Genomic DNA, 57377 nt, shown 5'->3' with positions numbered 1-57377 from the left:
CGCCCGGATGCCGATGACTGCCGACATCGGGCAGGATTTTCCAGCAACGCTGGCATTTGCCACCCTCGGCCAACTCGAAAACCGCACCGATGCCCGAAATCTCGGTCATGCGGAATGCATCGTTCGGGATTGGATCGGCGGTCAGCGAAAGGTCTGACACGATGCAGATATCCGCGAAGTTCACCGATTTCAGCGCAGTCAGCATTTCGGCATCCTCGACATGGACGATCGGAGCGGCTTCAAGGCTGGCTCCGATGGTCTTGTCGCTTCGCCGGATCTCAAGCGCAGCCGTCACAACCCGGCGCGCGCGGCGCACCTGTTCCCATTTCAGTGCCAGCGGCTCGTTCAGCCAATCCGCCGAAGTATCGGGGAAGTCGTGCAAATGAACGGAATCATCCTCGGACGGGAAGCGCGACAGCCAGACATCCTCGGTCGTGAACGGCAGGATCGGGGCCAGCCATGTCACCAAGCGATGGAACAGAATATCCAGAACCGTCCGCGCGGCGCGACGGCGATTGCTGCCGGGCGCGTCGCAATACAGCGCATCCTTGCGAATGTCGAAATAGAAGGAAGACAGATCGACCGTGCAGAACTGGAACAGCTTCTGAAATACGCCCTGGAAATCATAGGCGTTATAGCCGCCGCGCACCGCATGATCGAGCTGCGCAAGCCGGTGCAGAACCCATTGCTCCAACTCGGGCATTTCCGCCAGGGGTAATTTTTCATCCTCATCGAACCCGGCCAGATTGCCCAGCATGAAGCGCAGCGTATTGCGCAGCCGGCGATAGCTGTCCGCCGTTCCCTTGAGGATCTCGGGGCCGATGCGACTGTCGGCGGTGTAATCCACCTGTGCCACCCATAGCCGCAGAATATCCGCGCCATATTGTTTCACGACCTCGGCGGGAACGATGGTATTTCCCAGCGACTTGGACATTTTCATGCCCTTGGCGTCCAGCGTGAAACCATGCGTCAGGACGCCGCGATAGGGCGCGCGCCCCTTGGTCGCACAGGCTTGCAGCAAGGATGACTGGAACCAGCCGCGATGCTGGTCTGTACCTTCCAGATACAGATCAGCGATGCCGTCGGGGCTGCCATCCTCGCGATCGCGGATCACGAAAGCATGGGTCGAACCCGAATCGAACCACACATCCAGCACATCCATGACCTGATCGTAATCTGCCGGATCAGCGATACCGTCCAGCATACGCGCCTTGAAACCGTCCTGATACCAGACATCCGCGCCCTCGGCCTCGAAAGCTTCGACGATACGATCATTGACCGTTTGATTCCTAAGCAGGAAATCATCGTCAGTCGGCATGGTGCTCTTCCTGATAAAACAGGTCAATGGCACGCCCCATGCCCGCTGACGCGACAGCACCCAATCAGGCCGGTTTTCGACCATCGCATGGATCCGGTTGCGCCCGGATTGCGGGGTCCATTTCACAAGCTGATCGATCGACGCCAATGCCCGCGCGCGGATCGTATCGCCATGCTCACCCATGCCGTCATCCAGCGCCTTGTCGATGGCGGCGAACCATTGCGCCGTATTGCGATAGATCAGCGGCGCTTTCGAGCGCCAGCTATGCGGGTAGCTGTGCTTGATCTTGCCGCGCGCCAGCAATTTTCCGGAAGCGATCAAAGCCTCGATCACGGCGCGGTTGGCATTGCCCTCCTTGCCGTTTGGCCTGAGGATCTGCTTGCCGCCGAACAGCGGCAGATCCGCGCGATAACTGCCGTCCTCCAGCACGTTATAGGTGATGACCTCGGCCAGCATCCCGGCATCGCGATACATCTCGAATTCTTCCATGCCGTGACTGGGGGCACAGTGAACGAAACCCGTCCCCTCCTCATCGGTCACGAAGGGCGCGGCACGGAAATCGCGCGGGGCATCCCATTCGCCCTCTCCGCCCTCGACCCCTGCAAGCGGGTGAGCAAGCCGCAACCCTGCAAGGGTTTCAGCATTCACGTCACCGATACGGCGATACATGCCGGGTTCCAGCCGCGCCTTGGCCAGCACCCCTTCGGCCAGCTTGTCGGCCAGCAGGTAACGGTCACCGATGCTGGCCCAGCATTCCTCGGGCCGATCCGTCACCTCGTAAAGGCCATAGGAATAATCGGCCCCGTAAACCACGCCCTTGTTGGACGGGATCGTCCAGGGAGTCGTCGTCCAGATCACGACATCGCAGGCGCCCAGCCCGGCTTCTTCCCCGTTCAGAACCGGGAAGCGGACCCAGATCGTATCGCTTTCCTTGTCATGATATTCGACCTCGGCTTCGGCCAGTGCGGTCTTTTCGACCGGCGACCACATGACCGGCTTGCTGCCCTGATAAAGCGAGCCGTTCATCAGCAGTTTCATGAATTCCGCGGCGATCACCGCCTCGGCATGGAAATTCATGGTCAGATAGGGATCCTCCCACTTTCCGGTCACGCCCAGCCGCTTGAATTCCTGCCGCTGGATGTCGATCCATTCATCCGCGAAACGGCGGCACTGACGGCGGAACTCGACCACATCCACGGCGTCCTTGTCCTGCCCCTTGGCGCGATATTGCTCTTCGATCTTCCACTCGATCGGCAATCCGTGACAGTCCCAGCCCGGCACATAGCGCGAATCGCGCCCCATCATCTGCTGACTGCGGGTGATGAAATCCTTCAGCACCTTGTTCAGCGCATGTCCGATATGCAGGTTGCCATTCGCATAGGGGGGGCCGTCATGCAGGATGAACGGCTTGCGATCCCCTGCCCGCTCGCGCAGCCGGTCATAGATGCCGATACGTTCCCACCGAGCCAGCCAGTCGGGCTCCCGCGCAGGCAGGCCGGCACGCATCGGAAAATCGGTCTGGGGCAGGAAAACGGTATCGCGGTAATCGGGTGTCTCGGCGCTCATCTGGCGTTCCTTACTTCGGGCATTCGGGGGGCTTGTCAGGCATCATCGGACCCGGCGGCGCGAAAAATCACACCACCGGGCAAGTAATTCGAGGGCCGAACACCAGAAAATCCATGCCGCCTTCTATAGAAAGGCGGCGAAGGGGCTGCAAGTATCCAACCTGTCCAATGATCAAACTTCCGGCATTCGATAACGGATCGGGCAAACACGGCAGCCGGTTCCGCGGATCACAGCGCAATGTGAACAATCCGATTCAATGCGATCTTTAACTGACCCGCCAGCTGGGTTAGTTTCCAGGCAGTGATTTTTAATCAAACGGTCTCATCGTTATGAAGGATTTTCAAATGGCCCAGTCAGACAGTCCGAAAGCTGTTCAGAAAAAAACCACAGCAACAGCAAAGTCCAGCTCGTCCAGAAAATCCACGACCTCCCGCAAGGTCACGCCCGCAGCCCCGAAGGCAAGGACCCGCAAGGCCCCCGCGAATCTGCTGATCGTCGCCCAGAACGGGCGGCTGCAATACGAAGCCCTGATCTTCGCAGCCAGCCTTCGGGACAGCTCTCCGGATTACAAAGGAACGTTCATCGTGGCCGAGCCTTTGTCCGAAGGCGCCTGGAAGGATCACGACATTGCGATTCAACCCGAGATTCGCGAGGCCCTTATCTGGCTGGGCGCGGAAATCCGTCCCTTCACCGCGCAGCATTTCGGCGCGTCCTATCCCTATGGCAACAAGATCGAGGCGCTGCAGGTTCTGCCCGCCCGAGAACCGTTCATCTTCTTCGACACCGACACGCTTGTGACCGGCCCGCTTGACGGCATGACATTCGATTTCGACCGCCCTTCCGCCTCGATGCGGCGCGAGGGAACATGGCCGATCCCGCCCCTTTACGGCCCCGGCTACAATGAGATCTGGAAATCGCTCTATGATCGCTTTGGCCTTGATTTCGCCAGCACGCTGGATCTGCGCCAGCCTGACGAACATTGGGAGCGTTATCTTTATTTCAATGCAGGCTGGTTCTTTGGCCCGGATCCCGATGAATTCGGACGACGTTTCCTGAACTGGGCAATGGCCATCCGCGACGACCCGCAGGATGAGCTTGCCTGTCAAAGCCTGGATCCCTGGCTGGACCAGATCGTATTGCCTTTGGTCATCCATTCCTTCGGAGGCGGACGGCCGGACCCCGGGACCACCGGGCTGGACGGCGATGTCACCTGCCATTACCGCAACCTGCCGCTGCTTTACGCCCGCGAATCCGACAAGGTTGTCGAAACGCTGGAAAAGGTTGTGGCGCCGAACAAGATCAAGAAACACGTCAAGAACTGGGACGCCGCCCGCAAACTGATCTTTCAGGGCAAGGGACGCGGCAAGATCCGCAGCAAATTCAACCGCGCCGATCTTCCGCCGAAAGAAAAGGCGATTCGCGACAAGCTCAAACGGTTGGGATGGTGGGACATCTGAACCGGATCACGGCCGGAAGCGTGTCTGGTTCAGCCGGAAACCTTCTGGCCGCCGGCAAGTTCGACTTTCGCCATCCGGACCTCGATCCCCTGTTTCTTCATCCGCTCGATCAATGACGGCGGGGTTCCGTCGTCTACGATGATGATGTCGAAGCGCTCAAGCGGCTCCATCGCATAAAGAGCGCGGCGCTCGAATTTCGTGTGATCGGCCAGAAGAACGCGCCGGGCAGCGCTATTGAACATCGCGCGCTTTGTCTCCAGCATATCGGGGCTTTGATGGAAAACCATTCCGTCAATGATCGCGGACATGGACAGAAACACCAGATCGGCACGAAGCCGGCGAATCTCGGCGATTGTCGCGGGCCCCATGAATGCGTTGCACCAATTGTGATACTGGCCGCCCAGCCCCAGCAATGTCAGGTCGAGAATCTCGACAAGCTCATTCACCAGCCCGACGGAATTGGTAATCGCGGTCAGCGGAACCTTATCCGCCAAATGCGGCACCATCCGGGCTACCGTAGTCGAATCGTCGAAGAATACCGCTTGCCCCGGCTCGATGATGCGGGCGGCCAAAGCTGCGATCGCCGCCTTTTCCGCAGCCTGCCTCGTATCGCGATAAACGCCGCTTGCCTCTACCACCCGGGTCGGTGCCGCCGAGACGACACCCCGTGACTTGCGCAACAATCCGCGGCTTGCCAACTCGTCCAGATCCCTGTGCGCTGTCATCAGGCTGATGCCGAAACGCTCGGTCAGATCCTCGATCCGCATCGTTCCCTCGGCCATCACCGCTTCTGCCATCATCTGACGGCGGGCGATCTGGCGGGCCTGACGGCTGTCGCTGGGAAGATCGCCCGAAACAAGGCTTTCGATAGGCTCCTGACTGTCGGTCATGCGATTCTCCTGCCCCCAAGGTCGGGCGAGCCGATAGGCAATATCCCACCCGGCGGGAATGAAAGGGGCGCGAAAATCGCGCCCCGTCCTGTCTTACTGTTCCAGCACGAAAGGCGAAGTTATCTGATCCGCGTTATCCTTGGTGATCAGGATACAGTCGAAAAGCTGCTTTTCCGCATCCGCGCCGGTTTCACCCGTCTTGATGAAATTATCAGCCTGCCGTACCGCCTCATCGGCAAATACCGCGACCGGCTGAAGGACAGTGTACTGCAATTCGCCGGCCTTCACCGCCTCGACCGCATCGGGTGAGCCGTCGAAACCACCGACCTTGATCTGCTCCAGCTTACCGGCCTCTTTCAACGCCGCAATCGCGCCCAGGGCCATCTCGTCATTGCCCGAGATCACACCGATGATATCGGGATTGGCCTGCAGCATGGATTGCATCTTCTGATAGCCCTGGGTGCGATCCCAGTTGGCGACTTCTTCATCGACCTCTTCAAGATCGGGATACTGGCTCAGAACCGTTTCGAACCCGTTCGAGCGGGTCGCGGCATTATTGTCGGGCGGAGCGCCGAACAATTCGACATATTGGCCGCTGTCGCCCACGGCCTCGACCCATGCCTGAGCGCCAAGCGCCGCGCCCTGCGCGTTATTCGAGACAAGCTGCGCCTTGGCCAGATCGCTTTCATTGATCTCGGCATTCACGGTCAGAACCGGGATACCGGCATCCACGGCCTTCCTGACCGCGCCGATCGAGCCGTCGGCATTCGCCGGGTCAAGAATGATCGCCACCGACTTGTTGGTGATCGCGGTGTCGATCAGGGTGCTTTCGGTATTGGTATCGCCCTTGTGGGCCGCAACATTCGCCGTGTAGCCCAGTTCCTCGGCGGTCGCCTTGGCAACCTCGCCTTCGGTGAACCAATAGGGGTTCGCCGGATCGTTGACGATGATCGTTATCAGCCCTTCGGCCCATGCCGAACCGGCCATCAACGGCAGGCTTGCAGTGGCGGCCAGTAACAGGCGGCGCGTCATCTTGGTCATGTCTCTCTCCCTTCGGGTTGGTTGTCTGCCGCGTCTGGCAGGGATGACACCCGGTCCCCGTTCGGGCCGGGCGGTTTTCGTCTGGCGGGTCAGACCTTGCGGCCGCCACGCCCGTATTGCAGCGAGTTCATCAGCACGGCCAGCACGATCACGGCGCCGGTGAAAACCGTCTGCCAGTAGGACGAGACGCCGATGATCACCAGACCGTCCGACAGAAAGCCGATCACGAAAGCCCCCAGCATGGTGCCCCGCACCGTGCCGCGTCCGCCCGTCAGGGCCGCGCCACCAATCACGACAGCGGCAATCGCCGTCAGTTCATAGGTCTGCCCGGCGGTCGGCCCGGCCGAGGTCAGTTGCGATGCCAGAACCAGCCCCGCGATGGCCGACAGGATACCCGACAGTGTATAGACGGCGATCTTCACCCTGCGGGTCGGAACGCCGGACAGTTCCGCCGCGCGTTCATTGCCGCCCGAGGCGTAAAGCCAGCGTCCGAAGGCCGAGCGCGACAACATCAACCCGGCAATGATCGCCGCCGCCGCCAGCACCAGAACCGAGATCGGAATCCCGGCGATGCGGCTGAAACCCAACCAGTTGAACCCGGTATTTCCGAACTCGGCCTTGCCCGCCAGATTGTTATAGGTCAGCCCGTTGGTCATCAGCAGCGCCACGCCTCGCGCGACATACATCACGCCAAGCGTCGCGACGAAGGCGGGCACCTTGAAGATCGAGATCAGTACGCCGTTCACCGCCCCGACAAACGCACCCAGCACGCATGTCAGCACAACCACCGCCCAGACCGGCGGGTACAGGATCACACCAAGCGCCTGCAATTCGATCCCCTGCATCATCGCGCCCGCACTGACCCCGGCAAGCGCAAGGATCGACCCCACAGACAGGTCGATCCCGCCATTCAGGATCACCAGCAACATGCCGATGGCCAGCAGCCCGTAAATCGCCACATGGCTGGACATGATCAGGAAATTGCTGGTCGTGAAATAGTTCGGCGACATATATGAAAACACCGCGATGATCACGATCAGGGCAAAGAACGCCCGTCCCTCCAGCAGCAGGCGGGCGATATCGAAACCGCCAGTCGAACGCTTTGCCGTTTGGGTGTTGGTCGTGTCAGACATGGGGTTTTCCCTCTTGCTCTCGACGCTCATGCGGCCTCGGCTTCGCCCGAAGCGGCCATGATCTGTTCTTTGGATGCGTTGGAATCGAAGACAGCCGAGACCCGGCCCTTGTGCATGACGATGATCCGATGCGCGATGGACAGGCATTCACCCACCTCCGAGGTCGAATACAGCACCGCCAGCCCCTGTTTCGCGCCTTCGGCCAGCAGCCTGAACACCTCGGCCTTGGCGCCGATATCGATGCCGCGCGACGGCTCGTCCAGCATGATGACGCGAGGTCTGGTCGCCAAAATCTTGCCGATCACCACCTTCTGCTGGTTGCCGCCGGAAAGCGAACCGATAGACGCATCACCGCCATCGGTCTTGACGGTAACCTCGCGGATCGAATCCTGGATCAGTTTCTTCTCGGCGCGGTGCTGCGTGAACAGGCCTTTGGTGAAATCGCGGATCGAGGCCAGGGACAGGTTCTGTCCCACGCTCATGGTCTGGACAAGTCCGTCGCGCTGGCGATCTTCGGGCACAAGCGCAAGACCGCGGGCGATACGTTCTCCGATGGAAAGATGCGAAACCTCGCGGCCTTCCAGAACGATCTCGCCGCCGGTTTTCGCCAACCTTCCGGCGACAGCCTCCAGCAATTCGGTCCGGCCAGCGCCCATCAAGCCATAAACACAGACAATTTCGCCTGCACGGACATCCAGCGACAGGTCTCGCACAAGGTCGACGCCGGAAGCGTCGGGAACCGACAGATTGCGGATCGACAGCGCGACCTCGCCCATCTCGTACCCGCCCGGAGGGGAACCCAGATCGTAATTCTCGCCAACCATATTGCGCACGATCCATTCCAGATCGATCTCGGCACGGGGCGCATAGGCGGTCATGTTTCCGTCGCGCAGGACAACCGCATGATCGGTAATGGTCAGCGCTTCTTCCAGATGATGCGAGATATAAACGATAGAGACACCCCGCGCCGTCAGGTCGCGGATGACCTTGAACAGCACCTCGACCTCGCTGGCCGAAAGCGCCGAGGTCGGCTCGTCCATGATCAGGATGCGGCTGTTGACCGAAAGGGCGCGGGCGATCTCGACGATCTGCTGCTGGCCAAGGCGCAGATCCTCGACCGGGGTCAGCGGGTCGATATCCTCTTCAAGCTCCTCCATCAGCTTGCGGGTCTGGCGCTCCTCTTCGGCGAAATCGACGCCCGCGGTGCCGTGCAACTCGCGGCCCATGAAGATATTGTCGCGCACCGACAGATTGGGCGCGAGTGACAATTCCTGATGGATGATCGAGATCCCGTGGTCCCGCGCCCCGGCGGCATTGCCGAACACCACCGGCTGACCATCAAGGATGATCTCGCCAGAGGTCGGCTGAATCACACCTGAAAGAACCTTCATCAACGTGGATTTACCCGCCCCGTTCTCACCGAACAGGGTGGTGACCTGACCTTGGTGGATGTCGAAATTGACACCCTTCAGCGCATGGACGTTGCCATAGGATTTGGCGACGCTCCGGGCGGCAAGCACGACCTGTTCGGGGTTGGGCTTCGTGTCGGGAACGGGGGTCTGGGGGCTCATTGCACCTCCAGCGAAACAGGGGTGATCATCCAGTTCTTGGGATTGATCAGCCGGAAGACCCCGGTCACCTGAATGGTCTTGCCGTCCAGTGTCGCGCCATCGATACCGTCCAGAACGGCGGCCTTCATCGCGCGGTTGATGGCCGCGCCGGCATCCTGATACTGGATCTGGTTCTTGAACTGACCGAATTCGATATCGCCGGGCGCGTCGCGCAGATCGGTGCCGTTGATGGCGGGGCCGGTCTGGACGCGGACGGTGATTTCTTCGGACAGCCCGTCAACGGCCAGCGTATAGACGCCGGATTTCCCTTCGCCCACCACGCCGCTGACAGTCACCGGCAGGATCGCGCCGGTCGAGGCGGGGGTGCCGTATTGTTCGACCGCGGCATCCTTGTCCGCCTCCAGTTCCTTGGCCAGCGTTTCCGCGTCGACGGCCTTGCTGGTCACGAATTCCTGTATGCGTGGAAATTCCTCCGCGCCATAGGTATCGGGCGAGAATGCCTGCTGCCGCGCATCAGCCTCGGACCCGATCTGCACGACGGTTGTGTCAACGGCAATCCCCGCCGCCACGACAATCGCGGCGGCGATGCCCAGAAACAGGCCGCGCCGGGATGGTGCCGGGGCCTTGGGCGCGGGCGCAGGGGAAGCGGAACCCTGAGTCATGACGCAGCCCCTATGCAGCACCGGCAGACGGAAAAGGTCGGAACGCAGCGGATACCGCGCCGCCCGGTTCGGATGATTTCTGACATGTCGCCCCCTGCCTGACTGATGTCGCGCCCTCCCGGCGCCATATATCACTCACATAAGTTATATCATTGTTATATTATCAGTCAATAATGATATTTTTTAATCAGGAACGCCACCCAACATGCCGCCCCTCTCTTACGGCTTGCAGAAGATGCCTCCGCCAAGGATACGCACGAAAATTATGCAGATCATTCAAATTATCGTTAAATATCTGAGAATATTCTATCATGAACCATCTGCCGAAACAAAAACGAATCGCCAGTTGCGCCATCATCTCCCGTTATGATAGATGAAATATATTCCTTTTTCAGCAAAATAATGCGTTTTATATGTGATTATTATGGTATATAACGCCAGACACGCGCCGCGACGCCCACCGGAGGAAGGGTGACGGATTACAGCGCACCGATTCGACGAGGGAGGCGATTCATGCCCGAACATGACATTCTGATTGGTATCGATGCGGGCACCTCGGTCATCAAGGCCGTAGCCTTCGACCTGCGGGGGCGGCAGCTTGCATCGGCCTCGGTTCCCAATAACTACGCCTCGACTGCCGAAGGATCGGCCACGCAAAACCTTGAACAGACATGGCGGGATTGCGCTGCGGCGTTACGCGATCTGGGTGACCGGATCGAAAACCTTGCCGCCCGCACCGCCGCGCTGTCGGTGACGGCTCAGGGCGACGGCACCTGGCTGGTCGGGAACGACGGCCCGGTTTGCGATGCCTGGCTTTGGCTTGACGCGCGGGCCGCCCCAACGGTCCAGCGCCTTGCCGCGCGGGCTTCGGACCGCGCGCGCTTCGAAGCGACTGGCACCGGGTTGAATACCTGCCAGCAAGGCAGCCAGATGGCACATATGGATGCGCATATGCCCGAGTTGCTGGATCGGGCCGAGGTCGCACTGCATTGCAAGGACTGGCTTTACCTCAACCTGACCGGGATCCGCGCGACGGATCCGTCGGAAGCCAGCTTCACCTTCGGCAATTTCCGTAACCGCCAATACGACGACACCGTGATCGAGGCATTGGGGCTGACACGTCGCCGCCACCTGCTGCCCCAGATCGTGGATGGCAGCCAGATCACCCATCCCCTTACGGCAGAGGCGGCCACCCGAACGGGATTGCGCGCCGGAACGCCGGTCAGCCTTGGCTATGTGGACATGGTGATGACCGCGCTTGGCGCAGGCGTCTATGGCGGCGCGGGCGATGTGGCCTGCTCGACCGTCGGTTCTACCGGCGTGCATCTGCGGGCGGTGCCCGCGAATGGCGTGCATCTGAACGATCAGGGCACAGGCTATGTGATTTGCCTGCCGATCCCCGGTATCGTCACGCAGGTGCAGACCAATATGGCGGCGACGCTCAATCTGGACTGGGTACTTGGGCTCGCGGCGGACATCATGTCCGACATGGGCAAGCCCGTTGGTCACCGCGATCTGGTCGATCATATCGAAGACTGGCTGAGCGCGAGCCAGCCCGGTCAGATCATCTATCACCCCTATATTTCCGAGGCCGGCGAGCGTGGTCCCTTCGTCAATGCCGATGCAAGGGCGGGCTTTGTCGGGCTGGCGCTGCATCACCGCTTTCCCGACCTGCTGCGCGCCGTCGCCGAGGGGCTGGGGATGGCAATGCGCGATTGCTATGCCGCAATGGGCCCCCTGCCCTCGGAACTGCGCCTGACCGGCGGCGCGGCCCGCTCGCCGGGATTACGCAGCATCCTTTCCGCCTCGCTGGATGCCCCGGTGCGGGTATCCGACCGGGACGAGGCAGGGGCGGCGGGGGCCGCGATGATGGCGGCGGTCGCGATCGGCGTTTATCCGGATATGGAAGCCTGCATCAAGGAATGGGTGACGCCGCTTCTCGGACAGGCCGAAGCGCCGGATCCCGGCCTTACCGCCGCCTATCAGCGGCTTTTCCCGGCATTTTCCGCGTCCCGCCAGGCCCTGCCTTTGGCCTGGGATGCCCTCGCCGCTGCCCGCGCCAAGCAGATTTGGGCCGGAAACTGAAGGAGATTGACATGACAAGCGACCCCGAGATGATCGACCTTTTCGTGATCGGCGGCGGCATCAATGGTGCCGGAATTGCCCGAGACGCGGCAGGGCGGGGCCTGAAGGTCGTGTTATGCGAGAAGGACGATCTGGCTCAGGGAACCTCGTCCCGGTCGGGCAAGCTGGTGCATGGGGGCTTGCGCTATCTGGAATATTACGAGTTCCGGCTGGTCCGCGAAGCCCTGATCGAGCGCGAAGTGCTGATGCGTTCCGCGCCGCATATCATCTGGCCGATGCGCTTCGTGCTGCCCCACAGTCCACAGGACCGCCCCGCATGGCTGGTCCGCCTTGGGCTGTTCCTTTACGACAATCTGGGCGGTCGTCAGAAACTGCCCGGGACACGGACGCTGAATCTGCGTCGCGACCCCGAGGGTGCGCCGCTGATGAACCAATATGCCAAGGGCTTCGAATACTCGGATTGCTGGGTGGATGACGCCCGGCTTGTCGTTCTGAACGCCGTTGATGCCGCCGAGCGCGGGGCAGAAGTGCTGACCCGCAGTCCCTGCATCTCGGCGCGGCGGGAAGACGGCGCCTGGACGGTGCAAACCCGCAGCGACCTGACCGGCGAAACCCGGACATTCCGCGCCCGCTGCGTGGTCAATTGCGCGGGTCCCTGGGTCAGCGATGTTATCGGGCGCGTGGCCGGGGCGAACTCGAAACGCAATGTCCGGCTGGTCAAGGGCAGCCATATCATCGTGCCGAAATTCTGGCATGGGAATAACGCCTATCTGGTACAGAACCATGACAGGCGGGTGATCTTCATCAATCCCTATGAAGGCGACAAGGCCCTGATCGGCACCACCGATATCGCCTATGAGGGCCGGGCCGAGGATGTGAAGGCCGACGAATCCGAGATCGAATATCTGATCGCCGCCGTAAACCGCTATTTCAAGGAAAAGCTGCGCCGCTCGGATGTTCTGGAAACATTTTCCGGTGTGCGCCCCCTGTTCGATGACGGGCAAGGTAATCCTTCGGCGGTGACGCGCGATTACGTCTTTGATCTGGACATGAACGGGGGCGCACCGCTGCTGAACGTGTTCGGCGGCAAGATCACCACCTTCCGCGAACTGGCCGAACGCGGAATGCACCGGCTACAGGAGGTTTTCCCGGATATGGGACCGGACTGGACCGAAACCGCCACCCTGCCGGGCGGCGAAATCGCCAATGCGGATTATGAAAGCTATGCGAATCTGCTGCGCGAGTTGCATCCCTGGATGCCGCGCAAACTGGTGCATCATTACGGACGGCTTTACGGGGCGCGTACCAAGGATGTCGTGGCCGGAGCCATGAAACTCGACGATCTGGGCCGGCATTTCGGCGGGCAACTCTACGAGGCGGAGGCCCGCTATCTCACCCGCAAGGAATGGGCGATGACAGCCGAGGATATTCTGTTGCGGCGCACCAAACACTACCTTCACCTCACCGCGGCCGAGCGGGCCGCTTTCGCTAAGTGGTTTGAGACCGCGGCTCTGGCAGATGCCGCGTAGCTTGCCCCTCGCAGGAGCAGCGCATGGTTGCGGCTCAACTCAATATCCTCACGGGACATCACCATGCCCTTAACGCTTTCCCTGAACACAAACCCGCTGGTCAACCGCTTCGCTGACCCGGATGACCTGATCGACACCGTCGCCCGCGATCTGCGTATCCGCGATCTGCAACTGACGCATGAATTCATCAACCCGTCATGGCCCGCCCCCGTCATCCGCCGTCTGACCCGGCAGATGGACCGGGCGCTTGCCCGGACCGGTATTCGCATCACCAGCGGGATGACCGGGCCTTATGGGCGGCTGAACCATTTCGGGCATCCCGACCCGGATGTGCGCCGCTATTATCTGGATTGGTTCAAGACATTCGCAGACATCATTGCCGATCTGGGCGGCAACTCGGTCGGAACGCAATTCGCCATTTTCACCTATCGCGATTACGACGATCCCGCCCGGCGCGAGGAACTGACGCGGATTGCCGTCGATTGCTGGGCCGAACTGGCCGAGCATGCCAAGATGGCGGGGCTGGAATATGTCTTCTGGGAACCCATGAGCATCGGGCGCGAATTCGGCGAAACCATCGCCGCCTGCATGGCGCTGCAAGATCGGCTGACCGCCGCCAACATGGCGGTGCCGATGTGGATGATGGCCGATATCGATCATGGCGACGTGACCAGCGACAATCCTGATGATTACGATCCCTATGCATGGGCGCGCGCGGTGCCGAAAGTCTCGCCGATCATCCATATCAAGCAGTCGCTCATGGACAAGGGCGGCCATCGCCCCTTTACGGCCGAGTTCAATGCGAATGGCCGGATCCAACCCGAGCCACTACTGAAGGCATTCGCCGAGGGTGGTGCGCGGGACAACGAAATCTGCCTTGAACTCAGCTTCAAGGAGCGCGAGCCGAACGACCGTCAGGTGATTAACCAGATCGCGGAAAGCATAGCGTTCTGGGCACCGCATATCGACAGCGGCGCGGACAGGCTGAAAACCTGACGCGGCAAAGCACAGGAGGGCATCATGCCGGATCATCACTCGCACCATTTCGCCGTCCGTGGCTTGCACTGATGGCGCGCCATGCCAATCCGGATCAGGATGAGAGCCTCGCCACCCGCGCGGCCTGGCTGCATTATGTGGGCGGGCTGACGCAGGCTGCGGTCGCCCGGCGGCTTGGGCTGACAGCGGTCAAGACCCATCGCCTGATCGCCCGCGCCGTGGCCGAGGGTGTGGTCAAGGTCTCGATCGACGGCGAGATCGTCGAATGCGTCAGGCTGGAGGAACAGCTTGTCGCCCGTTATGGCCTTGAGACCTGCGAAGTCGCGCCCGATCTGGGAGAAAAAGGACTGCCGCTGCACGCTCTGGGCCTTGCCGGAGCGGGATTCCTGCGGCGTGAGGTCGAGCGCCGCGAATGCGAGGTGATCGGTCTGGGGCATGGGCGGACGCTTGCCGCGGCTATTCATCAATTGCCGCGTTTCGAGGCGAACGGGACGCGCTTCGTCTCGCTTCTGGGCGGGCTGACGCGGCATTACACCGCCAATCCGCATGACGTCATGCATAGCCTGACCCACAAGACCGGCGCGCAGGCACATGTTCTGCCGGTCCCTTTCTTCGCCAATTCCGAACAGGATCGGAAAATCCTTCTGGCACAGCCCGGAGTCCGCGAGATTTTCGATCTGGCGAATAATGCCGGATTGAAATTCGCCGGAATCGGAACCGCCGATGCGGATGCGCAGCTTGTCGCATCCGGAATGATCGAACCCCATGAAATCAATGAAATCAAAGCCATCGGCGCGGTCGGGGAGATGCTGGGGCATTTCTTCGACGCAAAAGGCCGGGTGTTGGAAACCACGCTCAGCAGGCGCACATTGTCAGCGGGGCTGGAGACAAGCAAGACCAGCCGCATTGTCGCCATCGCGGGCGGACAGATGAAAACGGCTGCAATACGGGCTGTACTGGACAGCGGGCGGTTATCGGGGCTGATAACGGATGAAGACACGGCCCGTTTGCTGACGGAATGACGGCGGCACGAGCGCGTAACAAGCTTCGGAGCATTTCGCGCCCTGTCGCCGGATCGCCGCAGATAAGCAGGACCGGGGGCGCCGCCCCCGGACCCCCGAGGTATTTGGACAAAGAAGAATCGCGAAAGAGCGCGATAGTGTGGCGTTGGCACCTTTCGCGGGGTGATCTAATCCGCAGGACGGGCGTAATAGCTGTATCCGGCGATTTCCTGAAACCCCAATTGGCGATAGAGGGCGACGGCTCCGGTATTCGCCCGGCTGACGGCAAGGCCGATCCGTTCGGCACCTTGCTCTGCCGCCCAGAATGCCGCGCAGCGCATCATCCATCCGGCAAGTCCCCTGCGCCGGAGATCGGGAAGAATTTCAACGCAATGCACCATCGCCACGCCCTGATGAACGGCAACGAAAGCAGTGCCCGCAGCACGATCCACTATCCGGCCCAGAATCGAGCTTCGGGGGGTGGCAACCGCCATCATTACCCTTTGCCTTGCAGGATTGATATTTCCCGATGCCCAAATCTCCCGCTGAATGGCAAGCGGCGGCCAGATCGCAAAAGCCGTCACCGGCGGAATTTCACGATCGGTCAATGCGGATATCTCGAGCGCCATGATGGCGGTGGGGTTCTCGCGGCGGAAACCATGTTCCGCGAGCGCCCCGATCAGGGCCCGGTCGTCATCATATGCACGAAACAGGGGAGGTTGCCTCCACTGGACGTGCTGGTGGATTGCCGCCTTGATATCATCATGCGTCCAGTCACCCACCCGGCGCGCCGAACTGACCCTGCCGCCCGCGCCCATGCCTCGGCCCACCCGAAAGCCGCCCGCATCCGCATATTCCGCGGCCGGCCATGTAAGCTCGAACGCCTCGGCAAGCGCGGTGTCCATCACAGGCCCAACTCGCGCCGCAATTCGGACATCGCGAAGGAGACACGGGCGGCATCCAGCCCACGCACCACGAGATTGGTTCCCCAGCCCCGCTCGTCGCGGAACGGATAAGAACCCATCGACAAGTCGGGGAATTTCGAGGCCATCTCCTCGAGCTGTTCCGCCACGTCGCTTTCGCCGCGCCTGACCTCGACGGTTTCCGATTGAACCGGCTGCCCCCCCGGCAAGCGGGGAATCAGCCAATCGACCATACCGCGGAATACCTCGGGAACGCCGGCCATCACATGCGTATTGCCGATAGAGAAGCCCGGCGCGGCAGAGACCGCATTGTCGATCAGCGTGCCGCCAACGGGAACCCGCGCCATCCGCAGCCGGTTCGGCGTCAGTTCCATTCCCATCCGGTCGCAACGTGCCTGAAGCAATATCCGCGCTTCGTCGTTTATTTCGACCGTAGTGCCATGCGCCGCCGCCACGGCATCGGCGGTGATATCGTCATGCGTCGGCCCGATTCCGCCCGATGTGAACAGCAGGTCATATGCCCCGCCCAGGGACCTGTCCAGGGCGCGAATGGCCGCGACGATCTGATCATGATCATCCGCGACGATCCGCATCTCGCGCAGATCGAACCCGGTCGCGGACAAAACCTGCGCCAGGTGATGTGCGTTGCCTTCGCGGGTGCGCCCGGACAGGATCTCGTCGCCGATCACCAGAATGGCTGCCGTGGGATTCTCTGATTGCATGGCATTGCCCCTTGCTGCTGCCCCATTCTTCTATGCTGCCGTATGGGGCTGGAACAAGTGGGGCGGCGCGACTATCTTTGCCCACAGAAGAAAGGACAGCCGATGAACGACGCAAGCCGCATCACCAAAGAGGGTATCCGCATCCATGCCGCCGAGGATTTCGCGGGCATGCGCAAGGCCGGGGCCATGGCCTCGCAAATCCTTGACGAGGTCGGGCCGCTGGTCGAGCCGGGCGAGACCACAGCGGCACTGGACGATTTCATCCGCAACCGGGTCACGGAGCTTGGCGCCACCTCGGCCACGATCGGATATCGCGGCTATCAGCATGCCAGCTGCATCAGCGTCAATCACGTCGTCTGTCACGGCATCCCGGGTCAGAAGACCCTGAAGGACGGTGATATCCTGAATATCGACGTCACAGTCATCGTCGATGGGTGGTATGGCGATACAAGCCGCATGTATGTGGCCGGGAAAGCTCCGATCAAGGCGCAAAGGCTGATCCGGGTCACCCATGATTCGCTGATGAAGGGCATCGAGGCCGTCCGGCCCGGTGCCACTTTCGGCGATATCGGCGCGGCGATCCAGACCTATGCCGAGGGGCATCGCATGTCCGTCGTCCGCGATTTCTGCGGTCATGGGCTGGGCCAAAGCTTCCACGCGCCGCCGAATGTGCTGCATTTCGGGCGAGCGGGCAAAGGCCCGGTCCTGGAAGAGGGCATGTTCTTCACCATCGAGCCGATGATCAATCTCGGCCGCCCCGAGACCAAGACCCTTTCCGATGACTGGACCGCCGTGACCCGCGACAAATCGCTGTCGGCGCAATTCGAGCATTCAATAGGCGTCACCGCGAATGGCTGCGAGATCTTCACGCCGTCCGAGCGGTTTTTCCCCGATCTGGGCTGATCGCCGGAAGGACGAATCTTTTTTCCGGCACGACCGGCACAGAATGATCAGCCTTCGCAACCGATACCGTTCCCGTCCCGGTCAAGATCATATTCATCCGGACCGGTAACCTGAACCGGTCCCGCTACATATTCGGGACCGTTTCCGCTTCCACTTGCACAATCGACATCCGATGCAATGGGAACACATTCCCCCTGATAACTAGGATGGCAGTCCTGCCCGAAGGCCGGGCTGGCAACGAGAGCGGCCAGGAAAAACATCCCACGCATTAACAACTCCTTTAGGGGAAAGAATACGTTAACCATGCTTTCCGGCAAGCGAATATTGTCCTGGAACCAGGCAGCGCCCCACCGCGGACCGCTGCCCGGCGATCGTGGTCAGTGGTTTATATCGCAACCCCGCAGGAAGCCTTGCCCGCAGGTTAATGTCATCAAAGCGCCTGCATTGTGATGCGATCGGGCGTTGCTCGACTCCGGATGATTATGGAGATGCCGGTGTTGAAGACCGAACCCTGCATGGGCCTGACTACGCCTCAACCCGTCAGTCCGCCCCCGGTATCGCGGCGGTTCGATACGGCCAGTTTTGCCTCGCTGTCGCGAAGGCGGTGCAGGCTTTCGCGAACATAGCCCAGATGCTGATGGGCGGCGACCTGGGCCGCGTCCTGCTTTCCGGCAATGATTGCGGCCGCTATGGCGTGATGCTGCTCGCGCAGCCGGTCGCGGGTATGCGGCAGGGTAAACATGCGCCCCCGGTTCTGGATCACGTCACGGCGCAGACCGCCCGACAGGGCCCGCATAATCTGAAGCAGCACAAGATTGTGGCTTGCCTCATAGATCAGTTGGTGCAACTCGGCATCGGCTTCCGCCTCTTCGTCGGGATCGGCGGCAGCATAGGCCCGGTCGATCCGTTCAAGACAGGCGCGGATACGGCGCAGATCGACCTCATTGGCGCGTTCCGCAGCCAGCGCAGCGGCCTGACATTCGACGATATCGCGGAATTCAAGGTAATCATCCGCCAGTTCCTCGCGTCCGGCCAGCAATTCAAGCAAGGGATCGGTGATCGCCCCGGCACCCAGAGCGGCGACCCGCAGCCCCCTGTTTCCTTCCTGCCGCAGCAGCCCCCTGTCCTGCAAGGTCTTCAACCCGTCGCGCAGGGTCGGACGCGACACATTCAGGCGTTTCGCCAGTTCCCGTTCGGGCAGCAAGGCCTCTCCGGAGCGCAATGTGCCCTCGATAATCAGCGTTTCGATATGCCGGGCCACGCTTTCGGCGGCCTTGGTGGATTTTATCGTCGTGCCGGACATCGCATTCTCCTGATCCTTTGACAGAGAAACCTATTTGACAGGCGTGGTCAAATTATTTTACCAAGAGATATCGCCAGGAAGAGGTTGCCCATGTCCGGCATCATCATGCCCCAGCCCGACAGTACCATATTGGCGCGCGCAGCGCAGATCGTCGCGGCGCTGCGCGAGGTGCTGCCGGAAGACACAGTCATTTCGGACGGCAACGAGACCCGCGCCTATGAATGCGACGCTCTGACCGCCTATCGCTGCCCGCCGCTTGCGGTCGTGCTGCCGCGCTCGACGGCCGAGGTCGCGGCCGCCATGCGGGTCTGTTCGGATATGGGCGTGCCCGTGGTTCCCCGAGGGGCGGGCACGTCGCTGGCAGGCGGTGCGCTGCCCACGGCGGATTGCGTGGTGATCGGGACGGCCCGGCTGCGCGATGTGCTGGAAATCGATACCGACAACCGTTTCATGCGCGTTCAGACCGGCGTCACCAACCTGTCCGTCAGCGAGGTGCTGGCACCTCATGGCTTCTTTTACGCGCCCGACCCCTCATCGCAGCTTGCATGCACGATCGCGGGGAATATCGCCATGAATTCAGGCGGCGCGCATTGCCTGAAATACGGTGTCACCACGAACAACCTGATGGGCGCAACCGTGGTTCTGACCTCGGGCGAGATCGTCGAATTTGGCGGCCCGCAGGCAGGTGCGGCGGGTCTGGATCTGCTGGGTCTGCTTTGCGGATCAGAGGGCCAGCTTGGCATCGTCACCGAGGCAGTGCTGCGGATCCTGCCACGTCCCGAAGGCGCCCGCCCGGTCCTGATCGGCTTCGACAGCGCCGAGGTGGCCGGGGAATGCGTGGCGCGGATCATTCGCTCTGGCGTGCTGCCGGTTGCGATCGAATATATGGATGAGCCCTGTCTCCGCGCGGTCGAAAACTTCGCCAAAGCCGGTTATCCCGATTGCCCCGCCGTGCTGATCGTCGAAGTCGAAGGTTCACCCGACGAAATCGCCGTCCAGATCGCCCATATCCGCGAAATCGCGGATGCACTGAACCCGGTGGAATTCCGCGAAAGCCGCAATGCCGATGACGCGCTGGCCATCTGGAAGGGCCGGAAATCGGCATTCGGCGCGATGGGGCGGCTGGGTGATTACATCTGCCTCGACGGAACCGTGCCGGTCGGGCAGCTTCCCCATACGCTGCGGCGGATCGGCGAATTGTCGAAGGAACACGGGCTGGAAGTCGCGAATGTCTTTCACGCCGGCGACGGGAATATGCACCCGCTGATCCTGTTCAACGCGAATGAGCCCGGACAGCTTGAACGGGCCGAGGCGTTCGGCGCCGACATTCTGCGGCTTTGCGTCGAAGTCGGCGGCTGTCTGACCGGAGAGCATGGCGTGGGGATCGAAAAGCGCGATCTGATGACAGCGCAATACGATCCCGATGATCTTGCGATCCAGATGGAGGTCAAGGACGTGTTCGATCCCGCATGGCTTCTGAACCCGGCCAAGGTCTTTCCCCTGGAGTCCTCTGCCCGTTATCGTCAGAGGGCTGCGGAATGACTACCATCATCGATCAGCTTGCGCCTGCGGATGAAGCAGAGCTTTCCGAAATCCTGACTGCCGCATCCGGGGACCGCCAGCCGCTGCGCATTCTTGGCGGCGGCACCCGCACCGAGACCGCGCATATCGCCGGAACTCCGCTGGACGTTTCCGCGATCTCGGGTGTCGTGACCTATGAACCGGGCGAGATGACGCTGATCGCCCGCGCCGGCACCCCGCTGCCCGAGATCGAGGCGATGCTGGAGGCCGAGGGCCAGTCGCTGGCTTTCGAACCGCCCGATCTCAGGGGGGTACTGGGTGGCCGGGGCATACCGACGATCGGCGGAGCGATTGCCGCCAATGCGTCTGGGCCGCGCCGGATCAGAACCGGTGCGTGCAGGGATCACCTTCTTGGCCTACGATTTGTCGATGGGCCGGGCCGGATTCTGCGAAATGGCGGACGGGTGATGAAGAATGTCACCGGCCTCGACCTGTCCCGGCTGTTATGCGGATCTCATGGCACTCTTGGCGTATTGACCGAAGTGGCGATCAAGACGCTGCCCCATGCGCAGGCCCGGGCGACGCTGGGCTTTCATGGCATCGATGAGCTGCGGGCGCTTGGCATTTTCTCGAAGGCTCTCGCCACGCCCTACGAGGTCTCCGGCGCGGCATTTCTTGACGGCACCGCATGGTTGCGGATCGAAGGGCTGCCGCCGCAGGTCGAATATCGCCAACAGCGCCTGCTTGAGATGTTCGGCGCTCATGACATCCAGACTCTGGACGGGGCCGCCACCCGGGAACTTTGGCGCGGACTGCGTGATGTCGCCCATTTTGCCGGCGATCTGCCTTTGTGGCGGATCCTCGTCAAACCCACGGATGCCGCTGCCATCGTCGCGAGATTACACGATCTCGGCGGACAGGTTTCGCTGGACTGGGGCGGCGGGCTGATCTGGTATTGCGGGCCGGGCGAGGCAAGCTCTCTCCGCCAGATCGCCCCTCACGCCACGCTTGTCAGGCGCGGTGGTGTCCCCGGCCCCGCCTTCCCGCCCGAAGCGCCCGCGATCACGCGCCTTTCACAGGAATTGCGTCGCCGCTTCGATCCGGCGGGCATCCTCAACCCCGGCCTGATGGACAGTTGACATGCAGACGAGCTTCACCCCGGAACAGCTTGCCGATCCCACCACGGCCCGCTCGAACGAGATCCTGCGGTCCTGCGTCCATTGCGGCTTCTGCACGGCGACCTGCCCGACCTACAAGATCCTTGGGGACGAGTTGGACAGCCCGCGCGGACGCATCTACCTGATCAAGGACATGCTGGAAAACAACCGGGTGCCCGACGACAAGACCGTCAGGCATATCGACCGCTGCCTGTCCTGCCTGTCCTGCATGACCACCTGCCCCTCGGGCGTGGATTACATGCATCTGGTGGATCACGCCCGCGAATATATCGAACAGCATTACCGCCGCCCCCCGTTCGAGCGCGCCTTGCGCTGGCTGCTGTCACGAATATTGCCCTATCCGGCGCGGTTCCGGCTTGCCCTGACCGGCGCGGGGATCGCCCGTCCCTTCCGCCGCTTCCTGCCCGACGCGCGGCTGCGGGCGATGCTGGACATGGCGCCGCGCAACATCCCGCGGGCCGATCGCGGAGACGAGCCGCAGATTTACCCGGCCGACGGCAAGCCGATCCGGCGCGTCGCCCTTTTGACCGGCTGCGCGCAGCGGGTTCTCGACCCGGCTATCAATCGCGCCACCATCAGCCTGCTGCGCCGTCATGGCTGCGAGGTGGTGATCCCGAAAGGGATCGGTTGCTGCGGAGCATTAACCCACCATATGGGCCGGACCGATGAAAGCCATGCGATGGCCGCCGCGAATATCCGTGCTCTGACGGCAGAGCTTGACGGCAAAGGGCTGGATGCCGTGATCATCAACACCTCGGGCTGCGGCACCACGGTCAAGGATTATGGCCATATGTTCCAGGGCAACCCTCTGGCCACAGACGCAGCAAGAATCGCGGGGCTCGCTAAGGATATCACCGAAGTGATGGCCGATATCGGCCTGCGCAGCGCCACCCATGCAAGACCGCTGCGCGTCGCCTATCATGCCGCCTGCTCGCTGCAGCATGGCCAGCAGATCAGGGCGACCCCGAAAGAGCTTCTGGCGCAGGCGGGTTTCGAGATCGTCGAACCGCAGGACAGCCATATCTGCTGCGGATCGGCGGGGACCTATAACCTGATGCAGCCCGAAATCTCCGGTGAATTGAAATCCCGCAAGGTCGACACACTCGAAGCGTTGCAGCCGCAGGTGATCAGTGCGGGGAATATCGGCTGCATGATGCAGATCGGATCGGGAACCGCCGTGCCGGTCGTCCACACCGTCGAATTACTGGACTGGGCGACCGGAGGATCCATCCCGCAGGGATTGGAAGCGGCAGGTTTGGCGTCGTGATCCCCTCCCGCCTGCCGGAAGAGCAGGCGGGCCGAGGGCCGCGGGATCAAACGCAGATGATGCGGGATTGTTTCAGGCACGGTGGAAGGTCTCCGATCATCGTCTCCGAAGCATGCCACGCCCGCCCGGCTTCGCGTCTTCCTCTGCTTCTTCTTTGTCCAAATACCTCGGGGGTCCAGGGGGCAGCGCCCCCGGCCGTCGCGGGGCGCAAATAACGGCGTTTCCGATTCCACCCGACACGCTCCGGTTCCCCGGTCTCACCGTTCAACCGGGGTAGCTGCGTTTGGAGATGGTCTGATGATAGGCCCAGGCCAATGCAACCAGCGCGATCGTTCCGGCCAGAACCGGCACCGCCAGAAAGGACCAGCCTGCTCCGGTCAGAATGACCACCAGCGGGTTGCCTCCGGCGGGCGGGTGAACGGTGCCGGTGATCTGCATGACCGCGATCGCCAGACCGACACCGATCCCGCAGGCCAAAGCGCCGTCACCCACCAGCATCAGGACCAGCAGCCCCACCAGAGCCGACAGGAAATGCCCGCCGATCACATTGCGCGGCTGTGCCAGCGGGCTGGAGGGGAGCGCGAATAGCAGAACGCAGCTTGCCCCGAACGGAGCGATCAGCAGTGCCTGTTCCAGCGACTGCGTCAGCATCGCCAGGGCCCAGATGGCAAGCGCGCCGCCCAGCCCCGAAATCAGGGCGAGAGGGCCGGCCTTGCGGATATGGGCTGCAAGCGCGCCGGCAGGCGATGCGGCGGGAGTGGCTTCGGTATCATATGACATTTTATCTTCCGGACAAATGAATGGCCCGCGCAGTCATCCTACGCGAGCCCGTCTGTTTGCTGCTTATTTGACCTTTTCGAATTTCGCGGCTTCCTCGGACCCACCGGTGGCGTTCCCTTTGGAATAGGAATGCGCCCCGACTCCGGCCAGATTACCGCCCTGCACGATCAGGTATTCGTCGCGGATCGGGCGGCCCTCGAAATGGCATTCGAGGATCTCGCGCGTGCCCGCGGCATAGCGCGCCTGCGCCGATAGCGAGGTGCCCGATATATGCGGCGTCATGCCATGATTCGGCATGGTCCGCCACGGATGGTCCTGCGGCGCTGGCTGGGGGAACCACACATCGCCCGCGTAACCCGCCAATTGTCCGCTTTCCAGCGCCCGGGCAATGGAGTCGCGGTCGCACAGCTTGCCGCGGGCGGTATTGACCAGATAGGCGCCGCGCTTGAACAGTTTCAGCGTCTCGTCATTGATCATATGCTCGGTTTCGGGATGCAGCGGGCAGTTCAGCGTCACCACGTCGCAAGCCCCGTAAAGCTCTTCACGGGTGGCATGCCAGGTCAGGCCCAGTTCCTTTTCCACCGCTTCCGGCAGCCGGTGGCGGTCGTTATAATGCAGATGCATGTCAAAGGGCTTCAGCCGTCTCAGCACCGCCAGGCCGATGCGCCCGGCCGCAACCGTGCCCACATGCATGCCCTCGACATCATAGGACCGCGCCACGCAATCGGCGATATTCCAGCCGCCCTTCATCACCCAGTTGTAAGAAGGGATATAGTTGCGCACGAGGCCCAGGATCATCATGCAGACATGCTCGGCCACCGAGATCGAGTTGCAATAGGTGACCTCGGCCACGGTGACGTCGTTATCCATCGCGGCTTGCAAATCGACATGATCCGAACCGATCCCGGCGGTCAGAGCCAGTTTCAGCCTGGGCGCCTTGGCGATGCGTTCGGCGGTCAGATAGGCAGGCCAGAACGGTTGTGAGATGACGATCTCGGCATCGGCAAGATGCTTTTCCAGTTCGGAATCAGGACCGTCTTTCGACGAGGTTACGACAAATTCATGCCCCAGGGATTCGACATATTTCCGCAAGCCCAGCTCACCCGAGACCGAGCCCAGCATCTCACCGGGCTGAAAATCGATCGCTTTGGGCGAAGGCAGGGTCTGGCCATCGGGATATTGATCGATCTTCGGCAGGTCGTCACGGGCATATGAGGTCGGATGCCCATCAACCGGATCGTCGTAAAGAACGCATACTACCTTGGCCATTTGTCTTCCTTTCAGGTCGGGAGGTCGCCAGAGCATTTTCCGCAACCCGGAAATCAGCATGCGCGATCACCGGCCTGTCCCGATCTGGACAGGCGACCGATACGTGACCGGATGATTTGCAGGTTGCCGTCTGGATGCCTCGGGATAAGCGAGATGTCTTGTTCGACAAGAACAGCTTGCACAAGGCGGCATGCATCATCCAATGAATAATACGCATGCATTCATAGGCGAACCCAATCATCCCGCCATGCAGACAGGGTGATATGCCAGAACCTTCGTCAAAGGGTGGGTTCGAACAGGCGATGTCGGCGCGACCGGTACGCCGGCCAAGCCTCAACCCTTTTGACTGTGCATTTCCGATCCGTTACTGCGAAGGCGGCGCTGCCGGGGTGCTTTCCCCGAATGCCTGATCCAGATTGCGCCTGATTTCGGCGCTTCTCACGCAATCCTGCAACGCCAATGCCATCGGTGAGGGCGGAGAACGGTCGCTCAGCACCAATCCGATCGTCTGCCAATGCACGGGTTCGGCCATATCGCGCATGGCCAGATTGGGAACGCCCTCGAACAGATGGCGAAAGCTGTGCGGGACGATTGCGCACCAACGGCCGCTGCGCAGATGCGATGCGACCCCGAGAAAGGAATTGCTGACGACATTCGGACGCAATTCGACGCCTGCCATGGTGGCAATCCCGTCAAGGATCCTCCGGTTCTGCATGTCGTCGGAAAGAAGGCAAAGCGGTTGCGCAATTGCCTGAACCCAGCTGACGGTCTCGGCTTTCATCAAAGGATGGCTGACATGGCCTGCAAAGACATAACGTTCGTTATAAAGGGGAAAGCAGCGGACATTCTCAAGCGCCTCATTGTCGAGATAGGTGATGCCGCCGTCGATTTCGAATGTATCCAGCCCCTTCTGGATGGCGCGGGATGTCATTGACCGGATCTCGATATGCGCCAGCGGATTGCTGTCGGCGAACTGTTCCGTCAGAAACGAGACAGAGGGCATTGCCGCCGGGATGACGCCGAGGCGAAGTTTTCCGTTCAGGCCCCTTTTCTTCCTGCCGGCAAGATCGTCATGCAGACTGTCGTAATCGGCCAGTATCTGCCGTCCCCATTTCAGCACCTTTTCTCCCTCGGTCGTCATGGACATGAAGCGATGCCCCCGAACGATCAGTGCCAGACCAAGATCGTCTTCAAGCTTGCGGATCGCTTGCGACAAGGTTGGCTGGGTGACATTGCACAGCTCTGCCGCCCGCCCGAAATGCTGTTCTTCGGCAAGCTTCACGAAGAACCTGAGGTGTCGGATGAGCATCGGTTCCCTGAACCTGTCTGAAAATGTGCTGAACGTTATATTCTAAAGGACATATTGAATGTTTCAATCCCCAGCGTCAGTGTCCGGGCCTCCTTTCCGGCAGAGGCAGATGATGATCCGCCCGCAAATCAGGCCGGCGCATGGGAATGCCACGGGTGGATCCAGAACCGCGGTCAGTTCATCCATCCAGCTGCACGGCATGCTTTTCTGCATCACTCGGGAACGGCTTTCCAAAACAACAATAAGATTTGATCCGAATTTCATTAAGCTGCATCGAAAGATGTGCCAAATATCCCAACTCCGGTCACTACGGAGGCTAACCGGCTTGTTTCGGATCGATTGATGGTACATTCATGCATCATGGTTTTATATTCCCGCACGGATCTCGACATGCTGTCGACCCTGATTGCCATGACCGGCATCGTCCCCAAACCCTCTCCGCTCCCCGGGAAAGAGGCGAAATCCACGCGGCAGGCCAGACCACCCGATACGACAGAACACGCGGGAACCGGTAAATGAATACAGAGCCTTCCAAACCGGAACGAACAAAGCAACTGTCAGACAGACCCGAGTCTTCGTTTCCGCAACGTGGACATCTTCGCCCACTCGTGACCGATCAATCGATCGCGCGCTGGCTGCTGGTCGTGGTGATCGTGGCTTCGGTCTATTTCTTCCATGGGTTCCTGATTCCGATGCTCGCAGCGGGGATCATGGCGGTCGCAAGCTGGTCAATCAGGTCGCATTTCACGGATGAACTCGGATTGCCGCGCAATCTGGCTGCAGCATTGCTTATTCTGCTGGTGCTTGCCCTACTGGTCGTGCCGATATCTCTTGCGCTGATCTACGCCGCACAGGAATTGCGCATCTGGATCATTTGGGCGATCGAAATCAACGGGACAGGCGCCGGAACACCGGGCTGGATCGCCTCGATTCCGGGGATTGGCTCTTGGCTGGACGAGCAATGGCTGGATTATATAGGACGTCCCGGCGCCATCGGCGAGCTTGTTCAGACCGTAAGCGGTTCAAACATCGCCAATCTGTATCGAGGTGTGCTGTCCGCCGGATCAATGGCCTTTCATCTGGCGCTCAATGTCGTTTTCACATTGATCGCTTTGTTCGTATTTTACCGCAACGGCGACATGATCGTCGAGCAGCTGGACAGGGTTGGCGTTCGTATCCTGCCAGGCCGGTGGGAGCATCTGTCGCGCATGGTTCCCGCGACGATAAGCTCGACGGTTACCGGGATGACCCTGATCGCCATCAGTGAGGGCGTGGTTCTGGGCATCGCCTATTGGCTTGCCGGAGTGCCTTCGCCGATCGTTTTCGGCGTCATCACCGGTTTCATGGCGCTCATTCCCGGCGGTGCGCCTTTGTCCTTTACATTGATCTCGATCTATCTGGCTTTCAGCGGCTCGGTCTATGAAGGTGCCGCTTTGTTCATCTGGGGCACGGTCGAGCTTTTCATTGTCGACAAGACGATCCGCCCTGCCCTGGTCGGCGGTCCGGTCAAGCTGCCTTTCCTCGCAACCTTCTTCGGCCTGATTGGCGGCGTGAAGACGATGGGGCTGGTTGGGCTGTTCGTGGGGCCCGTGCTGATGGCGTTACTGGTCGCGATCTGGCGGGAATGGCAACGGGAGATCCTGGCGCGAAAGTAGCGGCGGGCCGACACCGGCTGCCGCAGGCCGATCCTGACAATTACGCATCATGCAACACGGGCAGACGCAGGGTTGGACCAGCCCGTCGCCCTGCGGCAGGCTGGTCCTTCCGGTCAAAACCCAAATTGTGCGAGCAGATCACCGCCGATAATTGCCAGCGCCAGAAATACCGCAAGGGCAAGCTTGAGTTTCGTACTTTTCATCAGCTACCTCCGGTCAGGAAGATACCGGCTGCCAGAATGACAGACATAATCACGATAAAAAGAAGCCACTGGATAAGCGTCTGTCTTGCGGCTGCAGGCCTGCGATAGCCGCAGGACGAGCAGGCTTTCTGCCCGAACTCCATAGGGGCCTCACAGTCAGGACAGCGAAAGGGAACCTCTTCGGAAACCACGGATTTTCCCGGTTCCGAAGCGGAAGGGTGTTTCTGAGACATGTCGTCTTTCCTGATAATTCGATTCTGGATCGGTTCACCGGACCAGAGGTCCGGCATCAGGTGTGACGCGGTGGCGCCCGTGGCGCATGCGGCAAAATCCCCGCTTGTGGAACCGGCCCGGCCCAGCCGGTCCATGTCACCGGCATCATCCGATTGTCATCGGGTGGCATGGGCAGCGTACCCGCAGATGGCGGGAAACCGTCATTGTCGCGCTGCGCGGTGAAAACGACGCTATTCGCCTTTGTCGTCACCAGAACGGCCAGCTGATCGCCAAGTTTGCTGATATGGGCCGACCCAAGGCGGCCCGTATCGGTCCCGCGCAACGAGGTCGCACTCAGAAGTGCAAGCAGCAGCAAGCCGGCGGTACAGATTACCGCAATATGTCGAAGCCGGTTCAAAGCAGCGTTCTTAACGAAGATGAATGTCAGAGACGGGGTTTATGACTTGCCGTCGAGATGGCTCGATTCGGTTGTCGCATCGGTGCCGCGCGAAACGTCCGACTCCTGCTTCGCCGGGTCTTCGGCCTCGCGCAAACCACGTTTGAACGCCGTCAGGCCGGTGCCCAACTCGCCCATGATGCCGCTGACCTTGCCACGCCCAAACAGAACAACCGTCACGATAACAATAAGAAGCAGGCCGGGAAGTCCGATATTGTTCAACATTTTGAGTTCCTCGATGTCCGATGAAATGGGGACCGCGCATTCGAAACGCACGTATCGGTTTCCAGATTACAGGCGACGGTCACTGCACGCGGATCTGATCTCCGCTGCGCTTATTCGATACCGTGCCGGAATGATGCTGGATTACGCGACAGGAGGAGCGCGGGAAACCGGCCGGAAATAGGATCGGCCGCATTCCGGTCTGTTACAGGGCGTCCACTCTACCGGACTGTATTGATCCGGAAATGGCGTTTCCGCGTTCCGGACCAGTTCCACGGGCGGACTGTCATGCGATTTTGGCTCATTCCGATGATCCGCAGCGCGAAACACGGTTTCCGAAGGCGCATAGAAATGAACCGAGGAACGCTCGGCATCAATAACCGAAAGCCGGGAAGAGCCGTTCTCGAATTGCAAGGCCGCAAGGAACAGCAGTCCCGCGATCAGAAAAAGCGAAATCACGGCACGGCAAAGCCGTACCGCCGCCTGCCGTGGAAAGTAAGCCCTCTGCATGCTCATCGCAGCAGATTAAGCATATTCCGCCCTTTGCAGCAAGGTTGGAGCCGGGTGCGATCCGTGACGCGGCCTGCATTCTCGGCTGCAACCCGGGCGGTAACATGCCCCCTTCGCCCGGCACCATGTCTGGAATATGCTCTGACGGGCTTCAGAGTGCCTGCCCGGGAACCGCCGGATATCGACGCTTGGGGGAAGCCGTCTCACTCGGGCTTGCGCCATACCAGAAGCTTGTCGATCCTGCGACCATCCACATCCACCACCTCGATCCGCCATCCACCAAGATCGAAATGTTCACCCAATCGCGGCAGCGTTTCCATCTTCTCCAATACAAGACCCGCAACAGTGGCATAGTCGCGATCCTTGTCGAGTACCCAGCCGATCCGTTCGGCAAATTCGTCAACCGGTGTCCAGCCCGCCACCAGCAGGCTGCCATCCTCGCGGGAAACGATCTTTGTCTCTGCACCCTCGCCTTCGTGGAATTCGCCGACAATCGCCTCAAGCACGTCCATCGGGGTGATGATCCCCTCGAAATGGCCGTATTCGTCGTAAACGAAAACCATGTGGGCCGGAGACTTGCGCAGGGTTTCAAGCACATCAAGCGCAGCCATCCCGTCACGCACCACCGGCGCCTCGACGATCAGATCGCGCAGTTCCTGCACCGTTCCGGAGGCTCCGGTCTCAAGGAAATCACGCGATTTGACGACGCCTATGATCTCGTCCGGATCCCCATCACGAACGGGAAGGCGTGAATGGTCGGTTTCCCGAAATCGCATGGCGACGGTGGCCAGATCGTCCGTCACCTCCACGAACTTGACCTCGTGCCGTGGGACCATCAGCCCGCGCGCCGTACGGTCGGCGATCCGCATCACCCCCGCGATCATATCGGTCTCGGCTTCCTCCATGATGCCCGCCGAGCGCGCCTCGGAGAGGACCATCCTGACTTCCTCGTCCGTCACGCCGTTATCCGGGTCCCCGGACTGACCAAGAAGCGCAAGCACCAGCTTGCCGGATTTGTCGAGCAGCCAGACGATCGGCGCAGCGGCAACCGCGATCCCGTGAAGGAGCGGTGCGATCCGGGCAGCCGAACTCTCGGGGGCACGAAGCGCAATCTGCTTGGGCACCAGTTCACCGAAGATCAGTGACGTATATGTGATGGCAACCACGACGCTTCCGACCCCAAGGGTTCGCGCCAGAGACGGGGTCAGCCCGGCTGCTGCCAGGGCATCCGCCATCCTAACGCCAAGCGTCGCCCCGGAAAAGGCGCCGGCAAGAATACCGACCAGGGTTATGCCGATCTGAACACTTGACAGGAACCGCCCCGGATCGGCCGCAAGGCGCATGGCGGTTCTGGCCCCGCGGCTGCCATTGTCTGCCATCACCTGAAGACGCGCCTTGCGCGCGGAAACGATGGCAAGTTCGGACATGGCAAGTACACCATTCACAAGCGTCAGGGCAAAGACGATCAGAATTTCGAGTAACATATTCCTATGATTCCGTGCGGGGTCTGGGTTTTTCGAATTCAGGAGAAAGGCTTCACTCTTGAAAAAATCTTCGTCTTCGGAAAGACGTAAACGAAATCACGCGCGACAGCCAAGAAGATAACGATTGATCCTGTCAGCATGGAAGCGCGAAGACCACATGTTCCGGTGATCGTCATGATCATGCGCATAGCCCGCCCATACTGGGATCTAATCCGGGATCAGCTATTGATGCCTTTCAAGAGATTTACATCTGTAAGCCTTGATAAGTCACAAAAAACCAAATTATTGCCAGCCATATCAAGGACGGCACCCCACCGGCATAAAAAGCCATCGCATTGCCGGCGAAACTTCGCCGATCCAGGTCATCCCGCTCCATGATCTGCATAATCCCTTCGCATCGGGCATATGACCCATGGCGCAGGAGTCGGAAAATCCGTCACGCTCCTCACCGTAACCATTGCGGATCACATAAAACACCTTAAATCAAATCTGCTTGCCCATGCGGGTGAAGTTTCGGTAACCGGGCCCCCTCCGGCGATTCCGGCGGCGTTTCGTGATGGCGGCGCACCGCAACATTCTCAGCCGCCGAGATCGAATTTATACGCAACCCAGGACAACCCTTTTCGGGCGATGACCGCGCTAACGGCGTGGGTTCACGCACGGTTTTTCACCGCTTCCGCTGCGCCTTTATCGTCACCGCTCCGGGCCTCGTTCCCGGAGCGCTGCTGGGTTGGCAGACCACCGCCACGGTGAGTGGAGTGCTGGACAGCACGCAGGAAACCCTGAAAACTGCCGCCCGCGGCGGATTGGGCGCGTTCCTGTATCTGGAAGTGCTGGACGCCTCCTTCAGTTTCGACGGCGTCATCGGCGCCTTCGCGCTTACCCAGAACCTGCTCGTCATCGCCATCGGCCTGGGGATCGGCGCGATATATATGCGCTGAATGACCATCATGCTGGTCGAAACGGGGACGCTGTTGCAATATCGCTGTCTCGAACATGACGCCTTCTATGCGATCATCGCGCTTTCCGCAGTGATGTTCACCCGGTCGCTGGTCCATATCCGCAAGGTCATCACCAGCCTGTCCCGGGGCGGGGCTGATCGGGTTGTCCCTATGGGCCTCGATCCGCGCGAACAGGGTCGAGAATTGGGGTTAGTCCTGATGCCCCGACGGATTTTGCCGTGTCAGACGGGGCATTCGACGATCCACAAGCAAGGGCGGCGACCCATGCTGCCCTTGATGCGTTCGATCAGCCGGAACATGGCGGTTGCCGCTGCGAACAGAATATCGGCGGTGACCGGCTACGGGCTTACAACGGCGCACGGCCCGTCATGGGTATCAGCAGCATTACATGCGCCCGGAAACTGAAATGGCTGCGTGAATTCCGGAACCGGTCAGGTTTTGACAGAAATATCCCGCCCGCGACCGCTCCAAGCCGAACAATAGCGGGCGGGTCTGCGGGACTTTATCGCGGACGGGAATATAGCAGCGACTGGAGGATAGCTTACCCTTCGCCGGAGAATCCAGCGGTCAATCGCCCTTTCACCCCATCCGCTCGCTCGAGAAGGAGCCCGGCGAGGCGGGGAAGACCACCGTCTTGTTGCCGTTCAGGAACACCCGGTGGTTCGCATGCGCGTGGATCGCCCGCGCCAGAACCTGGCTTTCCACATCGCGCCCAAGGCTCACGTAATCCTCGGGCGATTGACCATGCGTCACCCGGATGATGTCCTGCTCGATGATCGGACCCTCGTCCAGATCCGCCGTCACGTAATGCGAGGTCGCCCCGATCAGCTTCACCCCGCGCTCATAGGCCTGTTTATACGGGTTCGCACCCTTGAAACTCGGCAGGAAGGAATGGTGGATATTGATGATCCGACCCGACATTTTCGTGCACATCTCATCCGACAGCACCTGCATGTAGCGCGCCAGCACGATCAGTTCCGCGCCGCTATCCTCGACGATCCGCATCTGCGCCGCCTCGGCCTGCGCCTTGTTCTCTTTCGTCACCTTGATGTAATGAAACGGAATATCGTGGTTCACCACCACCTTCTGATAGTCCAGATGGTTCGAGATCACAGCCACGATATCGATCGGCAACGCCCCGATCCGCCAGCGATACAGAAGATCGTTCAGGCAATGGCCAAAGCGCGAGACCATCACCACGACCTTCATCTTCGCCGCCTCGTCATGGAACCGGTAGCTCATGCCGCCCGATTTCGCGGTCTCGGCAAAGCCCTTGTCCAGCTTGTCCAGCGTTACCTCCTTTTCCGGGGTGAAGCTGACCCGCATGAAGAACTTGCCGGTCTGCGGGTCGTCATATTGCGAACTCGCCGTGATATTACAGCCCTGATCGGCAAGATAGCCGGAAATGGCCGCCACGATCCCCCGGGTGGATTCGCAGGCAACGGTAAGGCAGAATTTACTCATCGATGTCTCCTGTCATGAACGGGGAGGCAACGCCTGCCCCGCCAGATGCTCTGTTTTCTCTATGGCCCAGAGGCTCCGCCTCAAGCGGTCAGCCCGTCGGGTTCGGGCAGCCCTGCCGCGCGGCAGCAGGCTGTCAGCGTATTGGCCAGAAGGCAGGCAATGGTCATCGGGCCGACCCCGCCAGGTACCGGGGTGATCGCGCCCGCGACCCCCTGGGCCGTGTCGAAATCGACATCCCCGACAAGCCGCGTCTTTCCGCCTTCTTCAATCCGGTTGATGCCCACGTCAATCACCGTCGCACCCGGTTTGATCCAGTCGCCCGGGATCATCTTTGGTCTGCCCACCGCGGCCACAAGAATATCGGCGCGGCGGCAGACCTCGCCCAGATCACGGGTCCGGCTATGCGCGATGGTGACGGTGCAACTGTCGCGCAGCAGCAATTGCGCCATGGGCTTGCCGACGATATTGCTGCGCCCGACGATCACCGCGTTCAGCCCGGACAGATCGCCCAGACGGTCGCGCAGCATCATCAGGCAGCCCAGCGGCGTGCATGCCACCATGGCCTTCTGCCCGGTCGCCAGCAAGCCGACATTGAGGATGTGGAAGCCATCGACATCCTTGGCCGGATCGATCGCATTCAGCACCGCCTCGGAATCCAGATGATCCGGCAGCGGCAACTGCACCAGAATCCCATGCACCGCGTCATCGGCATTGAGCTGTTCGACCAATGCCATCAACGCGTCCTGCGAGGTATCGGCGGGCAGTTTGTGCTCGTAAGAATTCATCCCCGCCTCGCGGGTCTGGATCCCCTTGTTGCGAACATAAACCTCGCTGGCCGGATCCTCGCCGACCAGCACCACGGCAAGCCCCGGTGTAATCCCCCGCGCCTTCAACTGCGCCACATGCGCGGCGACACGCTGCCGGACATCCGCAGAGAATGCCTTTCCGTCGATCAGAGCCTCATGGTTGACGGGTATATCACTCATGCCGGTTCTCCCTTCAGGCGTCTGGCGGTTTCCTGCAGCACATGCCAAAGATCGCGCGCCATGCTGCGCATCGTCATCACGGCAAGCCGGTCCTCGGCGCGGCGGACAAGGAAAACGCTCAGGTGATGCAACCCGGTGCGGGTCGCGCTTCCGGGGCCAAAGCTTCCCGTGTCAATATTGACCAGCTTTTCCATCAGGGCCCGTATCGGCGCATCACCGCGATCCGATGCGATCTCGAAAACGGTCCATGCATCGGTCTGTTCGGTGATCGAGCAACCCGGCGCATGAGAGGCCAGTTCCGCGGCGAAATCCTCTGCGGCGCGGGTCTCGGCCTCGATCATCCATTGATCGGGACCGGTCCAGAAGGCGGCCACCCCCTGCCCCTGGGACCATTTCCCCGGTGCGGGCAGTTCCAGCCCCATCGGCGCCGGCATGTCGGCAGTCCGGCGCAACGCCAGCGATGCGAGTGCCATATCGGCATTCTCGGAAATCCGCAGCGGGCCGAAATGCTGATCGGCGGGCGCGGATGCCCCCAAGGCGGTGATCGGTGTCAGGTCAGTCACGCAGGCGTCCTCCGTCCGGGTCCACAAAATGGGGCGAGACGACGCGCAACGCGACCTGCTGTTGGTCCAGCGGGTTCGCTCCGGTTATCACCTCACCCATACGCTCGTCGCCACGGGCCAGAAAGCCCAGCCCGATGGCGGAACCGACATGCGGGGAATAACAGGCGGAGGTGATCCAGCCCTGATCCGTCTCGGTATTCTGTGCGGCGCTATCGGTGAATAAATGCATCCCGGCCAGTACCGGCTGAGCGGAATCGACCGGCTGTAGCCCGACCAGCCGCCTTGTATCGGCGGCCAGCCCCTCGCGCCGTGACATTACCGCGCCGATACTGTCCTTCTTGGTCGAGACCATCCGGCCCATGCCCAGCATTTGCGGGCTGGTCTGGCCGTTCAGCTCATTGCCTGCCGCGTGGCCCTTTTCGATCCGGAGCGCACCAAGCGCCTCGGTCCCGTAAGGAGTCGCGCCCAGATCCGCGCCGATCTCGATCAGCCGTTGCATCAACGCATTGCCGTAACGCGTCGGCACCGCGACCTCATAGGCCAGCTCGCCCGAGAAAGAGATGCGGAACAACCGCGCCCTGAGCCCGCCGCAGATGGTCAGGCCTTTGCAGGCCATGAAGGGGAATGCCTCATTCGAGATATCGACACCCTCATCCACGATCCGTTCCAGCAGCCGGCGCGCATTCGGACCTGCAACCGAGACCTGCGCCCAGGCATCGGTGGTCGAGATCAACTGCACATCCATTTCGGGCCACAGACATTGCCGGGCGAATTCCATATGCCGATAGACCGGTCCGGCCTGCGCCGTGGTGGTGGTGACGACGTAATGATCCTCTGCCAGACGCGCGCAGGTGCCGTCATCCCATGCGATACCGTCCTCGCGCAGCATCAACCCATAACGGACCATGCCGGTTTTCAGGGTTTTCATGCCATTGCAGTAAAGCCGGTTCAGGAATTCCCCCGCATCGGCGCCCTGCACATCGACTTTGCCAAGCGTCGTCACGTCGCAGATGCCGACACCCTCGCGGGTGGCCAGAACCTCGCGGTCGACCGTCTGGCGCCAATGGGTTTCGCCCGGACGGGGAAAATATTGCGCGCGCATCCACGGTCCGACCTCGACGAAGACCGCGCCCTGGGCCTCGGCCCAGTGATGGGTCGGCGTCAGGCGGCGGGGGCGGAAATGCCCGGCCGTGTTCCCGCCGCCCAGCACCGACAGCGATACGCCGGAATAAGGAGGGCGGAAGATCGTTGTCCCGGTCTCGGGGATCGGTTTTCCGGTCAGTTCCGACATGATCGCAAGGGCGGTGACATTCGCCGTCTTGCCCTGATCGGTCGCCATGCCCAGCGTGGTCCAGCGTTTCAGATGCTCGACCGGGCGCATGTTTTCCTGATGGGCCAGTTTGATATCCTTGACCGTGACATCGTTCTGGAAATCCACCCATGCCCGGCCCTTGCCCGGCACATGCCAAAGCGCATGCGGCTTCGACACCACATCCTCGGCCTGTGGCAGATCGGGCAACGCGCCGGTGATACCCAGTTCGCCCAATGCCTGAACCGCCGCCTCCGCGCCCGAGCGCAAAGCCGCAGCAGTGCTGCCCTGCCCGTTCGCGGCACCGGCAACGATAAGGCCCGGAGGGCCGTCCTTGGCGGGAACGAAGCTTTGCAGCGCCTCATCCCAGACCGGGCGGCCCCGGTGATGCGAGGCCAGATGCAAGTTCGGGTTCCAGCCGCCCGACACCCCAAGTGCACCGCATTCGATCCACTGACTGCGCCCGTTCTGCGTCACCTCGATCTTCGTCAGGCCAAGACGGCCTTTGGCGTCGCTGACCACGCCACCTGCAAAGATCGGATAGCTTCCCATCGTCGTCACATTGTCACGGCTGTCGATGACTCCGGCGATATCCACGCCCTTGGCGGCAAGATCGATCGCGGTGCGGTGCCCATCGTCGTTATTGGTGAAAATGGCCACCCGGGCGGCGGGGCTGACGGCCCAGCGATTGGCGAAGGCACGCATGGCCCCCGCCAGCATGATGCCCGGACGATCGTTATTGGCGAAGGGAATATGACGCTCGACCGCACCCGCAGCCAATATCGCGCGTTTCGCGGTGATCCGCCACAGGGTCTGGCGAGGCTTGTCGCCGGGCTCGGGAAGATGATCCGCGACCCGCTCGACCGCGCCATAGATGCCGTGATCGAATGCGCCGAAAACCGTCGTGCGGCGCATGATGCGCAGATTGGGCAGGCTGGCCAGTTCCTCTTCCACGCCCGAAACCCAGCCCGCGGCGGGCGCATCATCCAGCAGATGCGTCTCGGCCAGCAAGCGGCCGCCCAGACGGAAATCCTCGTCGGCAAGGATCACCCGCGCGCCAGAACGCGCCGCCGCCTGCGCCGCGGCAAGCCCCGCCGCGCCGCCGCCGATCACCAACAGGTCGCAATGCAGGAAACCCTTGTCGTAAGGATCGGGATCGGCCTGCATCGACAAGCTGCCCAGCCCCGCCGCCCGCCGGATCGCAGGTTCGTAGAGCTTTTCCCAGAACGCCTTCGGCCACATAAAGGTCTTGTAATAGAAGCCCGCCGCGAAAAAGGGCGACAGCAGATCGTTCACCCCCAGCAGATCGAAGCGTAGCGAGCCGATCCGGTTCTGACTGCGGGCATCCAGCCCGTCGAACAGTTCCGCTACGGTGGCGCGGGTATTGGGCTCCTGCCGCGCACCGCCACGCAGTTCGACCAGCGCATTCGGTTCCTCCGATCCCGCCGCGATCAGACCCCGTGGGCGGTGATATTTGAAACTGCGCCCCATCAGCCGGACATCATTGGCCAGCAGCGCCGAGGCCAGCGTATCGCCCGGATGCCCGGCAAGCTTTCGGCCATCAAAGGTGAAATTCAGGCTGCGGGAACGGTCGATCAGCCCTCCGGAAAGCCGGGTCATGCCTCACCTCCATTTGCCGCAAGGGCCACATTGCGGGCCAGTTCGGCCCCAAGGATCTCATGCGTGACGGTATCGCGGGTCACGATCAACCACGAGCGGTCGCCCTGTTCGTGAAACCACAGCTCGCGATGCACGCCCGCCGGGTTGTCGCGCAGATAAACATATTCGGCGAAAGCCGCCTCGGCGCCCTCGGCCATGCCGTCGGGGCGATCGATCAGCCTTGCATCGCCCAGATATGTGAACTCCTGTGCGTCACGAAGACCAAGCAGGGGATGGGGGATCAGCATGACAAGACCTCAATGCAGGTTCGGCGCAGCGCCTACGCCTTTTTCATCAATGACATAACCGCGTGCGAAACGGTCAAGGCGGTAACCCTTTGCGGTATCATGCGGCGCATCCCTGGCCAGCAGATGCGCAAAGGCATATCCGCTGGCAGGCGTCGCCTTGAAGCCGCCATAACACCAGCCCGCATTCAGATAGAGCCCCTCGACATGGGTGTGGTCGATGATCGGGGAACCATCCATGGACATGTCCATGATCCCGCCCCAGACCCGCAGCAGCCGCGCCCTGCCGATCATCGGCATCAGCGCCATGCCGCCTTCGGCCACATCCTCGATCACCGGCAGGTTACCGCGCTGGGCATAAGAGTTGTACCCGTCGATATCGCCGCCGAAGACCAGCCCGCCCTTGTCGGACTGACTGACATAGAAATGCCCCGCGCCAAAGGTGATCACGCCCGGAATCACCGGTTTCAGCCCCTCGGTCACGAAAGCCTGCAGCACATGGCTTTCGATCGGCAGACGCATCCCTGCCATCGCCATCACGCGCCCCGTAGATCCGGCAACGGCGACGCCCACCTTTTTCGCGCCGATATAGCCACGCGACGTCTCGACCCCCTGAATGCGGCCACCCTCGATCCGGAAACCGGTAACCTCGCAATTCTGGATCAGGTCGACCCCGCGCATATCCGCGCCCCGGGCATAGCCCCAGGCCACGCCGTCATGCCGTGCCGTGCCGCCCCGGCGCTGCAACAAGCCGCCCTTGATCGGGAAGCGGGCATTGTCGAAATTCAGGAAAGGCGCCATCGCGCGCACCCCGGCCGCATCCAGCAATTCCGCATCCGCACCCGCCAGCAGCATCGCGTTGCCCCTGCGCCGGAAGGCATCGCGCTGCGCATCCGTGTGACACAGGTTCAGCACGCCGCGCTGGCTGATCATCGCGTTGAAATTGAATTCCTGCTCCAGCCCTTCCCACAGCTTCATCGAGAATTCATAGAAGGGCTCGTTCCCCGGCAGCATGTAATTCGAGCGGATGATCGTCGTGTTCCGCCCGATATTCCCCTGCCCCAGCCAGCCTTTTTCCAGCACCGCGATACGCGCCTGACCAAAGGTCCGGGCCAGATAATAAGCCGTGGCCAGCCCATGACCGCCGCCGCCGACGATAATATAATCATAGGATGATTGCGGTTCGGGATTGCGCCAAAGCGGCTTCCATCCCTTATGGCCTGTCAGGGCCTCCTTGATGACGCGAAAGCCGGAAAAATGCATCGCTCAGACTCCTTGTTCCAGACCAATCTGGCACAGCATGACGCAAGAAACATGCCCGAAACAGACATTATCTTGCCCAGACAGGACATTCATGCGAAACTGATCGCGTTATCCCGATAGATGTCATGCCAGCCGTCACCGATTCCCGTCTTCCGACCCGTTACGGCTTCCTGCTGCTGCCGGATTACGCGCTGATGTCCACCGCTTCGGCCATCGAGCCGTTGCGGGCGGCGAATCTTCTCAGCGGTCGGATATTGTATGATCTGCAATTCCTGTCGATCCCGGGAGGCTGGATGCAAAGCTCGGGCGCAGGGGCGTTTCACACGATCCCGATCTCTGATGCCGGGGAGGGATTCGACATCCTGTTTGTCGTCGCCGGCGGCGACCCGCTGGCACAGCGGGACGAGCGGGTGCTTGCCTTTCTGCGGCGATTGTCACGGCATGGCATATCGCTTGGCGGTATCTCGGGCGGGGCGGCGATTCTGGCGGCGGCAGGGGTCATGACCGCACGCCGCTTCACGATCCACTGGCAGCATATCGACGCAATGCGGGAAACCTATCCCGACGCGCTCATCGAACGGCGGCTGTTCGTCATCGACCGCGACCGTTTCACCTGCGCCGGAGGGATGGCACCGCTGGACATGATGCACGCATTGATCGCGGCCGATCACGGTCTGGCTCTGGCCCGTTCGGTCAGCGACTGGTTCATCCATACCGGCATCCGCGAGGCAGAGGCGCCGCAGCAACTCGATCCCGCGCGCAAATACGACCTGCATCACCCGGCTTTGGTGGCGATGATCGAGCTGATGACCAGCCATCTGGCGGATCCGCTGCGGCTGGAGGATCTTGGCCATCTTTGCGGCATCGGCCCCCGCCAGCTTGAACGGCTGACACAGGCGCAGATGAACCAAAGCGTCATGCAGCTTTACCGCCGACTGCGGCTGGACAAGGCCGACGAGTTGCTGACCCAGTCCAGTCTGCCGCTTACCGAAATCGCGCTGGCGACCGGCTTCACCTCACGCAGCCATTTCTCGCGCAGATTCCGGGAGCAATTCGGCGATACGCCCTCGACCCGGCGCAGCCGATCCCATCCCGAACGAGGGTAAACTGGCGACAGGCGGTGCCCCCCGCACATATCACCCACACATATCAAATGCCCTCGAATACGCCTGCTTCTTCACGCAAATATCCCGGGATCCGCAGGCAGCGCCCCCAGTCATGGCGAAACCCGTTCCCTAAAACGCTCAAACCCGCCGACAGGCGAAGAACCGTCGGCGGGTCAGAGAGACGACCGGAAAGGAGAAGAGGGGAAAACCCCGACCGTCGCTCAGATGTTGAGGGTGTTGTCACGCTCCCATTGCGACAGATGCGAGCAATAGCTGTTCCATTCGTTGGTTTTCAGCTTCATATAGGCGGCCGAGAACTCCTCGCCCATCGCCGCTTTCAGCTCTTTATCCGCGTCATAGGTGCGGATCGCGTCCAGCAGGTTCAGCGGCAGTTTCGGCGCATCCTTCACGTCACATGCCTCGGCATACATGTCGATATCGGAACGCGGGCCGGGATCGGCCTTGGATTTCAGCCCCGAGAGACCGGCCGCGATGATGACCGCCTGCAGCAGATAGGGGTTCACCGCACCGTCGGGCAGCCGCAATTCGAACCGGCCCGGGCCCGGCACACGGACCATATGGGTACGGTTGTTGCCGGTCCACGTCACGCTGTTCGGGGCCCATGTCGCGCCCGAGGCGGTGCGCGGCGCATTGATCCGCTTATAGCTGTTCACGGTCGGGTTGGTGATAAACGCCAATGCCGATGCATGCTTCATGATCCCGCCCAGGAAATGGCGTCCGCGCTCGGACAGCCCCAGTTCCTTGTCGTCATCGGCAAAGGCGTTATCGCCGGTCTTGGTGTCCCAGACCGAGATATGGGCATGGCAGCCATTGCCGGTCAGGCCCATGATCGGCTTGGGCATGAATGTTGCCCGCAACCCGTATTTCTCGGCCATGGTGTGGACCATGAACTTGAAAAAGCTGTGCCGGTCGGCGGTCAGCAGCGCATCGTCATATATCCAGTTCATCTCGAACTGGCCGTTCGCGTCCTCGTGATCGTTCTGATAGGGTTCCCAGCCCAGCTCCGCCATATAGTCGCAGATCTCGGAAATCATGTCGTAGCGGCGCATGATCGCCAACTGGTCATAACAGGGTTTGGTCGCGGTGTCGGCAGTGTCAGCGATGGTTGTGCCATCGGGATTCAGCAGATGGAATTCCGGCTCGATCCCGGTCTTGACGGTCAGGCCCATATCGGCGGCCTCCTTGACCAGCTTCTGCAGCACGTTGCGCGGCGCCTGGGCCAGATCTGTACCTTCCATCATGCAACTGGCGGCAACCCATGCCACCTCTTTCTTCCACGGCAACTGGATCACCGCCGACGGGTCCGGCATGGCCAGCATGTCGGGATGAGCGGGGGTCAGATCGAACCATGTCGCGAAACCCGCGAAACCCGCACCGCCTTTTTGCATATCCCCGATCGCCGACGCCGGGACCAGCTTGGTTCGCTGACTGCCGAACAGGTCGGTGTAGGAAATCATGAAATACTTGATCCCATTTTCACGGGCGAAGGTGGCAAGATTGGTCATCAATGGTTCCCTTGTTGCGAATATGTGAATACCCGGGGCGAGGTTCATGCCCCGCCCTTCTAAGTAAAGATCAGAACCCGGACTGGCCGGGAATCCAGTTGGTTCCCGCCAGCGGCACGCCAGCCATGGCCGCCGCCTCCATGGTGAGCGCGCAGAGATCCTCGGGTTCGAGGTTATGGACATGGCTTTTGCCGCAGGCACGGGCAAGCGTCTGGCATTCCAGCGTCATCACGGCAAGATAATTGCGGAGACGACGCCCGGCAGCAACCGGGTCCAGCCGCTTCATCAGTTCCGGATCCTGCGTGGTGATCCCCGCCGGATCGCGCCCTTCATGCCAGTCGTCGTAAGCGCCCGTGGTGGTACCCAGCTTCTGGTATTCATCTTCCCATCGCGGATCGTTGTCGCCAAGCGCGATCAATGCGGCCGTTCCAATCGCCACCGCATCGGCGCCAAGCGCCAGCGCCTTGGCGACATCGGCGCCTCCACGGATGCCGCCCGAGACGACAAGCTGCACCTTGCGATGCATCCCCAGATCCTGCAGCGCCTTCACCGCCGGGCGGATACAGGCCAGCGTCGGCTGGCCGACATGTTCGATGAACACATCCTGCGTCGCCGCCGTACCGCCCTGCATGCCGTCCAGAACGACCACATCGGCACCCGCCTTCACCGCCAGCGCGGTGTCGTAATAGGGACGCGCGCCACCGATCTTGATATAGATCGGCTTTTCCCAGTTGGTGATCTCGCGGATCTCGAGGATCTTGATCTCCAGATCGTCGGGGCCGGTCCAGTCCGGATGACGGCAGGCCGAACGCTGGTCGATCCCAATCGGCAGGTTGCGCATCTTCGCGACCCGCTCGGTGATCTTCTGACCCAGCAACATGCCACCGCCGCCGGGCTTGGCGCCCTGCCCGACCACCACCTCGATGGCGTCCGCGCGGCGAAGATCGTCCGGGTTCATGCCATAACGCGAAGGAAGATACTGATAAACCAGCTTTTCAGAGTGGCCACGCTCTTCATCGGTCATGCCGCCATCGCCGGTCGTGGTTGAGGTTCCGGCAGCGGTCGCACCACGCCCCAACGCCTCTTTGGCATGGGCAGACAGCGCACCAAAGGACATGCCGGCAATGGTGATCGGGATTTTCAGCTCGATCGGCTTCTTGGCGAAACGGGTACCGAGCGTGACCGAGGTCTCGCATTTTTCGCGGTAACCTTCCAGCGGATAGCGGCTGATCGACGCGCCGAGAAACAGCAGATCGTCGAAATGCGGCACCCGGCGTTTGGCTCCTCCTCCGCGGATATCATAGATACCAGTGGCGGCGGCACGGCGGATTTCCGAATTGATCTCATTCGAGAAGGTCCAGTTCTGCCGCGGCAGGGTTTGCGGTGTCTTGTCCATCGGCCTTCTCCTCAGTATTCGTCTGCGTGGTCGACGTTGAAATTGTAAAGCTTGCGGGCAGAGCCATAGCGCTTGAACTCTTCGGGTTTCGCATCGGCTCCGGCGCGTTTCAGGATATCGGCCAGGAATTCCAGATGCTCAGGCCGCATCTCTTTCTCGATACAATCCGCACCCAGCGATTTGACCTTGCCGCGCACGAAAAGCCGTGCCTCGTAAAGACTGTCGCCCAGCGCATCCCCGGCATCGCCCAGAATGACCAGATTGCCCGACTGCGCCATGAATGCCGACATGTGGCCGACATTGCCATGCACCACGATATCGATCCCTTTCATCGAGATCCCGCAACGCGAACTGGCATTGCCCCGGATATTCAGCAATCCGCCATGCCCGGTCGCTCCGGCATATTGGCTGGCATCGCCATCGACGGTGACAGAGCCCGAGATCATGTTCTCGGCCACGCCCGGACCGACCGAGCCGGTAACATATATATCGGCCCGCTTGTTCATGCCCGCGCAGTAATAGCCGGTCGAGCCCTTGACAGTCACCTTGATCGGCGCGTCCAGCCCGACGGCCAGCGCATGCGCGCCGCGGGTGTTTTCGATCACCCATTCGGCGTCGTCGGTTTTCGTGGATTGAGCCTGCAAGGTGGAATTAAGCTGGCGCAGTTCGGTCGAGGCCATGTCGATGGTCTGCATCTTAGCGCTCCCAAAAGTAAACGGTGGCGGGTTCGGGTTCCCAGACGCGGGCCGTTTCGATGCCGGGCAGGCCGGCGAATGCACGGTATTCCGAACCGAAAGCGACATAATCTTCGGTCTCGGCCATCACGGCCGGTTTGCAGGCGATCGGATCGCGCACCACACCGAAGCCGTTCTTGGTGCCGACGACAAAGGTGAAGAAGCCGTCCAGATCCTGCAGCGTACCGTCCAGCGCCTCGCCCAGATTGGCGCCTTCGGCCAGACGGGACGAGATATAGCAGGCCGCCACCTCGGTATCGTTCTCGGTCTGCGGCGCAAAACCCTTGCGCGCCAGTTCCCGGCGCATCCGGTTGTGGTTGGACAGCGAGCCGTTATGGACAAGGCACTGATTTTCATCGGTCGAGAAAGGATGCGCGCCAAGCGTGGTCACCGCGCTTTCCGTCGCCATGCGGGTATGGCCGATGCCATGGCTGCCTGCCATCTGGCGGATGCCAAAGCGTGCGGCCACATCCTTGGGCAGGCCGACTTCCTTGAAAATCTCCATCGAGTCGCCCACGCCCATGACGCGGATACCCTTTTCCGCCATGAAGGCGCGCACCTCGGCCTCGCTGCCCTCGGGCAGGGTCAGGACCGCATGGGTATCGATCACCCGCATCCGGACCGGCGCACGCAAAAGCGCCGTCAGGGTCTCTTCCAACCCGTCGAAATGCTCATCCGGCGTTGCGGATTGAATGGTCATCTTCAGACCATCGGCTGCATCCCCATAGATCGCGATTCCGGCACTGTCCGGGCCACGATCGGTCATGGTGATCAGCATATCCGTCAGAAGATCCCCTAGACGCGGACGCAAATCGTCCTTCTTCAGAAACAGGCCAACAATGCCACACATAGTCACCTCCGTTCAGATTGGATAAATCCCTCCCGGATTAACTAATAGGAAAATTTATTGCCTGACAAGATATTTTTTACGATGAGCGCTTTTCGCCGGTTTTTGCTGCGTCTGACCGCTTGCAAAGTATCGGCGAGCCGATTGTTTTCGCCGCTTACCTGGCTTGCGGATAGGTGATGATCGACAGGTAGCGAATCGGCAATTGATGCATCACTTCCGGCCCATGCGGCGCGTCGGCGTCGAACAGCAGACTGTCGCCGGGCTCCATGTCATAGATCCGGTCGCCATGCCGGTAACCCAGATGCCCTTCCAGCATGTAGATCAGTTCGATCCCCTCATGCTGGAATGTCGGGAAACGGTCGCTCGTCGTACTCAGAACGATCAGATAGGGCTCGACCACCACGCCGGAATCATTCGACCCGATATGCCCCAGCAGGTGATACTGATGCCCCGCCCTGGTCCCTGCCCGTTCCACCTCGACAGCGGCGCCGGATTTCACATGCATTGCCCCGCGCGGCTCATCATACCCCGAGAACAGCTGCACCAGCGGCACCCGCAAGGCATTGGCAAGCGTCTGCAAAGTGGTCAGCGAGGGCGAAATCACCCCGTTTTCTATCTTCGACAGCATCCCCACGGACAGTCCGGCCTGATTGGCCAGTTCGGACCCCGTCATGCGCTGGCGCTTGCGCAATTCCCGGACCTGCCGGCCAATGGCAACCTCAAGGTTTTTTTCCCGGGTTTCACGCAGGGCGTGGGGATCCTGGGTAAGCTTGATCTCGGCGGGCGCAATCTTGGTCATAATCTATTTCCCTGCAGGTGCTTTGATCTCAAAATGCCAGATCGGCGAAAAATAGCCAAATCTCGCCCTATACCCTTATAGGACTGTTTCCCGGCATTTAGAAACCTGTGATGCAATTTTGGCCCATCTAAAAGTTGCCGTGCAGGAAGTATTTTTTCTTTTTCGTAAATTTTTTCTTGATCACAAAGCATACAAAAGTGTTTTATATGCAGAATCGAAACCCTGCGCCGGGACTAGAATTCCACGGAACGACAGGGGTCGCCGTTCTGGCGGTTTTCCGTGGAGAATCAACATAGGGAGGAGCGCTATGTCTGATCTCACCGAACGAATCATAGCCATGCATCGACGTGATATCATCGTGGCATGGGCATTCGTCATCGGATTGTGGTTTGCAATCATTTTTGTCGCCATCGCCACATGGTCATTGGCCCCCAGCAGCACCGCACGCATCGTTCTGCTGATCGGAGGAGCGGCCGTATTGCTGCTCAATACGGCGGCCATTCTGGCGATGCTGCGCCATTACCGCGAGGACCGGGATTTCATGTATGGGCTGGACATCAAGTTTCTGGATGCCGCCCGGGCCAAGGGGAGGGGCGTGTGACATGGCACGATATACGCCTCCGCCGCAAAGCAAACTGGGACAGATATTCGACGTTATCGTCTTGCTGGCCCTGACTGTGGGTGCCCTTTACATCCCGCTATGGCTGGGGATGGCGGGCAGCGCGCAACTGCATGACACGGTAGATGCGCCAAGCTGGGAAAGCCTTCAGCAGAACGCCACGATGGTTGAGCAATGGGCAAAGCTGGGCTTTGCCGATGCCGAAGCGGCAGCGCCGCTGATCACCGCCAGATTCGACTATTCCTTCAGCTTTTTCGCCCTGATCGCCGTGATCGTCACGGTGCTGGGCTATTACACCATGATGCTGAAGCTGTCGGAAAAGGAATATCGCGACGTCATCGCCGAGAAATTCGGTGAGGAATAGGGGATAGACATGCAAATCTGGGATCTCGCCGAATATGCCGCCTGGGCACTCTCGGCATTGCTCGGCATCTATATCGTTACCGACTGGCTCAAGACTGACAGCCGCTACAGCGAGGAAGAACTGACCTCCTCGCGTGAGGGGCAGCTTGAGGCGATTACCGAACAGCACGAGCTATAAGGAATGCGCATATGTCGGATATAACAAGAAATACGCCCGGCATCGCCGAAGCAAGCGAAGCCGCGCCAACACAGAACGGAGGGCTTCTCAGGGTCCTGGGGCCGGCCCATATCTGGGCGCTTGGCGTGGGCATCGTGCTTGTCGGCGAATATATGGGATGGAATTTCGCGGTCGGCAAAGGCGGCGCCTATGCTGCTCTGATCGCCTGCTGGTTCGCGGGGATCCTTTATAGCTGCGTCGCCATGATCGACAGCGAGGTCACATCGACCGTCGCCGCCGCGGGCGGACAATACACGCAGGCCAAACATATCATCGGACCGCTGATGGCATTCAATGTCGGCCTGTATCTGGTCTTCGCCTATACCATGCTGGAAGCCGCGAACGCCATCACCGTCGGCTTTCTGGTCGAAACCGTGGCAGGCATGACCGGGCACGAGGGACTCAACCCGCAGCCCTTCATCGTGCTGGCGATCATGTTTCTGGCATGGCTGAATTATCGCGGCGTGCTTGCGACGCTGACATTCAACCTTGTCATCACAGCCTTCGCATTCACGGCCATCCTGATCCTGTTTCTGGCCACATCGCCGCTGTTCGGCGAAAGCCCGTTGAAACATGCCGAGCTGATGACCGGCCTGCCCTATGGCTGGCTTGGCGTTCTTGCGGCGATGCATTTCGGGCTGTGGTTCTATCTGGGGATCGAGGGCACCTGTCAGGCGGCGGAAGAGGTCCGTTCGCCCAGCCGTTCCCTGCCCTTCGGCACATTGGCAGGCGTCATGACGCTGGCCATCGCGGCAACGCTGACCTGGTATCTTTGCGTCGGGCTGATGCCGTGGGAATATCTTGGTCAGTCGGGCGCGCCGCTGTTCGACGCGGCAAGAATGTCGGGCTCGACCGCATTGACGGTGCTGCTGGGCATCGGAACGCTGTTCGCCACGCTGGCCTCGGCCAATGGCTGCATCAACGACGCCTCGCGAGCTTGGTTCGCAATGGGCCGCGATCACTATCTGCCCTCGTGGTTCGGCGCGGTGCATCCGGTTTACCGGACGCCTTACCGCTCGATCATCTTCCTTGTGCCGATCGCACTCATCTTCGCGCTTGGCGCACCGCTGGATCAGGTCATCACCTTCTCGATCCTGTCGGGGCTGCTGGAATACACCTTCATGCCGCTGAACGTGATCATGTTCCGCCGCAAATGGCCGCTGGACACGATCAAGCGCGGATATGAGCATCCGTTCCATCCGGTTCCGGCCATCGTGCTGTTGTGCCTGTGCGGGATCACCTTCTTCGCGGTGTTCCTTGGCTACGGCACGCAGCTTGTCGCGATGATCGCCTTTTATATCGTCGTGTCGCTGTGGTTCCACTTCCGGCGCTATCGCTTCGTGCAACGGGCCGCACAATTCACCATGCCCTGGCCCAAGCCGCAGGGATACTGAAACCCGCCTGCCGCCGGTCTTCCCTCCGGCGGCAGAACCAAACCGGAGGCCACCACCATGCAGAATTACGGGCTGACCCTTCTGCTGATCATGGCGGGTGCGGGCGTCGCCATGCTTGCCCACCAAAGCATCCGCGCGGCGCATGCGAGACGCCTGTCGCGGCTTGCCTATTTCGACCATTGCCGAGCGCTGTTCTCCGCCCCCCGCCTGAGCCGATGCGCAACGGGCTTTCCGCGCCTTTCGGGCAAATACGAAGATAGCATGGCCGATCTGCAGGTCGTCCCGGATACGCTGACTTTCCGCAAGCTACCTGCCCTATGGGTGCTGGTCACCCTGCCCGGCCCGCTGCCGGTGCTTTCCACCTTCAACCTGATGATCCGGCCCACCGGGGTCGAACCCTTCTCAGGCTTCCACCGCCTGCCGGACCAGATCGCGATCCCCGACGGTTTCCCCCAGGATTGCGCCATTCGCACCGACGATCCCCGGCATCTGCTGCCCGAGGAACTGCTTGCCCCGCATCTGTCCCTGTTCGACAATCCCCGGATCAAGGAGCTGGTGATATCACCAAAGGGCCTGCGCATCGTATTCCTGGCGGAAGAGGCGGATCGCACACGCTATCTGCTTTTCCGGGATGCCGAGATGGGCCGGACGCCGCTTTCACCCGACCAGATCGCCCCGGTACTGGAGCGCCTGCAAGCGATCAAGGCCGATATCGAGCATTATGGCCTGGACGATTCCCGGCGCGCCGCATGAAACCCGTAACCCATCGCCCCCCGAATCCTTATCTGGTCCTTGCCGTTGCCATCATCCTGCCCGGCGTCGGACAGGTGCTGAACCGGCAGCCTTTCCGTGGCCTGCTGTTTCTGTTCTTCATGTTCCTGCTGGGCGGTTATACGCTCAAGACCGCGGCGCCGGATGTATCGCTTCTGGGTAAATTCTCGGGCGGCGTCTTTGTCTATGCGATGGCGATATTCGATGCCTATCGCTATGCCCGCATTCGACATGCGGTCTGGCAACACCGGGGCGGTTAAACAGCCGGGAGTTCAAGACATGACCAAGGATCCCCTCCATACGCCTCTTTGCGATCTGCTTGGCTGCGAGCTTCCGATCCTGCTGGCGGGTATGGGCGGCGTCGCAAGATGGGAACTTGCCGCTGCCATTGCCGAAGCCGGCGGTTACGCAACACTTGGAATGGTCCGCGAAGATCCCGCCCTGATCGCATCCGAGATCAAGGCGCTTCGCGCCGCGACCGATCACTCCTTTGCGGTCAACCTGATCCCCTCGGCGACCGATCCCGATTTGCTGGACGCCCAGATTCAATGTTGCCTCGATCTGGGCATCGATGCCTTTTCCTTCTTCTGGGATGTCATGCCCGCGATCATCGAACGTGTGAAAGCAGCCGGATGCATGGTGTTGCATCAGGTCGGCACGCTCGAAGCCGCCTCCAAGGCCGAAAAGGCCGGGGTGGATGTTCTGATCGCACAGGGTGTCGAAGCGGGCGGTCATGTCCACGGTCGCAGCGCCGGGCTGGAACTTGCCCGCGCGGTTCGTGCCGGCAGCAAGCTGCCCGTCGCTCTCGCGGGCGGCATATCGACCGGCCGCGATCTGGCCACCGCGCTTCTTGCCGGACTGGACGGCGTGCAATGCGGCACCGCCTTTCTGGCCACAGACGAATCCTTTGCCCATGATTATCACAAGACCCGTGTGACCAGCGCCACTGGCAAGGACACGATCCTGACCGATGCCTTCGTGCTGAACTGGCCCAAGGGCGCCGCGGTGCGGGTGATCGCCAACAGCGTGACCGAGGCGCTGCAGGGCCGCTATTTCGGTCATGATCCCGCCACCCTGCCCCGCGAAGCCATCGCCTGGGACGATACCCAGCCCCGCCTGCGCTTCAGCACCGATTCACCCTTGCGGACAACCACCGGCGATCTGGAAGCCATGGCGTTGTTTGCCGGGCAGGGATCCGGTGCGATCAAGGATATCGTGCCCGCAGGGGAGCGTCTTCACGATATGGCCGCGACGGCGCGGCAGGAACTGAAGCCAATGAAATCCTGACAGCAGCCCAGGTTCAGCAAACTTGCAGAGCCGGGCACCGCTCGACCGCAGGGTGGGCATCACGGCAATGGTGGCCTGCCTTTTATCGTGCCCCCCACACATCGCCGAACCCGCAGGATAACCTCACCAGAGCCTCGCCCAGGGGCGGTCGGGCGCTTCCCGGCGAGCCCCCGGCCCCTGCTCCCGGGCGGGAGAGAGCAGCGCCGTTCCGCTTTGCTTTACGTTAACGCAGAACGGCGCTGGCAAGTTGTCGCAATGTCACCAGAGGATCAAAGCCCCGGATAGACCGGAAAGCGCTGGCAAAGATCGGCAACCTTGGCCTTGACCTGCGCCTCGACCTCGCCATTGCCGTCTTCGCCATTGGCCACCAGACCGTCCACCACCTCGATGATCCAATCTGCGATCTGACGGAACTCGGTCTCGCCGAAGCCGCGGGTCGTGCCCGCCGGGCTGCCAAGCCGGATGCCGCTGGTCACGGTGGGTTTTTCCGGGTCGAAGGGCACGCCGTTCTTGTTGCAGGTGATATGCGCACGGCCAAGCGCGGCTTCGGTCGCCTTGCCGGTCACGCCCTTGGGCCGCAGGTCGACAAGCACCACATGCGTATCGGTGCCATGCGTCACCGTGTCCAGACCGCCCTTGATCAGCTGATCGCTCAATGCCTGCGCATTGGTGATCACCTGACGGATATAGGTCTTGAACGACGGCTGAAGCGCCTCGCCGAACGCGACGGCCTTGGCCGAGATCACATGCATCAGCGGTCCGCCCTGAAGGCCGGGGAAGATCGCCGAATTCACCTTTTTCGCGATTGCCTCGTCATTGGTCAGGATCATCCCGCCGCGCGGGCCGCGCAGGGTCTTATGCGTGGTCGTGGTGGCGACATGCGCATGCGGGAAGGGGCTGGGATGTTCGCCCGCGGCCACCAGCCCCGCGAAATGGGCCATATCCACAAGCAGATAAGCGCCAACCTGATCCGCGATCTGCCGCATCCGGGCGAAATCGATCTGCCGGGGAATGGCGCTGCCGCCAGCGATGATGAGCTTTGGCTGATGTTCTTTCGCCAGCGTCTCGACCTGATCGTAATCGATCATGTTGTCCTGCTTGCGCACACCATATTGCACCGCATTGAACCATTTCCCCGACTGGTTCGGAGCGGCGCCGTGCGTCAGGTGCCCGCCTGCGTCAAGGCTCATCCCCATGATCGTATCACCGGGCTTGCACAGCGCCAGAAACACCCCCTGATTGGCCTGACTGCCCGAATTCGGCTGCACATTGGCAAAACCGCAGCCGAAAAGCTGCTTTGCCCGGTCAATCGCAAGATCCTCGGCGATATCCACGAACTGGCAGCCGCCGTAATAGCGCCGGCCCGGATAACCCTCGGCATATTTGTTGGTCATCACCGAACCCTGCGCCTGCATCACGGCGCGGCTGACGATATTTTCGGAGGCGATCAGTTCGATCTCGTCCCGTTGACGGCCCAGTTCCTTCTCGATCGCCTCGAAAATCTGCGGATCCCTTGCGGAAAGATCCTCGGTGAAGAAGCCGGAAATCAATTGCTGTTCGTTCATGTCATTTCTCCTGTTGCTCTCTATCCGGTCCAGCCAAGCGCCGCCGAAATACTGTTCATCGATTGCATCAGCGGCACGGACAGGCCGCGTTCCGAACCGCCACGTATCCCGCGCAGCAAAGTAATCTGGAGTTCGTGGATCCGGCTCAGATCGTGCTGAACCCGGTCGAAACGGGCCGCCATGTTGGGAAAGCGCGCCCCGATCTCGGCACCCTGATTCAGGAACCGGATCGCGGCACAGCTTTGTTCGTATTCCTGCCGGATGCGTCCGAAAATCTCGTCGCGGATCACCTGGTCGGACACCAGAGCCGCGTATTTGCCGGCAATTCGCATATCCACCTGAAACAGCGATTTCTCGACCTCGTCCGCGATCAGGCGAAACAGCCGGGACTTGCTGAACATCTTGTGCAGCAACTCGTCCCCCGCTTCCCCGCGATACCGGCGAAACGAACTCACAGCCGAGCCGAAACCATACCAGCCGGTGATCAGATGGCGGTTCTGCGACCATGCAAAGACCCATGGGATCGCCCGCAGATCGTCAAGGCTTTGCGCCCCGAACCGCCGTGCCGGGCGCGATCCCATTTTCAGCATCGCCAATTCCTCGACGGGACTGGCCTGCTGGAAATAATCGATGAAACCGGGCGCGTGCAGCAGGGTGCTATAGGCAGTTTGCGACATGCCCGACAGGGCCTCGAACGTGTCGTTGAATTCCGGGCGGGCCGGGTCGGGTTTCGTTTTCAGCGATTGCCCCAGAACCGAGGAAACCAGCAATTCCAGCTCGTTCTGCGCGGTGCCGCGATTGGCGAATTTCGAAGAAACAACCTCGCCCTGTTCAGTGGTGCGAAGCTGGCCGTTGATGGTGCCGCGCGGTTGGGCGGCGATGGCACGCTCGGTCGGCGCTCCGCCACGGCTGACCGAACCGCCGCGACCATGGAAGAAGACCGGCACAAGGTCATGCGCCGCCAAGACACGGGTAATGCTGCGCTGCGCTTTTTCCAGCTCCCAGTTGGAGCAGAAGAACCCGCCATCCTTGTTGCTGTCGGAATAGCCCAGCATGATTTCGATCCGGCTGTTTCCCGCCGTCAGGCTGCGCCGGGCCAGGGGAACGCGCAGCAATTCGTCCAATATCTGCGGCGCGGCGCGCAGGTCGTCGATGGTTTCGAACAGCGGCACGACACGCAGATCAAGCCGCTCGGCGCCGAAGCCGGCATAGCGAGCCAGCAGGAACACCCCCAGCAGATCGTCGCAGGACCGGGTCATCGACAGAATGAAGGGTCCCATTGCCTGCGGATCGACGCTGAACCGGGTCTTGTGCATCAGCACAAGCAGATCAAGCAATTCGCGTGCCTGCGGGCTTTGCCGCTCGCGGTCGATCCAGGGCAGTCCGGCTCCTGCCAGTTCGGTGCGCAATCGCGTTGACCATTCCGCCGTGCCATAGCTGGGAGCGGGGCGGTTCAAATCCCAGATTTCCGCCAGAACCTGCGTCGTGACCGACGAATTCTGCCTGACATCCAGCGTGACGATCCGAAAGCCGAAGACTTCGGCCAGCCAGCGGATAGGGCGGATCAGACGGGCAGCCAGACCATCGGCGGCGATCGCCGCCAGAGCGGCCTCGACCGAACGAAGCTCGGCAGTGAATTCCCCTACATGGACATAGGCGGGACCATCGCCCTCGCGCAGGGCTTTGATGCGCCGCTGCATCGCGCTCATCGCCTGACGGAACAGTTCGCCCGGATTGCGATATTCATCCCCGCCGTCCGGCGGCGCAGCTTCGATCACCTTGGTCAACCGTTCCTGCGCCGCATCGGGCAGGCGTGAAATCGAGCTGCTGATGCTCAGATGCCGCGCCGCCACCGCAAGCACGGCCAGATATTTATCGAGGATCGCCGCCTTGTTGCGCGCCAATGCGGCCCGAGTGGTCTCTATCGTGACATTGGGATTGCCATCGCGGTCGCCGCCGATCCAGGAATGAAAATGCAGGCAGGGCCGGAAATCCTCGGCATGGCCAAAGCAATCGGCAACCGCATCATTGAATTGCCGGAACAGATCTGGCATCGCGTCGAACAGGCTGTCGCGAAAGAATTGTAGCCCCCAGTCGATCTCGTCGATCGGAGACGGACGCTTCAGCCGCAACTCGCCGGTCAGCCAAAGCAGATCGATCTCGCTTTCGATATCGGCCAGAAGCCGAGCCCGTTCCCGGGGTGTCCAACGTTGCGTTTCAAGTGTCACCAGCGCCCGATAGATGCGCCGGTGGATTTCCAGAACCGTCACCCGCTTCGCCTCGGTCGGATGGGCGGTCAGGGTGACGCCCACGGAAAGTTCGCCGGCAACCTGCCGGAAAAGTTCTGGCGGCATATCGGCGCAGCCTTGCAGCACCTTTGCAAAGCTGCCCTCGACCGCCGCTGGCCCCTCGCGCGTTTCGGTCATGCGCCGCGCGCGCATGGCCGCATTCTCTTCGACAATCTTCAGAAGCTGAAACCAGATATTCAGCCCCTGAAGATAAGACGTGAGATCATCGCCTTCCGGCAAGTCCCCGCAATCGCCAGACAATAGTGGCAGGATGGCGGGCGCGCGGCGGGCGATGACATTCTGCCATAACCGGCGCAATTCCATGCGCAACCCGCCTGCATAGGAACAGTCCGCCTCATCCGGCCGTCCGGAATCGATATAAGCGGGATCCCCTTGCATCAATTCACCCTGTCACGGGGTTCGCGGCCGTCGAAGAAATCGCGCAGATTGTCGAGAACCCGAAATCCCATCGCCTCGCGAGCCTCGCGGGTGGCGCTACCCAGATGTGGCAACATCACCAGCTTCTCGCAATTCCGCAGCGCGGGGTTGATGTTCGGCTCTCCGTCGAACACGTCAAGCGCCGCGCCGCCAATGGTCTCGAACCACAGCGATTGAGACAGGGCCATCTCATCGATGACTTCTCCCCGGGCGGTGTTGATCAGGAAGGCGTCAGGCCGCATCAGGTTCAGCCGGTCGGCGTTGATCAGATGCCGGTTTTCCGCCCCGCCGGGACAATGCAGCGAGATGAAATCGCATTGCGGCATCAACTCATCGATGCTGTCCACCTGCGTGGCATCGCATTTCGCCAATATCTCGGGTGCAATCCTGCTGCGGTTATAGGCAAGGATCTTCATGCCGAAACCATGATGCGCGCGCCGGGCCATCTGCTGACCGATCCGGCCATAGCCGATGATGCCCAGCGTCTTGCCCGAGACCTTGGTGCCAACCAGATGCGTGGGCCGCCACCCGGTCCATTCGCCCGCGCGCAATTCACGCTCGCCCTCTCCGGCGCGGCGGGCCGCCATCAGCAAAAGCGTCATCGCCAGATCGGCGGTGCATTCGCTCAGCACATCCGGCGTATTGGTCACGACCATGCCATGCTGCCCGACCCGATCCAGATCGATATGGCTGTACCCGACCCCGTAATTGGCAAGGATCCGCGTCTGCGGCCTTGCCAGTTCCAGCGCCGGAGCGCCGATCTTGTCGGTCACCGTCGGCAGCACCGCATCATAGTTTTGCAGTGCCGCCTTGAAATCCTCGGGCGTGAGGGGCTTGTCCGACATATTCAGATCCGTGTCGAACAATTCCGAAAGCTGCGCTTCGACAGCCTCGGGCCAGCGCCGGGTGACGAGAATCTTGGGTTTTGCCATCGCCCCCTCCTATTGCATGACGCGGGCGATGGTCTCGCCGATCACAGCCGGGTTTTCGGCAACGGTGACGCCTGCGGCACTCAGGATCTCGACCTTCTCGCTGGCGCTTTCGCCAAAGGCCGAGATGATCGCACCCGCATGCCCCATGGTCCGCCCCTTTGGCGCGGTCAGGCCCGCGACATAGGCCACCACCGGCTTGCTGACGTGATCGCGGATATATTCCGCCGCCTCGGCCTCTTGCGGGCCGCCGATCTCGCCGATCATGCAGATCAGATCCGTTTCGTCGTCATTCTCGAATTGCTCAAGGATATCTCTGAACGAGGACCCGTTGATCGGATCGCCGCCGATACCGACGCTGGTCGAGACACCGATCCCGCGCTCTTTCAACTGCGCCGCCGCCTCGTAGCCCAAAGTGCCCGAGCGCCCGATGATGCCGACATTGCCCTGTAGATAGATATGCCCCGGCATGATGCCCAGCAAAGCCTTGCCCGGGCTGATCGTTCCGGCGCAATTCGGGCCGGTCAGAACCATACGGCGTTCCTTGGGATAGCGGTACATGTATCGCTTGACGCGGATCATGTCCTGCGCGGGAATGCCGTCGGTGATGCAGACGCAATAGCGGATACCGGCATCCGCCGCCTCCATGATCCCGTCGGCAGCGGCCGGGGGCGGCACGAAAACCAGCGTGGCCTCGGCCCCGGTTTCCGCGACCGCTTCCTTGACCGTATTGAAGACCGGCACGCCTTCGACGGTTTCACCGCCCTTGCCGGGCACGACGCCGCCCACCACGTTCGAGCCGTATTCGACCATTTCGCGCGCATGGAACCGGGCCATCTTGCCGGTGATCCCCTGAACGATGATCTTGGTATCGCGATCCAGAAAAATGCTCATTGGACGGCCCTCAGATTGGAATTGGTCTTCATATCGCTCCGCCAGGCCGCAACAGCCCGCTCGGCGGCTTCGTTCAGCGTTGTGGCGCGGATCAGCGGCAGACCGCTTTGCGCCAGTATCTTCTGGCCTTCCTCGACATTGGTGCCGGCAAGCCGCACCACGACAGGCACATCCACCGGGTTTTCGCGCAGCGCCTGCACGACCCCTTCGGCCACCCAGTCACAGCGGTTGATGCCTGCAAAGATATTGACGAGGATCGCCTGCACATTCTTGTCCGACATCACCAGCCGGAACGCCTTGGCCACCCTCTCGGGCGTAGCACCGCCGCCGATATCCAGAAAGTTCGCGGGCTCACCGCCGGCCAGTTTGATCGTGTCCATCGTCGCCATCGCCAGACCTGCGCCGTTGACGATACAGCCGATATTGCCGTCAAGGCCGACATAGGACAGGCCCCGGTCGGCGGCACGGGATTCGCGCGGATCTTCCTGCGACTTGTCACGCAGTTCCGAGATCTGCGGATGCCGGAACAGCGCATTGTCGTCGAAGGTCATCTTCGCATCAAGCGCCAGAATGCGGCCGTCG

Annotated in this window: 51 protein-coding genes and 1 pseudogene (2 of these 52 only partly in view); 20 read left to right on the top strand and 32 right to left on the bottom strand. The window is 61.1% G+C overall.

Annotated elements, in window-relative coordinates:
- Positions 1–2884, bottom strand: the 5' portion of a protein-coding gene (gene ileS / locus D3P04_RS06350) for an isoleucine--tRNA ligase (protein WP_119747015.1). It extends 38 nt beyond the left edge of the window; the window shows 2884 of its 2922 coding nt (coding positions 1–2884); its start codon is at positions 2882–2884; its stop codon lies beyond the left edge, outside the window.
- A 344-nt stretch (positions 2885–3228) separates the two neighbouring features.
- Between ileS and D3P04_RS06345 the strand changes: the two genes are divergently transcribed.
- A complete protein-coding gene (locus tag D3P04_RS06345; RefSeq protein ID WP_232844907.1) occupies positions 3229–4341 on the top strand; it encodes a hypothetical protein in 1113 nt (370 codons plus the stop codon).
- Between the two features lie 29 nt (positions 4342–4370).
- On the opposite strand, the gene D3P04_RS06340 is transcribed toward D3P04_RS06345, so the two are convergent.
- From D3P04_RS06340 to D3P04_RS06320, 5 genes are all read right to left on the bottom strand, one after another.
- Positions 4371–5231 carry a DeoR/GlpR family DNA-binding transcription regulator gene (locus D3P04_RS06340; RefSeq protein ID WP_119747013.1) on the bottom strand — a complete coding sequence of 287 codons (861 nt, stop codon included), beginning with the start codon at positions 5229–5231 and terminating at the stop codon, positions 4371–4373.
- A gap of 93 nt (positions 5232–5324) precedes the next feature.
- A complete protein-coding gene (locus D3P04_RS06335) occupies positions 5325–6272 on the bottom strand; it encodes a D-ribose ABC transporter substrate-binding protein (protein ID WP_119747011.1) in 948 nt (315 codons plus the stop codon).
- 89 nt (positions 6273–6361) lie between these two features.
- Positions 6362–7405 carry an ABC transporter permease gene (locus tag D3P04_RS06330; protein ID WP_119747009.1) on the bottom strand — a complete coding sequence of 348 codons (1044 nt, stop codon included), beginning with the start codon at positions 7403–7405 and terminating at the stop codon, positions 6362–6364.
- A gap of 26 nt (positions 7406–7431) precedes the next feature.
- A complete protein-coding gene (locus D3P04_RS06325) occupies positions 7432–8976 on the bottom strand; it encodes a sugar ABC transporter ATP-binding protein (RefSeq protein WP_119747007.1) in 1545 nt (514 codons plus the stop codon).
- Positions 8973–9638 (bottom strand): DUF2291 family protein, encoded by a 666-nt coding sequence (locus D3P04_RS06320; protein WP_119747005.1) that lies wholly within the window; start codon positions 9636–9638, stop codon positions 8973–8975. Before D3P04_RS06320 ends, D3P04_RS06325 begins: the two co-directional genes overlap by 4 nt.
- 513 nt (positions 9639–10151) lie before the next feature.
- Between D3P04_RS06320 and D3P04_RS06315 the strand changes: the two genes are divergently transcribed.
- From D3P04_RS06315 to D3P04_RS06300, 4 genes are all read left to right on the top strand, one after another.
- Entirely contained in the window at positions 10152–11723 is a 1572-nt protein-coding gene (locus tag D3P04_RS06315; protein WP_119747003.1) for an FGGY-family carbohydrate kinase, read from the top strand.
- 11 nt (positions 11724–11734) lie between these two features.
- Positions 11735–13252 (top strand): glycerol-3-phosphate dehydrogenase, encoded by a 1518-nt coding sequence (locus tag D3P04_RS06310; protein WP_119747001.1) that lies wholly within the window; start codon positions 11735–11737, stop codon positions 13250–13252.
- A gap of 63 nt (positions 13253–13315) precedes the next feature.
- On the top strand, positions 13316–14248 hold the full coding sequence (locus D3P04_RS06305; protein WP_119746999.1) for a sugar phosphate isomerase/epimerase family protein: 933 nt from the start codon (positions 13316–13318) through the stop codon (positions 14246–14248).
- Between the two features lie 71 nt (positions 14249–14319).
- Positions 14320–15270, top strand: coding sequence for a sugar-binding transcriptional regulator (locus tag D3P04_RS06300; protein ID WP_119746997.1), 951 nt, complete (start codon positions 14320–14322; stop codon positions 15268–15270).
- 167 nt (positions 15271–15437) lie between these two features.
- Here the strand turns inward: D3P04_RS06300 and D3P04_RS06295 are convergent, their stop codons facing one another.
- Both D3P04_RS06295 and D3P04_RS06290 read right to left on the bottom strand, forming a co-directional pair.
- Positions 15438–16154, bottom strand: coding sequence for a GNAT family N-acetyltransferase (locus D3P04_RS06295; RefSeq protein WP_119746995.1), 717 nt, complete (start codon positions 16152–16154; stop codon positions 15438–15440).
- The gene (locus D3P04_RS06290) at positions 16154–16894 is read right to left on the bottom strand and encodes a competence/damage-inducible protein A (protein ID WP_119746993.1); all 741 of its coding nucleotides are present in this window, start codon (positions 16892–16894) and stop codon (positions 16154–16156) included. The genes D3P04_RS06295 and D3P04_RS06290 overlap by 1 nt, the downstream gene beginning before the upstream one ends.
- A gap of 102 nt (positions 16895–16996) precedes the next feature.
- Between D3P04_RS06290 and map the strand changes: the two genes are divergently transcribed.
- A complete protein-coding gene (map, locus tag D3P04_RS06285) occupies positions 16997–17797 on the top strand; it encodes a type I methionyl aminopeptidase (protein WP_119746991.1) in 801 nt (266 codons plus the stop codon).
- A 532-nt stretch (positions 17798–18329) separates the two neighbouring features.
- On the opposite strand, the gene D3P04_RS06275 is transcribed toward map, so the two are convergent.
- On the bottom strand, positions 18330–19100 hold the full coding sequence (locus D3P04_RS06275; protein WP_119746987.1) for an FCD domain-containing protein: 771 nt from the start codon (positions 19098–19100) through the stop codon (positions 18330–18332).
- A 99-nt stretch (positions 19101–19199) separates the two neighbouring features.
- Here D3P04_RS06275 and D3P04_RS06270 point away from each other — a divergent pair, with 99 nt between their 5' ends.
- The 3 genes from D3P04_RS06270 to glcF are packed head-to-tail and all read left to right on the top strand — an operon-like array spanning position 19200 to position 23066.
- Positions 19200–20642, top strand: a complete 1443-nt coding sequence (locus tag D3P04_RS06270; RefSeq protein WP_220475281.1) for an FAD-linked oxidase C-terminal domain-containing protein — start codon at positions 19200–19202, stop codon at positions 20640–20642.
- Positions 20639–21760 carry a glycolate oxidase subunit GlcE gene (gene glcE / locus D3P04_RS06265; protein ID WP_119746983.1) on the top strand — a complete coding sequence of 374 codons (1122 nt, stop codon included), beginning with the start codon at positions 20639–20641 and terminating at the stop codon, positions 21758–21760. Before D3P04_RS06270 ends, glcE begins: the two co-directional genes overlap by 4 nt.
- Position 21761: 1 nt before the next feature.
- A complete protein-coding gene (gene glcF, locus D3P04_RS06260) occupies positions 21762–23066 on the top strand; it encodes a glycolate oxidase subunit GlcF (protein ID WP_119746981.1) in 1305 nt (434 codons plus the stop codon).
- A gap of 264 nt (positions 23067–23330) precedes the next feature.
- On the opposite strand, the gene D3P04_RS06255 is transcribed toward glcF, so the two are convergent.
- From D3P04_RS06255 to D3P04_RS06245, 3 genes are all read right to left on the bottom strand, one after another.
- Entirely contained in the window at positions 23331–23846 is a 516-nt protein-coding gene (locus tag D3P04_RS06255) for an HPP family protein (RefSeq protein WP_119746980.1), read from the bottom strand.
- Between the two features lie 63 nt (positions 23847–23909).
- Complete coding sequence (locus tag D3P04_RS06250) at positions 23910–25115, bottom strand: NAD-dependent formate dehydrogenase (protein WP_119746978.1); 1206 nt, start codon at positions 25113–25115, stop codon at positions 23910–23912.
- A 364-nt stretch (positions 25116–25479) separates the two neighbouring features.
- Entirely contained in the window at positions 25480–26424 is a 945-nt protein-coding gene (locus D3P04_RS06245; protein ID WP_119746976.1) for a LysR family transcriptional regulator, read from the bottom strand.
- A gap of 390 nt (positions 26425–26814) precedes the next feature.
- Here D3P04_RS06245 and D3P04_RS23840 point away from each other — a divergent pair, with 390 nt between their 5' ends.
- Both D3P04_RS23840 and D3P04_RS06235 read left to right on the top strand, forming a co-directional pair.
- Complete coding sequence (locus tag D3P04_RS23840; RefSeq protein ID WP_269902619.1) at positions 26815–26943, top strand: hypothetical protein; 129 nt, start codon at positions 26815–26817, stop codon at positions 26941–26943.
- Positions 26940–28079, top strand: coding sequence for an AI-2E family transporter (locus D3P04_RS06235; RefSeq protein ID WP_119746972.1), 1140 nt, complete (start codon positions 26940–26942; stop codon positions 28077–28079). The genes D3P04_RS23840 and D3P04_RS06235 overlap by 4 nt, the downstream gene beginning before the upstream one ends.
- Positions 28080–28571: 492 nt before the next feature.
- On the opposite strand, the gene D3P04_RS06225 is transcribed toward D3P04_RS06235, so the two are convergent.
- The 4 genes from D3P04_RS06225 to D3P04_RS06210 form a co-directional block, all read right to left on the bottom strand.
- Positions 28572–28913, bottom strand: coding sequence for a hypothetical protein (locus tag D3P04_RS06225; RefSeq protein WP_119746968.1), 342 nt, complete (start codon positions 28911–28913; stop codon positions 28572–28574).
- Positions 28914–28952: 39 nt separating this feature from the next.
- Positions 28953–29177 (bottom strand): twin-arginine translocase TatA/TatE family subunit, encoded by a 225-nt coding sequence (locus D3P04_RS06220; RefSeq protein ID WP_119747138.1) that lies wholly within the window; start codon positions 29175–29177, stop codon positions 28953–28955.
- Positions 29178–29318: 141 nt separating this feature from the next.
- Positions 29319–29684 (bottom strand): hypothetical protein, encoded by a 366-nt coding sequence (locus tag D3P04_RS06215; RefSeq protein WP_147391895.1) that lies wholly within the window; start codon positions 29682–29684, stop codon positions 29319–29321.
- A gap of 203 nt (positions 29685–29887) precedes the next feature.
- The gene (locus D3P04_RS06210) at positions 29888–31168 is read right to left on the bottom strand and encodes a hemolysin family protein (RefSeq protein ID WP_119746964.1); all 1281 of its coding nucleotides are present in this window, start codon (positions 31166–31168) and stop codon (positions 29888–29890) included.
- Between the two features lie 755 nt (positions 31169–31923).
- Between D3P04_RS06210 and D3P04_RS06205 the strand changes: the two are divergent.
- Positions 31924–32323, top strand: a pseudogene (locus D3P04_RS06205) (DUF475 domain-containing protein); the annotation flags it as partial.
- A 386-nt stretch (positions 32324–32709) separates the two neighbouring features.
- Here D3P04_RS06205 and purU read toward each other — a convergent pair.
- From purU to D3P04_RS06175, 6 genes are all read right to left on the bottom strand, one after another.
- Complete coding sequence (purU, locus tag D3P04_RS06200; RefSeq protein ID WP_119746915.1) at positions 32710–33594, bottom strand: formyltetrahydrofolate deformylase; 885 nt, start codon at positions 33592–33594, stop codon at positions 32710–32712.
- An 80-nt stretch (positions 33595–33674) separates the two neighbouring features.
- Complete coding sequence (gene folD / locus D3P04_RS06195) at positions 33675–34580, bottom strand: bifunctional methylenetetrahydrofolate dehydrogenase/methenyltetrahydrofolate cyclohydrolase FolD (protein WP_119746962.1); 906 nt, start codon at positions 34578–34580, stop codon at positions 33675–33677.
- Complete coding sequence (locus D3P04_RS06190) at positions 34577–35143, bottom strand: sarcosine oxidase subunit gamma (RefSeq protein WP_182912751.1); 567 nt, start codon at positions 35141–35143, stop codon at positions 34577–34579. Before D3P04_RS06190 ends, folD begins: the two co-directional genes overlap by 4 nt.
- Positions 35136–38072, bottom strand: a complete 2937-nt coding sequence (locus D3P04_RS06185; protein ID WP_119746960.1) for a sarcosine oxidase subunit alpha family protein — start codon at positions 38070–38072, stop codon at positions 35136–35138. The genes D3P04_RS06190 and D3P04_RS06185 overlap by 8 nt, the downstream gene beginning before the upstream one ends.
- Positions 38069–38359 carry a sarcosine oxidase subunit delta gene (locus D3P04_RS06180; protein ID WP_119746958.1) on the bottom strand — a complete coding sequence of 97 codons (291 nt, stop codon included), beginning with the start codon at positions 38357–38359 and terminating at the stop codon, positions 38069–38071. The genes D3P04_RS06185 and D3P04_RS06180 overlap by 4 nt, the downstream gene beginning before the upstream one ends.
- A gap of 9 nt (positions 38360–38368) precedes the next feature.
- Positions 38369–39619, bottom strand: a complete 1251-nt coding sequence (locus D3P04_RS06175; protein WP_119746956.1) for a sarcosine oxidase subunit beta family protein — start codon at positions 39617–39619, stop codon at positions 38369–38371.
- Between the two features lie 125 nt (positions 39620–39744).
- On the opposite strand from D3P04_RS06175, the gene D3P04_RS06170 reads away from it, so the two are divergent.
- On the top strand, positions 39745–40725 hold the full coding sequence (locus D3P04_RS06170) for a GlxA family transcriptional regulator (RefSeq protein WP_119746954.1): 981 nt from the start codon (positions 39745–39747) through the stop codon (positions 40723–40725).
- Positions 40726–40946: 221 nt separating this feature from the next.
- On the opposite strand, the gene glnT is transcribed toward D3P04_RS06170, so the two are convergent.
- The 5 genes from glnT to D3P04_RS06145 form a co-directional block, all read right to left on the bottom strand.
- A complete protein-coding gene (gene glnT, locus D3P04_RS06165) occupies positions 40947–42251 on the bottom strand; it encodes a type III glutamate--ammonia ligase (protein ID WP_182912750.1) in 1305 nt (434 codons plus the stop codon).
- Positions 42252–42321: 70 nt separating this feature from the next.
- A complete protein-coding gene (locus D3P04_RS06160; RefSeq protein WP_119746950.1) occupies positions 42322–43647 on the bottom strand; it encodes an FMN-binding glutamate synthase family protein in 1326 nt (441 codons plus the stop codon).
- Positions 43648–43658: 11 nt separating this feature from the next.
- Positions 43659–44342: a GltB/FmdC/FwdC-like GXGXG domain-containing protein gene (locus D3P04_RS06155; protein WP_119746948.1), complete on the bottom strand. Its 684-nt coding sequence runs from the start codon at positions 44340–44342 to the stop codon at positions 43659–43661.
- 1 nt (position 44343) lies between these two features.
- Positions 44344–45231 carry a class II glutamine amidotransferase gene (locus tag D3P04_RS06150; RefSeq protein ID WP_119746946.1) on the bottom strand — a complete coding sequence of 296 codons (888 nt, stop codon included), beginning with the start codon at positions 45229–45231 and terminating at the stop codon, positions 44344–44346.
- 154 nt (positions 45232–45385) lie between these two features.
- Positions 45386–46030 (bottom strand): helix-turn-helix domain-containing protein, encoded by a 645-nt coding sequence (locus D3P04_RS06145; protein ID WP_119746944.1) that lies wholly within the window; start codon positions 46028–46030, stop codon positions 45386–45388.
- A gap of 307 nt (positions 46031–46337) precedes the next feature.
- On the opposite strand from D3P04_RS06145, the gene D3P04_RS06140 reads away from it, so the two are divergent.
- Genes D3P04_RS06140 through D3P04_RS06115 form a run of 7 tightly spaced genes read left to right on the top strand, consistent with a single transcriptional unit; the run spans position 46338 to position 50681 of the window.
- Positions 46338–46631, top strand: coding sequence for a hypothetical protein (locus tag D3P04_RS06140; protein ID WP_232844906.1), 294 nt, complete (start codon positions 46338–46340; stop codon positions 46629–46631).
- 1 nt (position 46632) lies between these two features.
- On the top strand, positions 46633–47013 hold the full coding sequence (locus D3P04_RS06135) for a hypothetical protein (RefSeq protein WP_119746943.1): 381 nt from the start codon (positions 46633–46635) through the stop codon (positions 47011–47013).
- 9 nt (positions 47014–47022) lie between these two features.
- Positions 47023–47190, top strand: coding sequence for a hypothetical protein (locus D3P04_RS23285; protein ID WP_182912756.1), 168 nt, complete (start codon positions 47023–47025; stop codon positions 47188–47190).
- 11 nt (positions 47191–47201) lie between these two features.
- Positions 47202–48623 (top strand): APC family permease, encoded by a 1422-nt coding sequence (locus D3P04_RS06130; RefSeq protein ID WP_119746941.1) that lies wholly within the window; start codon positions 47202–47204, stop codon positions 48621–48623.
- Positions 48624–48680: 57 nt separating this feature from the next.
- A complete protein-coding gene (locus tag D3P04_RS06125) occupies positions 48681–49376 on the top strand; it encodes a hypothetical protein (RefSeq protein WP_119746939.1) in 696 nt (231 codons plus the stop codon).
- Positions 49373–49654 (top strand): hypothetical protein, encoded by a 282-nt coding sequence (locus D3P04_RS06120; RefSeq protein ID WP_119746937.1) that lies wholly within the window; start codon positions 49373–49375, stop codon positions 49652–49654. The genes D3P04_RS06125 and D3P04_RS06120 overlap by 4 nt, the downstream gene beginning before the upstream one ends.
- A 19-nt stretch (positions 49655–49673) precedes the next feature.
- Entirely contained in the window at positions 49674–50681 is a 1008-nt protein-coding gene (locus D3P04_RS06115; protein ID WP_119746935.1) for an NAD(P)H-dependent flavin oxidoreductase, read from the top strand.
- A gap of 269 nt (positions 50682–50950) precedes the next feature.
- Here D3P04_RS06115 and glyA read toward each other — a convergent pair whose 3' ends face one another.
- The 5 genes in view from glyA to D3P04_RS06090 are tightly spaced (at most 20 nt apart) and all read right to left on the bottom strand, a layout consistent with a single transcriptional unit that may run on beyond the window.
- Positions 50951–52246, bottom strand: a complete 1296-nt coding sequence (gene glyA, locus D3P04_RS06110; RefSeq protein WP_119746933.1) for a serine hydroxymethyltransferase — start codon at positions 52244–52246, stop codon at positions 50951–50953.
- Between the two features lie 20 nt (positions 52247–52266).
- Positions 52267–54933, bottom strand: coding sequence for a phosphoenolpyruvate carboxylase (locus D3P04_RS06105; RefSeq protein ID WP_119746931.1), 2667 nt, complete (start codon positions 54931–54933; stop codon positions 52267–52269).
- The gene (locus D3P04_RS06100; protein ID WP_119746929.1) at positions 54933–55904 is read right to left on the bottom strand and encodes a 2-hydroxyacid dehydrogenase; all 972 of its coding nucleotides are present in this window, start codon (positions 55902–55904) and stop codon (positions 54933–54935) included. Before D3P04_RS06100 ends, D3P04_RS06105 begins: the two co-directional genes overlap by 1 nt.
- A 9-nt stretch (positions 55905–55913) precedes the next feature.
- Positions 55914–56795, bottom strand: coding sequence for a succinate--CoA ligase subunit alpha (gene sucD / locus D3P04_RS06095; RefSeq protein ID WP_119746927.1), 882 nt, complete (start codon positions 56793–56795; stop codon positions 55914–55916).
- Positions 56792–57377, bottom strand: the end of a protein-coding gene (locus D3P04_RS06090) for a malate--CoA ligase subunit beta (RefSeq protein ID WP_119746925.1). It continues 614 nt past the right edge of the window; the window shows 586 of its 1200 coding nt (coding positions 615–1200); its start codon lies beyond the right edge, outside the window; it ends in the stop codon at positions 56792–56794. Before D3P04_RS06090 ends, sucD begins: the two co-directional genes overlap by 4 nt.

The organism is Paracoccus onubensis (assembly GCF_003591515.1).
In the GTDB taxonomy this organism is placed as follows: Bacteria; Pseudomonadota; Alphaproteobacteria; order Rhodobacterales; family Rhodobacteraceae; genus Paracoccus; species Paracoccus onubensis.
Note: the sequence above shows the minus strand (reverse complement) of the source record. Positions and strands in the feature narration are given on the sequence as shown.

What these genes read in the sequence shown, in the direction of transcription:
- D3P04_RS06345 (WP_232844907.1), top strand. Translation starts at nt 3,229, where the DNA reads ATGGCCCAGTCAGACAGTCCGAAAGCTGTTCAGAAAAAAACCACAGCA.
- D3P04_RS06340 (WP_119747013.1), bottom strand. Translation starts at nt 5,231, where the DNA reads ATGACCGACAGTCAGGAGCCTATCGAAAGCCTTGTTTCGGGCGATCTT.
- D3P04_RS06335 (WP_119747011.1), bottom strand. Translation starts at nt 6,272, where the DNA reads ATGACCAAGATGACGCGCCGCCTGTTACTGGCCGCCACTGCAAGCCTG.
- D3P04_RS06330 (WP_119747009.1), bottom strand. Translation starts at nt 7,405, where the DNA reads ATGTCTGACACGACCAACACCCAAACGGCAAAGCGTTCGACTGGCGGT.
- D3P04_RS06325 (WP_119747007.1), bottom strand. Translation starts at nt 8,976, where the DNA reads ATGAGCCCCCAGACCCCCGTTCCCGACACGAAGCCCAACCCCGAACAG.
- D3P04_RS06320 (WP_119747005.1), bottom strand. Translation starts at nt 9,638, where the DNA reads ATGACTCAGGGTTCCGCTTCCCCTGCGCCCGCGCCCAAGGCCCCGGCA.
- D3P04_RS06315 (WP_119747003.1), top strand. Translation starts at nt 10,152, where the DNA reads ATGCCCGAACATGACATTCTGATTGGTATCGATGCGGGCACCTCGGTC.
- D3P04_RS06310 (WP_119747001.1), top strand. Translation starts at nt 11,735, where the DNA reads ATGACAAGCGACCCCGAGATGATCGACCTTTTCGTGATCGGCGGCGGC.
- D3P04_RS06305 (WP_119746999.1), top strand. Translation starts at nt 13,316, where the DNA reads ATGCCCTTAACGCTTTCCCTGAACACAAACCCGCTGGTCAACCGCTTC.
- D3P04_RS06300 (WP_119746997.1), top strand. Translation starts at nt 14,320, where the DNA reads ATGGCGCGCCATGCCAATCCGGATCAGGATGAGAGCCTCGCCACCCGC.
- D3P04_RS06295 (WP_119746995.1), bottom strand. Translation starts at nt 16,154, where the DNA reads ATGGACACCGCGCTTGCCGAGGCGTTCGAGCTTACATGGCCGGCCGCG.
- D3P04_RS06290 (WP_119746993.1), bottom strand. Translation starts at nt 16,894, where the DNA reads ATGCAATCAGAGAATCCCACGGCAGCCATTCTGGTGATCGGCGACGAG.
- map (WP_119746991.1), top strand. Translation starts at nt 16,997, where the DNA reads ATGAACGACGCAAGCCGCATCACCAAAGAGGGTATCCGCATCCATGCC.
- D3P04_RS06275 (WP_119746987.1), bottom strand. Translation starts at nt 19,100, where the DNA reads ATGTCCGGCACGACGATAAAATCCACCAAGGCCGCCGAAAGCGTGGCC.
- glcE (WP_119746983.1), top strand. Translation starts at nt 20,639, where the DNA reads ATGACTACCATCATCGATCAGCTTGCGCCTGCGGATGAAGCAGAGCTT.
- glcF (WP_119746981.1), top strand. Translation starts at nt 21,762, where the DNA reads ATGCAGACGAGCTTCACCCCGGAACAGCTTGCCGATCCCACCACGGCC.
- D3P04_RS06255 (WP_119746980.1), bottom strand. Translation starts at nt 23,846, where the DNA reads ATGTCATATGATACCGAAGCCACTCCCGCCGCATCGCCTGCCGGCGCG.
- D3P04_RS06250 (WP_119746978.1), bottom strand. Translation starts at nt 25,115, where the DNA reads ATGGCCAAGGTAGTATGCGTTCTTTACGACGATCCGGTTGATGGGCAT.
- D3P04_RS06245 (WP_119746976.1), bottom strand. Translation starts at nt 26,424, where the DNA reads ATGCTCATCCGACACCTCAGGTTCTTCGTGAAGCTTGCCGAAGAACAG.
- D3P04_RS23840 (WP_269902619.1), top strand. Translation starts at nt 26,815, where the DNA reads ATGCTGTCGACCCTGATTGCCATGACCGGCATCGTCCCCAAACCCTCT.
- D3P04_RS06235 (WP_119746972.1), top strand. Translation starts at nt 26,940, where the DNA reads ATGAATACAGAGCCTTCCAAACCGGAACGAACAAAGCAACTGTCAGAC.
- D3P04_RS06220 (WP_119747138.1), bottom strand. Translation starts at nt 29,177, where the DNA reads ATGTTGAACAATATCGGACTTCCCGGCCTGCTTCTTATTGTTATCGTG.
- D3P04_RS06215 (WP_147391895.1), bottom strand. Translation starts at nt 29,684, where the DNA reads ATGCAGAGGGCTTACTTTCCACGGCAGGCGGCGGTACGGCTTTGCCGT.
- D3P04_RS06210 (WP_119746964.1), bottom strand. Translation starts at nt 31,168, where the DNA reads ATGTTACTCGAAATTCTGATCGTCTTTGCCCTGACGCTTGTGAATGGT.
- purU (WP_119746915.1), bottom strand. Translation starts at nt 33,594, where the DNA reads ATGAGTAAATTCTGCCTTACCGTTGCCTGCGAATCCACCCGGGGGATC.
- folD (WP_119746962.1), bottom strand. Translation starts at nt 34,580, where the DNA reads ATGAGTGATATACCCGTCAACCATGAGGCTCTGATCGACGGAAAGGCA.
- D3P04_RS06185 (WP_119746960.1), bottom strand. Translation starts at nt 38,072, where the DNA reads ATGACCCGGCTTTCCGGAGGGCTGATCGACCGTTCCCGCAGCCTGAAT.
- D3P04_RS06180 (WP_119746958.1), bottom strand. Translation starts at nt 38,359, where the DNA reads ATGCTGATCCCCCATCCCCTGCTTGGTCTTCGTGACGCACAGGAGTTC.
- D3P04_RS06175 (WP_119746956.1), bottom strand. Translation starts at nt 39,619, where the DNA reads ATGCATTTTTCCGGCTTTCGCGTCATCAAGGAGGCCCTGACAGGCCAT.
- D3P04_RS06170 (WP_119746954.1), top strand. Translation starts at nt 39,745, where the DNA reads ATGCCAGCCGTCACCGATTCCCGTCTTCCGACCCGTTACGGCTTCCTG.
- glnT (WP_182912750.1), bottom strand. Translation starts at nt 42,251, where the DNA reads ATGACCAATCTTGCCACCTTCGCCCGTGAAAATGGGATCAAGTATTTC.
- D3P04_RS06160 (WP_119746950.1), bottom strand. Translation starts at nt 43,647, where the DNA reads ATGGACAAGACACCGCAAACCCTGCCGCGGCAGAACTGGACCTTCTCG.
- D3P04_RS06155 (WP_119746948.1), bottom strand. Translation starts at nt 44,342, where the DNA reads ATGCAGACCATCGACATGGCCTCGACCGAACTGCGCCAGCTTAATTCC.
- D3P04_RS06150 (WP_119746946.1), bottom strand. Translation starts at nt 45,231, where the DNA reads ATGTGTGGCATTGTTGGCCTGTTTCTGAAGAAGGACGATTTGCGTCCG.
- D3P04_RS06145 (WP_119746944.1), bottom strand. Translation starts at nt 46,030, where the DNA reads ATGACCAAGATTGCGCCCGCCGAGATCAAGCTTACCCAGGATCCCCAC.
- D3P04_RS06140 (WP_232844906.1), top strand. Translation starts at nt 46,338, where the DNA reads ATGTCTGATCTCACCGAACGAATCATAGCCATGCATCGACGTGATATC.
- D3P04_RS06135 (WP_119746943.1), top strand. Translation starts at nt 46,633, where the DNA reads ATGGCACGATATACGCCTCCGCCGCAAAGCAAACTGGGACAGATATTC.
- D3P04_RS23285 (WP_182912756.1), top strand. Translation starts at nt 47,023, where the DNA reads ATGCAAATCTGGGATCTCGCCGAATATGCCGCCTGGGCACTCTCGGCA.
- D3P04_RS06130 (WP_119746941.1), top strand. Translation starts at nt 47,202, where the DNA reads ATGTCGGATATAACAAGAAATACGCCCGGCATCGCCGAAGCAAGCGAA.
- D3P04_RS06125 (WP_119746939.1), top strand. Translation starts at nt 48,681, where the DNA reads ATGCAGAATTACGGGCTGACCCTTCTGCTGATCATGGCGGGTGCGGGC.
- D3P04_RS06120 (WP_119746937.1), top strand. Translation starts at nt 49,373, where the DNA reads ATGAAACCCGTAACCCATCGCCCCCCGAATCCTTATCTGGTCCTTGCC.
- D3P04_RS06115 (WP_119746935.1), top strand. Translation starts at nt 49,674, where the DNA reads ATGACCAAGGATCCCCTCCATACGCCTCTTTGCGATCTGCTTGGCTGC.
- glyA (WP_119746933.1), bottom strand. Translation starts at nt 52,246, where the DNA reads ATGAACGAACAGCAATTGATTTCCGGCTTCTTCACCGAGGATCTTTCC.
- D3P04_RS06105 (WP_119746931.1), bottom strand. Translation starts at nt 54,933, where the DNA reads ATGCAAGGGGATCCCGCTTATATCGATTCCGGACGGCCGGATGAGGCG.
- D3P04_RS06100 (WP_119746929.1), bottom strand. Translation starts at nt 55,904, where the DNA reads ATGGCAAAACCCAAGATTCTCGTCACCCGGCGCTGGCCCGAGGCTGTC.
- sucD (WP_119746927.1), bottom strand. Translation starts at nt 56,795, where the DNA reads ATGAGCATTTTTCTGGATCGCGATACCAAGATCATCGTTCAGGGGATC.